The 57671-nt window shown below is 48.9% G+C and carries 53 protein-coding genes, 1 pseudogene and 1 other annotated feature (1 of these 55 cut by a window edge); of the genes and pseudogenes, 9 read left to right on the top strand and 45 right to left on the bottom strand.

Features of this window, described 5'->3' with window-relative positions:
• A protein-coding gene (locus tag AC3RCL_RS13890) for a LysR family transcriptional regulator (RefSeq protein WP_492535827.1) crosses the window boundary here: on the top strand, positions 1–849 show its 3' portion. The gene continues 54 nt to the left of window position 1, outside the view; the window shows 849 of its 903 coding nt (coding positions 55–903); its start codon lies beyond the left edge, outside the window; its stop codon occupies positions 847–849.
• 40 nt (positions 850–889) lie between these two features.
• Here the strand turns inward: AC3RCL_RS13890 and AC3RCL_RS13885 are convergent.
• A pseudogene (locus tag AC3RCL_RS13885) lies at positions 890–1284 on the bottom strand (VOC family protein).
• A gap of 114 nt (positions 1285–1398) precedes the next feature.
• Positions 1399–2763, bottom strand: coding sequence for an aminotransferase-like domain-containing protein (locus AC3RCL_RS13880; protein ID WP_492535825.1), 1365 nt, complete (start codon positions 2761–2763; stop codon positions 1399–1401).
• Positions 2764–2951: 188 nt separating this feature from the next.
• Here AC3RCL_RS13880 and blaOXA point away from each other — a divergent pair, with 188 nt between their 5' ends.
• On the top strand, positions 2952–3749 hold the full coding sequence (gene blaOXA / locus AC3RCL_RS13875; protein ID WP_492536354.1) for a class D beta-lactamase: 798 nt from the start codon (positions 2952–2954) through the stop codon (positions 3747–3749).
• 174 nt (positions 3750–3923) lie between these two features.
• Here the strand turns inward: blaOXA and phaZ are convergent, their stop codons facing one another.
• From phaZ to AC3RCL_RS13770, 21 genes are all read right to left on the bottom strand, one after another.
• Positions 3924–4802, bottom strand: a complete 879-nt coding sequence (gene phaZ, locus AC3RCL_RS13870) for an intracellular short-chain-length polyhydroxyalkanoate depolymerase (protein ID WP_213578859.1) — start codon at positions 4800–4802, stop codon at positions 3924–3926.
• Positions 4803–4819: 17 nt separating this feature from the next.
• The gene (locus AC3RCL_RS13865) at positions 4820–5518 is read right to left on the bottom strand and encodes an ABC transporter permease (RefSeq protein WP_492535823.1); all 699 of its coding nucleotides are present in this window, start codon (positions 5516–5518) and stop codon (positions 4820–4822) included.
• A gap of 7 nt (positions 5519–5525) precedes the next feature.
• Positions 5526–6440, bottom strand: coding sequence for an ABC transporter ATP-binding protein (locus tag AC3RCL_RS13860; RefSeq protein ID WP_492536352.1), 915 nt, complete (start codon positions 6438–6440; stop codon positions 5526–5528).
• A gap of 171 nt (positions 6441–6611) precedes the next feature.
• Positions 6612–7550: a sensor histidine kinase gene (locus AC3RCL_RS13855; RefSeq protein ID WP_332296012.1), complete on the bottom strand. Its 939-nt coding sequence runs from the start codon at positions 7548–7550 to the stop codon at positions 6612–6614.
• A 3-nt stretch (positions 7551–7553) separates the two neighbouring features.
• Positions 7554–8252 carry a response regulator transcription factor gene (locus AC3RCL_RS13850; protein WP_492535821.1) on the bottom strand — a complete coding sequence of 233 codons (699 nt, stop codon included), beginning with the start codon at positions 8250–8252 and terminating at the stop codon, positions 7554–7556.
• Positions 8253–8482: 230 nt separating this feature from the next.
• A complete protein-coding gene (locus AC3RCL_RS13845; protein WP_492535819.1) occupies positions 8483–9265 on the bottom strand; it encodes an MBL fold metallo-hydrolase in 783 nt (260 codons plus the stop codon).
• Between the two features lie 403 nt (positions 9266–9668).
• On the bottom strand, positions 9669–10217 hold the full coding sequence (locus AC3RCL_RS13840; RefSeq protein WP_332296009.1) for a TetR/AcrR family transcriptional regulator: 549 nt from the start codon (positions 10215–10217) through the stop codon (positions 9669–9671).
• Between the two features lie 103 nt (positions 10218–10320).
• Entirely contained in the window at positions 10321–10716 is a 396-nt protein-coding gene (locus tag AC3RCL_RS13835) for a MerR family transcriptional regulator (RefSeq protein WP_332296008.1), read from the bottom strand.
• Between the two features lie 56 nt (positions 10717–10772).
• Complete coding sequence (locus AC3RCL_RS13830; protein ID WP_492536350.1) at positions 10773–11753, bottom strand: aldo/keto reductase; 981 nt, start codon at positions 11751–11753, stop codon at positions 10773–10775.
• Between the two features lie 223 nt (positions 11754–11976).
• On the bottom strand, positions 11977–12324 hold the full coding sequence (locus AC3RCL_RS13825) for a DUF8580 domain-containing lipoprotein (protein WP_492535816.1): 348 nt from the start codon (positions 12322–12324) through the stop codon (positions 11977–11979).
• Positions 12275–13582, bottom strand: a complete 1308-nt coding sequence (locus AC3RCL_RS13820) for an MFS transporter (RefSeq protein ID WP_492535814.1) — start codon at positions 13580–13582, stop codon at positions 12275–12277. Before AC3RCL_RS13820 ends, AC3RCL_RS13825 begins: the two co-directional genes overlap by 50 nt.
• A gap of 138 nt (positions 13583–13720) precedes the next feature.
• Positions 13721–14398, bottom strand: a complete 678-nt coding sequence (locus AC3RCL_RS13815; RefSeq protein WP_096774024.1) for an ArsR/SmtB family transcription factor — start codon at positions 14396–14398, stop codon at positions 13721–13723.
• A gap of 197 nt (positions 14399–14595) precedes the next feature.
• Complete coding sequence (locus AC3RCL_RS13810) at positions 14596–15189, bottom strand: YdeI/OmpD-associated family protein (protein WP_213578867.1); 594 nt, start codon at positions 15187–15189, stop codon at positions 14596–14598.
• Between the two features lie 78 nt (positions 15190–15267).
• Positions 15268–16377: a hypothetical protein gene (locus AC3RCL_RS13805; protein WP_492535812.1), complete on the bottom strand. Its 1110-nt coding sequence runs from the start codon at positions 16375–16377 to the stop codon at positions 15268–15270.
• 322 nt (positions 16378–16699) lie between these two features.
• A complete protein-coding gene (gene helD, locus AC3RCL_RS13800; protein WP_492535810.1) occupies positions 16700–19114 on the bottom strand; it encodes an RNA polymerase recycling motor HelD in 2415 nt (804 codons plus the stop codon).
• A gap of 446 nt (positions 19115–19560) precedes the next feature.
• Positions 19561–20346 carry a squalene/phytoene synthase family protein gene (locus AC3RCL_RS13795; protein WP_492536348.1) on the bottom strand — a complete coding sequence of 262 codons (786 nt, stop codon included), beginning with the start codon at positions 20344–20346 and terminating at the stop codon, positions 19561–19563.
• A gap of 208 nt (positions 20347–20554) precedes the next feature.
• A complete protein-coding gene (locus tag AC3RCL_RS13790; RefSeq protein ID WP_028407136.1) occupies positions 20555–21748 on the bottom strand; it encodes a transposase in 1194 nt (397 codons plus the stop codon).
• Positions 21749–22022: 274 nt separating this feature from the next.
• Complete coding sequence (locus tag AC3RCL_RS13785) at positions 22023–22385, bottom strand: DUF4181 domain-containing protein (protein ID WP_492535808.1); 363 nt, start codon at positions 22383–22385, stop codon at positions 22023–22025.
• Between the two features lie 171 nt (positions 22386–22556).
• Positions 22557–23807 carry an MFS transporter gene (locus tag AC3RCL_RS13780; protein WP_492535806.1) on the bottom strand — a complete coding sequence of 417 codons (1251 nt, stop codon included), beginning with the start codon at positions 23805–23807 and terminating at the stop codon, positions 22557–22559.
• Positions 23808–24097: 290 nt separating this feature from the next.
• A complete protein-coding gene (locus AC3RCL_RS13775) occupies positions 24098–25291 on the bottom strand; it encodes a transposase (RefSeq protein ID WP_028407136.1) in 1194 nt (397 codons plus the stop codon).
• Between the two features lie 105 nt (positions 25292–25396).
• Positions 25397–26362, bottom strand: a complete 966-nt coding sequence (locus AC3RCL_RS13770) for a phosphotransferase (protein ID WP_492535804.1) — start codon at positions 26360–26362, stop codon at positions 25397–25399.
• A 284-nt stretch (positions 26363–26646) separates the two neighbouring features.
• Between AC3RCL_RS13770 and AC3RCL_RS13765 the strand changes: the two genes are divergently transcribed.
• A complete protein-coding gene (locus AC3RCL_RS13765) occupies positions 26647–27159 on the top strand; it encodes a DUF3231 family protein (protein WP_213578114.1) in 513 nt (170 codons plus the stop codon).
• Between the two features lie 97 nt (positions 27160–27256).
• Here AC3RCL_RS13765 and AC3RCL_RS13760 read toward each other — a convergent pair whose 3' ends face one another.
• Positions 27257–27697, bottom strand: coding sequence for a DMT family transporter (locus AC3RCL_RS13760; RefSeq protein WP_492535802.1), 441 nt, complete (start codon positions 27695–27697; stop codon positions 27257–27259).
• A gap of 38 nt (positions 27698–27735) precedes the next feature.
• On the bottom strand, positions 27736–28224 hold the full coding sequence (locus AC3RCL_RS13755; RefSeq protein WP_492535800.1) for an EamA family transporter: 489 nt from the start codon (positions 28222–28224) through the stop codon (positions 27736–27738).
• Positions 28225–28352: 128 nt separating this feature from the next.
• On the opposite strand from AC3RCL_RS13755, the gene pdxR reads away from it, so the two are divergent.
• A complete protein-coding gene (pdxR, locus tag AC3RCL_RS13750; protein ID WP_492535798.1) occupies positions 28353–29747 on the top strand; it encodes a MocR-like pyridoxine biosynthesis transcription factor PdxR in 1395 nt (464 codons plus the stop codon).
• Between the two features lie 39 nt (positions 29748–29786).
• On the opposite strand, the gene AC3RCL_RS13745 is transcribed toward pdxR, so the two are convergent.
• The gene (locus AC3RCL_RS13745) at positions 29787–30467 is read right to left on the bottom strand and encodes an FMN-dependent NADH-azoreductase (protein ID WP_492535796.1); all 681 of its coding nucleotides are present in this window, start codon (positions 30465–30467) and stop codon (positions 29787–29789) included.
• 150 nt (positions 30468–30617) lie between these two features.
• Here AC3RCL_RS13745 and AC3RCL_RS13740 point away from each other — a divergent pair, with 150 nt between their 5' ends.
• From AC3RCL_RS13740 to AC3RCL_RS13730, 3 genes are read left to right on the top strand one after another with little or no spacing between them, the layout of a single operon-like run.
• Complete coding sequence (locus AC3RCL_RS13740) at positions 30618–31952, top strand: spore germination protein (RefSeq protein WP_492535794.1); 1335 nt, start codon at positions 30618–30620, stop codon at positions 31950–31952.
• The gene (locus AC3RCL_RS13735) at positions 31945–33039 is read left to right on the top strand and encodes a GerAB/ArcD/ProY family transporter (protein ID WP_492535792.1); all 1095 of its coding nucleotides are present in this window, start codon (positions 31945–31947) and stop codon (positions 33037–33039) included. The genes AC3RCL_RS13740 and AC3RCL_RS13735 overlap by 8 nt, the downstream gene beginning before the upstream one ends.
• 1 nt (position 33040) lies before the next feature.
• Complete coding sequence (locus tag AC3RCL_RS13730; RefSeq protein ID WP_492535790.1) at positions 33041–34123, top strand: Ger(x)C family spore germination protein; 1083 nt, start codon at positions 33041–33043, stop codon at positions 34121–34123.
• 154 nt (positions 34124–34277) lie between these two features.
• Here AC3RCL_RS13730 and hisC read toward each other — a convergent pair whose 3' ends face one another.
• The 14 genes from hisC to AC3RCL_RS13660 form a co-directional block, all read right to left on the bottom strand.
• Positions 34278–35405 carry a histidinol-phosphate transaminase gene (gene hisC, locus AC3RCL_RS13725; protein WP_492535788.1) on the bottom strand — a complete coding sequence of 376 codons (1128 nt, stop codon included), beginning with the start codon at positions 35403–35405 and terminating at the stop codon, positions 34278–34280.
• A gap of 50 nt (positions 35406–35455) precedes the next feature.
• Positions 35456–35761, bottom strand: a complete 306-nt coding sequence (locus tag AC3RCL_RS13720; RefSeq protein ID WP_096775477.1) for a Dabb family protein — start codon at positions 35759–35761, stop codon at positions 35456–35458.
• A 143-nt stretch (positions 35762–35904) separates the two neighbouring features.
• Positions 35905–37509 (bottom strand): alkaline phosphatase family protein, encoded by a 1605-nt coding sequence (locus AC3RCL_RS13715; RefSeq protein WP_213578098.1) that lies wholly within the window; start codon positions 37507–37509, stop codon positions 35905–35907.
• A 130-nt stretch (positions 37510–37639) separates the two neighbouring features.
• Positions 37640–38851 (bottom strand): Bcr/CflA family efflux MFS transporter, encoded by a 1212-nt coding sequence (locus AC3RCL_RS13710; protein WP_096775475.1) that lies wholly within the window; start codon positions 38849–38851, stop codon positions 37640–37642.
• 130 nt (positions 38852–38981) lie between these two features.
• Positions 38982–40202, bottom strand: a complete 1221-nt coding sequence (locus AC3RCL_RS13705; RefSeq protein WP_492535785.1) for an MFS transporter — start codon at positions 40200–40202, stop codon at positions 38982–38984.
• A 119-nt stretch (positions 40203–40321) separates the two neighbouring features.
• Positions 40322–42829 (bottom strand): WG repeat-containing protein, encoded by a 2508-nt coding sequence (locus AC3RCL_RS13700; RefSeq protein WP_492535783.1) that lies wholly within the window; start codon positions 42827–42829, stop codon positions 40322–40324.
• A 167-nt stretch (positions 42830–42996) separates the two neighbouring features.
• Positions 42997–43458, bottom strand: a complete 462-nt coding sequence (locus tag AC3RCL_RS13695; protein ID WP_192572230.1) for a DUF2269 family protein — start codon at positions 43456–43458, stop codon at positions 42997–42999.
• The gene (locus AC3RCL_RS13690) at positions 43458–44078 is read right to left on the bottom strand and encodes a TetR/AcrR family transcriptional regulator (RefSeq protein WP_096775471.1); all 621 of its coding nucleotides are present in this window, start codon (positions 44076–44078) and stop codon (positions 43458–43460) included. Before AC3RCL_RS13690 ends, AC3RCL_RS13695 begins: the two co-directional genes overlap by 1 nt.
• A gap of 26 nt (positions 44079–44104) precedes the next feature.
• On the bottom strand, positions 44105–44557 hold the full coding sequence (locus tag AC3RCL_RS13685) for a DoxX family protein (protein WP_096775470.1): 453 nt from the start codon (positions 44555–44557) through the stop codon (positions 44105–44107).
• Between the two features lie 186 nt (positions 44558–44743).
• Complete coding sequence (locus AC3RCL_RS13680) at positions 44744–45988, bottom strand: MDR family MFS transporter (RefSeq protein WP_492535780.1); 1245 nt, start codon at positions 45986–45988, stop codon at positions 44744–44746.
• Positions 45989–46328: 340 nt separating this feature from the next.
• The gene (locus AC3RCL_RS13675; protein ID WP_096775468.1) at positions 46329–46733 is read right to left on the bottom strand and encodes an NUDIX hydrolase; all 405 of its coding nucleotides are present in this window, start codon (positions 46731–46733) and stop codon (positions 46329–46331) included.
• A gap of 34 nt (positions 46734–46767) precedes the next feature.
• Positions 46768–47226, bottom strand: a complete 459-nt coding sequence (locus AC3RCL_RS13670) for a DMT family transporter (RefSeq protein ID WP_015734835.1) — start codon at positions 47224–47226, stop codon at positions 46768–46770.
• Between the two features lie 33 nt (positions 47227–47259).
• Positions 47260–47961 carry a Crp/Fnr family transcriptional regulator gene (locus tag AC3RCL_RS13665; RefSeq protein WP_492535778.1) on the bottom strand — a complete coding sequence of 234 codons (702 nt, stop codon included), beginning with the start codon at positions 47959–47961 and terminating at the stop codon, positions 47260–47262.
• Positions 47962–48012: 51 nt separating this feature from the next.
• Positions 48013–48438, bottom strand: coding sequence for a DMT family transporter (locus AC3RCL_RS13660; RefSeq protein WP_492535776.1), 426 nt, complete (start codon positions 48436–48438; stop codon positions 48013–48015).
• Between the two features lie 353 nt (positions 48439–48791).
• Between AC3RCL_RS13660 and AC3RCL_RS13655 the strand changes: the two genes are divergently transcribed.
• Positions 48792–49655, top strand: coding sequence for a pentapeptide repeat-containing protein (locus tag AC3RCL_RS13655; RefSeq protein WP_192572236.1), 864 nt, complete (start codon positions 48792–48794; stop codon positions 49653–49655).
• Positions 49656–49792: 137 nt separating this feature from the next.
• On the opposite strand, the gene AC3RCL_RS13650 is transcribed toward AC3RCL_RS13655, so the two are convergent.
• The 4 genes from AC3RCL_RS13650 to AC3RCL_RS13635 all read right to left on the bottom strand — a co-directional run bounded on the left by AC3RCL_RS13650 (position 49793) and on the right by AC3RCL_RS13635 (position 53703).
• Complete coding sequence (locus AC3RCL_RS13650) at positions 49793–51481, bottom strand: glutamine--tRNA ligase/YqeY domain fusion protein (protein WP_492535774.1); 1689 nt, start codon at positions 51479–51481, stop codon at positions 49793–49795.
• Between the two features lie 75 nt (positions 51482–51556).
• Positions 51557–51815, bottom strand: a binding site (T-box leader).
• A gap of 89 nt (positions 51816–51904) precedes the next feature.
• Complete coding sequence (gene infC / locus AC3RCL_RS13645; protein WP_036663531.1) at positions 51905–52387, bottom strand: translation initiation factor IF-3; 483 nt, start codon at positions 52385–52387, stop codon at positions 51905–51907.
• 66 nt (positions 52388–52453) lie between these two features.
• Positions 52454–53158, bottom strand: coding sequence for a metallophosphoesterase family protein (locus AC3RCL_RS13640; protein ID WP_492536346.1), 705 nt, complete (start codon positions 53156–53158; stop codon positions 52454–52456).
• Positions 53159–53262: 104 nt separating this feature from the next.
• Entirely contained in the window at positions 53263–53703 is a 441-nt protein-coding gene (locus AC3RCL_RS13635) for a GNAT family N-acetyltransferase (RefSeq protein WP_192572238.1), read from the bottom strand.
• A gap of 280 nt (positions 53704–53983) precedes the next feature.
• Between AC3RCL_RS13635 and AC3RCL_RS13630 the strand changes: the two genes are divergently transcribed.
• On the top strand, positions 53984–55930 hold the full coding sequence (locus AC3RCL_RS13630) for a GTP-binding protein (protein ID WP_492535771.1): 1947 nt from the start codon (positions 53984–53986) through the stop codon (positions 55928–55930).
• A gap of 255 nt (positions 55931–56185) precedes the next feature.
• On the opposite strand, the gene AC3RCL_RS13625 is transcribed toward AC3RCL_RS13630, so the two are convergent.
• Positions 56186–57520, bottom strand: coding sequence for a family 43 glycosylhydrolase (locus AC3RCL_RS13625; protein ID WP_492535769.1), 1335 nt, complete (start codon positions 57518–57520; stop codon positions 56186–56188).
• Positions 57521–57671 lie beyond the last annotated feature (151 nt).

Raw genomic sequence — 57671 nt, 5'->3', positions numbered from 1 at the left:
TCGAGAGCAGCCGAAAAAATGGGAGTCAGTGCTCCCAACGTAAGCCAGCAGATCAGGAGATTGGAAGAAGAATTAGGGGTTCTGTTGTTCGATCGCGTGGGAAAAACCATTGTTCTTACGGACGCTGGAGCGATTCTTCATGAACATGCCGCCGCCGTGTTCGGGCATCTGCAGCAAGCGGGCGATGCCATTGCCGATCTGAAGCAGATGCAAGGTGGATCGCTATCGATCGGCGTCTTGCCCGGTGACGCGGATCTCATGTTTAATGCCTTGCTGCTGGATTTCCATCAGACCTATCCCACCATCTCGCTGTCCCTTCTGGAAACCATGAAGGTCACGGAACAGGTTCTGGACCGAAGCATCGATATCGGCGTAACCATCGGACCCGTTAACGATGAACGTCTTACGTCAATCCCCCTGTTTCACGAGGAATTCTCATTGGCTGTACATAGGAACGATCCTCTTGCAGGGGAGAACTTCATCACATTGAACAGGCTGCGCTCCATGAATATGGTCATGTTTCCACCCGATCATCAATGCCGCAAGCTGATCGACCGCTTCTGCATGGACAACGGCTTTGCAGTGCAGCCGCATATGGTGACAACAACATTATCCTCCCTCCTCCAAATGGTACAGAGCGGTGTTGGCGCGTGCGTTCTGCCGCGACTTCTACTGGATAATCTTCGCAATGCGGAGATCAAAGTCGTGCATCTGAGGAATCCTACTCCTTCTCAAGACATTTGTCTGATCTACCGCAGCGACAGATTCGTGGGATACGCCATGCGCACATTCATAAAAAATTTGAGGGCTTATATCGAGACAGCCATCCGTCATTCAAAGTCTTCATGAGATAGGGATCTTTCCGTGTTCAGTTGTGCACATAACTTTTTCAAATGATTTGCTGCGCAATCTCCCACACATGCCTGCCGGATCTGTGAAGGCAGCGGTTCGGACACCCCATGGCCGATCCATTGGACCGTTAAGCAGGGTAACGCCGCGTGTTTTCAATTCGCTGCATACTGCATCTACATCATCCAACCGGATCGTAAACTGGAACCGAGATCCGGATTCTCGGCTCGCGACTGTTCCAGGATGGATCAGACCGTGGGCTTCGGAGATATTCAGGAGGTTAATGCTCATATTTCCGAAATTGAACACCGCAGAAACATCGTCTTCATAAACGGCGGAAAAACCGAATACTTCTTGATAGAACACCTTCACATTGTGCAAATCCTCCACAAACAATGTAATTACATCGACATTCAACGACCCTAAAGACCTCATACATACACCCCTTCACACTCAAATCAACTCATATTCATCATAATAGAATTAAGGAATTGATATTTCTTTTTATTTGCTATGTCATTCCTATGAATATCTCATTGCTTCTTCATATCATATAAATTTCACTTGCGGAACTTTGTTAAGTTGCTCTTTTATTACGCGAGCTATGGTTTGGACTCCCATTTCGATGAGCTCCTCCTCTACCTGCGATACGCTTAAGCGAATCACCGAATTCTGGGCAAACTCGGGAAGATACATTTTTCGGGCATCGTCTACGTATACGTTTTCCTTCTTCAAATCCTCAATCAACATCCCGGCCTTAAGCAGACCAGGCAACCGGATTGTCGAATAGAATCCCGATTGAGAAACCGAATATGCGGCGCTTGACGGCAGCATCTCTTGATAAGCCTTTTGCAATAAGGCCGCTTTCCGTCTGTAGATGGATCTCATGCGCTGGATATGAGTCTTGAACATGCCGCTCTTCAAGTAAATTTCCAAAGCCCCTTGCATAAGGACCGGGGTATGGAGATCGGTAGCGAATTTGGCGCTAAGGAATGAGTCACGCAGGAAGTCCGGAATAACAGCAAGCCCCAATCTTAAGCCGGGCAGCATTACTTTGGAAAAGCTTTTGATATATATGACCCTTCCTAATGGATCGTAAGCAAACATCGGATCCTGGTTCTTGTCAGGATCGAGATCCCCTAGATAATCGTCCTCGATAATATAAACGTCGTATTTTTGGGCCAGTTCCACGATTTTTCGTCGTTCCTTATTGGAGTAGCTGCAGCCTGTCGGGTTATGAAACCTGGTCACGGTGTAGAAACATTTAATGTCGTTGCATTTGAAGAGATGCTCCAGCCGTTCCATGTCGATTCCGCTCTCCGTTATTTCGATTCCGTATGTCGTGGCCTGCTGAACCTTGATCGACTCGATCATACTGACATGAGTAGGCTGTTCTACGCAGATATTTTTTTTGCCATTAGGAAAGGGAAGCGAAATCAATAGATGAATCGCTTGCTGTGACCCGGATACCACGCAGATTCGGTCAGGAACCGAAAACACTTGCAGTTCTCGCAGATGCCGGGTCAGTTCCTCTCTTAACGAAGGCAGCCCCTGGATCTCCGAATAGGTAAACATCTCCTCTTTATATACATCAATCGCTTGATTGATGCAGTGCTGAAAGTCCCGGTAAGGCATGGCATTCTTGTCGGGGCCGGCTGACAGAAAATCTATGACTCCCGTGTCAGCTGAACCTGAATGTCCGGAAGGCACCCGCTCTACAACATAGTAACCGCTTTTCGAGACGGCATAGATTTTATGTTTTTTTTCCAATTCGGAATATGCTTTGATGATGGTGTTCACACTGCAGTCGAACTGCTTGGCTAACGCCCGTATGGATGGCAGCCTCTTCCCGGGTTTCAACACTCCAATATCGATTTGCTGTTCGATACTCTTCATGACCTCGGCATAAATCATGTGGCCCCCTCCTCCTCTCCTCAATCTGTATAGGTACAAACGTTACATAATCAGATTTACTTGCAGCAGCTGTAACCATAGACTAATAGTATCAAAATGCATTTGATATGGGGAATTTGTTCTGTTCGATGGCCATCGAGACCATTCCCGAAATAAGATGTACTAGGAGTGATGCAGCCGTGTTACAGATGAATAAGAAAAACCGCCTATCCGCTTTTATCTTTATATTCCTTGCAGTCGTTTGCTTGTTCGCATACTCGCCAAGTGCCGATGCAAAGCCAAGCTCCCATCGGTTTGAACTGGAACAAACCTTTCGGAAGTCCCATGCGACGCTGGTCCTCAAGAATTTGAAGACCGATCAAATATACACATTCAATTCTGAAAGAAGTAAACAGCGGTTTACTCCGGAATCCAGCTTTAAAGTGGCAAATGCCCTCATCGGTTTGGAAGTCAAGGCTGTTGCTGACGAATACGAAGTCAAAAGATGGGACGGTATCGTAAGAGAGTTTCCGGTTTGGAACCGGGATCACTCACTTGCTTCGGCTATGAGGGAATCAGCGATTTGGTATTACCAGGCGATGGCTCGCGATATCGGCCAAGAGCTGATGCAGAAATACGTGAATCGAATCCATTATGGTAACCGCGACATAACCGGAGGCATCGATACATTCTGGCTGAACAGCAGCTTGAAGATCTCTGCCGTAGAACAAGCGGAGTTTATCGAAAAGCTCGTTGAAGAGAATTTGCCCTTTCAGAAGAAAACGATGAAAACGGTCAAGCGGATGATGATCGACGATGAACAGGATGAATATACGATTCATGGAAAAACCGGTTCGAGGCTGTCCGATATGGGGCTTGGCTGGTATGTCGGATATGTCGAAACGGATAAAGAGACCTGGGTATTCGCAACGAATGCAGCCGGCAGCGGTGCATTCGCGAAGCAATTAACGCTGACAACATTGGAGAAGATGAAGATCTTGAATTAAGAAAGGGAGCTCACGTCCCGCCTGATGGCTTACCTTACAGCTTAAGAGGTTCTGAATAAAGATTGGAGATTCATGCCACCGAACATAAACAGGGTCCTGACGAATAGATTGTCAGGACCCTGTGTTTTTTGTTTTAAGATTTCGAGCTGCATGACAAGAACATTGCTCAGCCTTCTACGGCAGAGCAATGAATGCTTGGACGGCAGCGGCCAATCCATGTAAATCATCGATTAGCGGGGAGTGCCCTGCATCCAAGGATACATACTGAACTGGCTTTCCATGACTTGCAAAGTCTTCTTTGATTTCTTCCGTCATCTGCTGCGTGGTAATCAAATCCTTAACACCCCAAATGACGAGGACCGGACATTGAATACGCTCCAACTCTCCTGTTCCATCCGCGAGTCCGTTGGATACGGAACTGATATTGAATCGGTTTGCGGCATCGGCAGCATCCACCATGTTACGCTGCTTCATGCAGGCATCGATGTACTTCCCACGGGTGGCAGCATCAGACTCACGTTCATGAAACAAAAGGTAGTCCATCGCCTGAGCAAAGTAAGCCCGGTCCTGCATCTGATTTGCTTGAAACGTCATGGCAAGTCCTGGGTCCTTGACTATTTCCTCTTTAGTCTTCAGACGATCGCCATCGGAATTCACGGCTGCATATCCTCTAGTCGAGATAGAGGCAAGCAGAATCAATTTTCGTACGCGATCTGGATAATCTGCCGCAAACTGCATAGCGATGCCTCCACCATTCGACCAGCCCATAACCATAACATGGCGAAGACCAAGCTGTTCTACGAATTGATGCAGATCCGAGGAAAAGTCTTTCATGTCACCAATGGGATTCTGATAGCTGGACTCGCCGTAACCACGCAAGTCTACAGCGATGAAGCGTTGGGTCATATCGGCATGCGTCAACAAGGGTTCCCACAGCTCCGAAGAAGCCATATTCCCGTGAATCAACAGCATGCAAGGTTCCGTACCTGTTCTTTCTCTATAACTCAGCGTTTCTCCATTAGGTAACAAAGCCGTTTTCACTTCAAGTGTCATGATGCCACATCCCCTCCTTACAAATCTCCTAGTTTATTCACGAATTTAACCGATAAAATGACGCTTGCCACACCCAATACGCTGAAAATGGCATATAAAAAGTCAGGATGCAACGAAATCCGCAGCAACCCGAGAAAATTAGGGAACTGCATCAGGAAGACGGCGCAAATGACCGTTGGGATGACCGCCCTTTTCCATATTCCGAACCAAAATAGCGGAATCAATGAGGCAAGCGCGACAACGATGGAGTGTAAGATCATTCGGATCGCATAATTCGCCAGGTCAGCTGCCGTCGGCGTTCCCGGGATGACATCCATCACTTGGTTGAGCGCATAAGTTGCAACACCGCCAAGAACGAAGGACACCAGCGTACCGAAGAAAACCGCCAACACAATGAACAGCACCTTGGCCATCACGAGCCTTTTTCGGCTGAGCGGATATCCGAATGAAAGAGCCATCGTCTTATTCTTATATTCTTCAATGAATACATGATTGATCAGGGACGCTCCGAACAATATAAACCCCATCTGAATGGGTATCATCAGTTCCAGAGCGGCAGCATAACTTTCGCCAAAACGAATCATCGGCATATCGGCAAAAACGACCTTGAGAAAAAATACCGGCAAGAACATAAGAATGATCCAATACGTAATCGCTTCACCGATCACTTTCTTACGATCCAGCTTCTTCCATTCCAGCTCGATTAATTTCAACATATCGGATTCATTCCTTTCCCTGAATTTGATGATAGAAATAGTCTTCCAGTGTACTGTTATATTTTTGGATCTCCTCGATTTCAATCTCATGCGCAATCAGCAGTTTGGTAATTTGACTGGTCGATACGTCCGTATCATAGACTCGGATTCGCTGATCCTGTACGATTTTGATATTGGATATACGAAGCTCATGCTCAAGTAAAAAGGCTGATTTCTGCACATTCGAGGTCATAAGTTCAATATATTCGGTACGCTGCTTTCGAATGTCGGACAACGTGACTTCGTCGACCAATTGACCGCGTTGAATGACGCCGATCCTATCGGCTACCTGCTCAATTTCCCCTAAGATATGGCTGGACAGGACAAATGTAATCCCATATTCCTGGTTCAGTGTTCGGATCAAATCCCTCATGTTTTTAATGCCGATCGGATCCAGTCCGTTCGTGGGTTCATCCAGCACGATCAATTCCGGCTTGGTGACGGCGGCCCTGGCGATGCCAAGACGCTGCTTCATGCCGAGCGAGAAATCCTTCACTTTTTTATCTTCGATTCCTTCCAATTGGACCAGGTCCAGGGCTTGACGTATAGCTCTCTTATCATAATAGCCCAAGTATTCGCAATGAATTTGGAGATTCTCCATGGCCGTCATGTGCTCGTAAAATATCGGGTATTCAATGATGCTCCCTACCCGCTTGAGGCCTTCTTTGGAGGTTTCTGAAAAATTCTTGCCAAACAGCATGATCGCTCCGGAGGTCGGAAGAATGAGCCCCGTCAGCATTTTCATGATGGTTGTTTTACCCGCGCCGTTTGGACCCAGCAAGCCATAAATCTCGCCCTTTCTCACATTGAGATTGACACGCGTTACAATGGACATCCCTTTTACGGTTTTGCTCAGATCCGAAGTTTGAATGACGTAATCCACGAAGACCACCACCGTGTTCACAATTTGATTTCCTTTGTTATCTTTATCATAGACCTGAAAATGGACTTATTCCTTTCCCATTCCTTACATGTTTCTTAAGAATGAATCGAAACGCGCGGCTGAAAAAAAAAAAGAGACGTTGAACAGAGGACAACATCTCGTGGATTAAGGTTAGTAGGTTAATTGCTTGAATTTGCATGTGAAAATGGTCTTTTTGTCAGCCTCCGAGCTGCTTAGACTGATCCATCCGTTCATTTCCTCGGTTAGGCGCTTGGAGATACTGAGTCCCAGCCCGCTTCCTTGAAATTGCGGGTTCCGGGCATCGTCCAGGGTATAAAGTCTTTCAAATACGCGTTCCTGATGAACCTCTGCGATCCCTTTGCCCCGGTCCCACACGTCTACTGCCACATATTCTCCTTCTTCCCGAACCGTCAGCCCGAACACGCCTCCGTCGCTTCCATAGCGGATGGAATTCGATATGAGATTGCTCAATATTCGATGCAGCGCATCCTTGTTGCCAAGGAAATAAAAGGGCAGCTCCGGAATGTCGATCTCAACCCGAAGATTTCTGGAAACCAGCAGGTCGTAAAACTCAAGAACGCTGTTCCGGCAAACCTCGCTCAATGATATTTTGCTTAGCGGGATATCATAATCCTCAGACTCGATTTTGACAAGGTCGAAGAATTGATTAAGCAAGGCGATCAGACTGTTTACTTTTTCATTCAACCGTTGAATGACTAGCTCCTCGTCTTGCGCGGTCAACGTATTCTTCTGATTCAGTTTTTCCGTGTAGCCGAGAATGACCGTCAGCGGCGTCTTCAAATCATGAGACATGTTTGAGATCATTTTCTTTTGGCTGTCCTTCGTTCTGGCATAATCCGCAAATACCTTCTGTTTGTTATCCAGCAAACGGTTAATCTGTGTGAGCAGCTGCCTGACGGCATCGTCGCCCGTGGGCACCAACACTTTCTCGGCTGTGTCCTGGTCCAGAATATCGGAGATTTTATTCGCTATCTCCAGGATGCTTTGATCTCGTTTCTTCTTGGAAACAAATAGCCATCCGATGATTGCAACCAATAGGGCAATGATGACGGATAAAAGAAGGACCATGTGCTAATCCCCCATTTTATATCCGATTCCCCAAATCGTCCGAATGTATTGCGGAGCTGACGGATCCTCTTCGATTTTTTCCCGGAGTCTCCGGATATGTACATTAATCACGTTCTCATTCCCGTAATAATCTTCTTCCCAAATGAGTTGATAGATTTGCTCCTTGGTGAATACCCTGCTGTGATGGGTTAGGAGCAGCTTCAAAATATGGAATTCCTTCGCGGTGAGCGGCACGCTTTTCCCTTTGACTTGTACGGAGAACGAATGCAAGTCCAGGACGAGATCCTTAAACGTAATGACGGGAGGGTCTGCAGGTTTGCTTTCCGTTTCCGCGTATACCGTTGCCCTCCGAATGGCAGCTTGAACCCTGGCTGTTAATTCGATCATGGAGAAAGGCTTGCTGATATAATCATCCGCGCCAAATCCAAGGCCCATGGCCTTGTCGAGGTCGCTGCCTTTCGCAGAAATAATCAAAACAGGAACTTTGCTGGTCTCTCGGATATGTTTGAGCAGCTCCATTCCGTTTACCTTGGGGAGCATCAAATCGAGCAAGATCAGATCGAACTTCTCTTTTTGAAAAAGCGCGAGTGCTTCCTCGCCGTCGCGTGCAGATGCAACGCTGTAATGATCCTGTTTCAGCTGGCTTTCAATCAACTGATTGATGTCGTTGTCGTCTTCAACGAGCAGAATGCGTTTTTGCATATCCTATGTCCTCCTGAGCATGCTCTGATCCATTCCACGGTTCCGATCCGAAACAGTAGTTTTTTCGATTTTAACACAAATTGGCATAATCTAGTGATCAATAGGGATGAAGCAATTACAGAAAAATCCCTTTCGCAGCAATCGGGTGCGGCTTCATGGGTGAAACAAAAAAATCCGCGTTTTCCGCGGATTAATAATGCATGTAAGTTGACAGATTGCCGCTGTTTTTGTTATTTCCACCAAACGACAGCATGATCAGGCTCCGTAGAATATTCCGATGGAGCTATTACTACCGATTCCCCAATTTGAGGAGTGAGTATGTGCACTTGTTTTTGTTTAGCAGCCATAGTCACGCGTTCGATCGGTTCATTCCAGTCATGCAAGGCCAACGTAAACCCTGCCCAATGGATCGGAATCAACCATTGCCCTTTCACATCCAGATGAGCCTGTACCGTCTCTTCAGGCATCATATGAATATTCGCCCAACGTTTGTCGTATTGACCACATTCCATGAGCGTCACATCAAATGGGCCGTATTTTTCTCCGATCTCATGAAAATGTGGACCATACCCGCTATCCCCGCTGAAATACACTCGACTCTTGTTGCTGATAATGACCCAAGACGACCATAAGGTCGAATCGCGGTCAAACAGGCTTCGCCCTGAAAAGTGTCTCGCTGGCGTGCAGATGAGTTGTAGACCGTCTAACCCGGATGCATCCCACCAATTATGTTCGGTAACGCTCGATTTTGAAATCCCCCAGCGCTCCAAGTGACCACCAAGGCCAAGCGGCACATAAAAATGCTTAGCCTTCTCCTTTAGCTTCTGAATGGAGCTGAAATCCAGATGATCATAATGATCATGTGACAAAACGACGGCATCAATGGGAGGAAGCTTGTCCAGATCAATAGGAATCTCCCTGCTATAACGTTGATTCCCAAAAACAGGGATTGGGGATGGAGACGTTCCTAACATAGGGTCGAACAGCAGCGTTTTCCCCTCGATTTCCAGCATGAATGCAGAATGCCCAAACCACGTTACACGTGTTAGCGCTTGTTGTTGTATACTTGCGGGATCTACTCGCTTTATCGGTAATGGAGAAGTCGGCTTCCGATTGGGATTCCGTTTCATGTAATCGCGTAACAGTGACATGAAGTCCGTTGTTCCCATCCTCATGGAGGTATGGATTGGATTCACAAAATGATTACGGTCGAAATTCGGGAGTTTGCGAAATTCGTTTCGTTTTTCCCTAGATACTCTTTGGCCGAATGGCGGATAATATCTCAGAAACAATGCAATGGATAGGATTAAAGCAGCGCATATTAAAAAAATGGTCATAGGGTTCTACCTCGATTTGTCCAATCTAGTCTAAGATAAAAGAATCGGATTACATAAATTGTAATGCTCCTTCTTACATTTAAGCTTTCACAGCATCCCAGCTCATAACGATAGCTGCTTCCAATTCCCGATTACCAAATCGGGTTCCGTTCTTCAGATGTGATTTCGCCAATTCGGCTACGGGTAAAATCGAATAAACGATCAACATATCCACATCTTCCGCTTTCAATATATTCTGCTTCTTTCCCGTTTCAAACATCTCGAAAATGGGTTGGAACAGGCTTGCGGTCTCGTCCAAACACCATTTCTGGGGCAATGGAGAATTCATGATTTGCTCTAAAAATAGAAAATAGTCTTTGTGCGTATATATAAACTCCACATACTTCCGGATGATCGATTCAAAGCGTTCTTTAACCGATCGCGTATCATCGAATCCCTGTAACATGCTCTTACTCATCTTGCCCTTCACCTTTAAGTAAGTCTTAAGCAGCAGATCCTCCTTATTCTCATGATAAATATAGATCGTTGCAGCCGATACATTAGCCTTCTTAGCTATTTTGGATATCGACGTTTCCGCAAACCCAATCTCATTCACTAATTGAATCGTCGCGTCAAAAATGGCTTCCACTTTGTTATCGTCTCTATGTCTCATGAAACAATAATAAACGATCATTCGTTTATAATCAAGAAACCGGGCCGGGAACTCCTCCCGAAACCCGGTTTTTGATAAGTTAGTCTGCCTGCTTCTTGAGTGCATTTTCTTTTTTCATGATGGTATGTTCATATCTTGCGATTTTATCGTTCAAGCGTTCCAGTGTGTTCGTCATTTCTTCGATTTTGTCCCCCAGTCGATTGCGCTGTTCAATCAACAATCCCTTTCGTGTTTCAAGCGTGTCGTCGCCTTGTTGAAAAAGCGAAACATACTCGATCAGTACCTCGACCGGAAGCCCAGCGCTTTGACGCATGCATTTAACAAAATCAACCCATTTGATGTCTTCCTCCGAATAATCCCTGATACCATTTTTGTTCCGGTTTACTGGCGGAATCAACCCAATTCGCTCATAATAGCGCAGGGTATCCTGGGAAAGCCCGAACCTTTCGCTGATTTCTTTAATCGTCACCGTCATGTCTTGATTCACCTTCTCTGTTCAATACCGTTTCCTGAATAAGTCAGTTGTTAAAGCTATAAGGCGCCCACAACCCGGTGAGGTATGTACGGCTCTTCCAGGGAGGCCATCTCCTCCGGCGTGAGTTTGACCGTAAGCGCGGCTGCGGCATCCTCCAGGTGAGACATTTTGGTCGCGCCGACAATGGGAGCCGTGATCGGTTCTTTCTGCAGCAGCCAGGCGAGCGCAATTTGAACGCGCGGAATGCCCCGCTCATTCGCAATGCCTGCAAGCCGTTCCACAATGATCCGATCGGCATCCGCCGTGGCATCATACTTGGATTTCTGAACCATGTCCGTTTTGGAACGCTGCGTCGTCTCCGACCAGTCTCGCGTCAATCTTCCCGATGCTAGTGGGCTGTAGGGGATCACGCCGATTTTTTCGGATTGGCACAACGGCAGCATTTCGCGCTCTTCTTCGCGGTAAATGAGGTTGTAATGGTTCTGCATCGAAACGAACCGGGTCCAGCCATTCTTTTCAGCGGTATGCTGGGCCTTGAGAAACTGCCATGCATACATGGCTGAAGCTCCGATGTAGCGAACCTTTCCGGCTTTCACCACATCATGAAGGGCCTCCATCGTTTCTTCGATAGGCGTATCATAATCCCATCGATGAATCTGGTACAGATCGACATAATCGGTACCCAGCCGCTTGAGGCTCTTGTCGATTTCGCTCATGATTGCCTTCCGGGACAGCCCCATCCCATTAGGGCCCTCGTGCATACGGAAATGAACCTTTGTCGCCAGGACGATTTCGTCGCGATTCGCATATTCTTTCAAGGCGCGGCCGACAATTTCCTCGCTTGTACCGTCCGAGTAGACATTCGCCGTATCAAAGAAATTGATGCCAAGCTCCAATGCCTTTTTAATAATAGGACGGCTGCTCTCTTCATTTAACACCCATTGATGCACCCAGCGCTCTGCTACGCCAAATCCCATGCACCCAAGACAGATGCGGGAAACATCGAGACCGGTGTTCCCTAGTTTCGCATACTCCATCATAATCCCTCCTTAGTCTTAAGTTTATCACTTGGAGTTAACTCCAGGTCAATACGCAATAAACACTCATGATGTTCCGTTTGACGCTAACCTGCAAAAACAAAAACTCCGCGTTCATCACGGAGTTTTTGCTGCAGGATTGTGTATTGCCAACTTATGAATCGCTTTGAACCGTGGATAACGAAACGAGGACCGGACCGGCAAAGTCCGAAGCTTCCTCGCCTTAATCGTTAATCCCTTTATCGCTTGAGGCTTGAAGGTATAGCTCGGCGGAGCCCAGCGGATGCTCGACGAGTTCTCCACTGTAATCGGAAACTTCGCCGGACGCCTCCAGTTCTTTCTTTCCTGCCGACTCAAGCTGCGTCAGGTCATAATTGGCAGGCAGTGCTTCAATGGTGACCTCGTATTCCGGATTGTCGCTTAGAAACAGGCATCCTTCGGCAGCGTCAAAATTGAACTTTTCAAATACGTATAAGGAAAAGCCATCGCCTCCGACTCTACATGGTAGAGTCGGCTTCGCGTTAGAAAGAGACGGATTTTTCGTTTTTATCCTGACCTTGCCAAAGCACAACCGGGATCAGCAGCAGGGCGAGTATGCTCCCGGCAAAGGAAAGTGCGGCATAACTGGAATGAGCAACCACCATTCCTGAAAGGGCCCCACCTGATGCCCCCGCAAGGGCAATCAATACGTCAACAGACCCTTGCACTTTCGCACGGTTTGTTGAGGTTGTTGCATCTACGATCAATGCCGTTCCGCTGATCAAGCCAAAATTCCATCCCAACCCTAGAAGAGATAGGGCGACAATCAATACGGTCATGGAATCAGCCGGTGCTATGGCGGCAATGACCCCTGCAAGCAAAAGCGTAACTCCAGAAGCCATTGCCATTGCCTTACGTCCGATTTTATCGACCAGGATACCGGTTATCAGGGATGGAAGATACATCGATCCGATATGAAAACCAATGACAAGCCCCACTTCGCTTAGTCCATGACCATGATGTCTCATATGTACGGGCGTCATGGTCATAATAGCTACCATTATAATTTGCGTTAAGATCATAACCACAGCGCCGATTGCGATTCCACGCTTTCCTGATCCTGCAGTATCCATTTCTTTTGCAGAACCGGCATGCTCATCCGAATTTCCCTGCATGGCTATAGCATTCGCTACCAGCAAAGGATCGGGGCGTAGAAAAATTAGCAAAACGATGCCTGCGAGAATATATGCCGCAGCTGCCAATAAAAAGGGTCCGGCCAAACTCGGTATCCCCACCGACAGCGCGAAATCGCCAGTGACGTTGACTAAATTCGGGCCTGCTACTGCACCAAAGGTAGTGAATACCATGGCCGTACTGGCTGCGGTTGCTCGTTGCTTAGAGTTGGCCAGGTCCGTCCCGGCATAGCGTGCCTGCAAATTCGTTGCGGTGCCTGCACCATATATCAATAGTGAGAGTAAGAGCAGAGTCAGGCTATTCAAGACGGCTGCTAACACGACTCCAATCGCTCCTATGCCTCCCGCCAGAAAACCGAGTCCCAATCCCAAACTGCGTCCATATCGCTGGGAAAGACGGCCAACCAGCAAGGCCGCACCTGCTGAGCCTAACGTAAACAGTGCCGTTGGTATACCCGTAAAGTTGTCGGTTCCCAGCATATCCTGAGCCAAAAGCGCCACTACGGTAATGCCTGCCGCAAGACCAGCGCCCCCGAAAATTTGTGAAACAACAACGATGTTTAGTGTCCGCCGGTACAATTTACGTTGTTTTTCGGGTGAATCCACATAGCCTTGCAGCGAAGCCGGCAGCCTCGTCATGCCTTTTTTCGAATACATTCAAATGACATCCTTCCGTAGGAATACGATAGTTGCCCGTCTGATTACCTTGAATCGCGGCCGGTTCCACAGACCTTAAGCTCTCGTCGTCGTATACCTTCATGATTGGGTGAATTGATAAATTGAAGGAAACTTGTTTCACGAAATGGCCTGCTCTTCGCTGTTTCGCTTATTCGCAAATGCTTCCCAGTCCTGAACCCTCTTGCTTAAGCGAGCCGCATCGATTCCTTTGGACTTTAGCATCTCGATGGCTTGGATAGACATTAAACAGTGAGGACCCCGGCAATAGGCTACGACTTTGGCCTTCGCTGGCAACGCATGTAGCTGTTCGGCCAGCTCTTCTATAGGTATCGAGATAGCGCCAGGAATATGAGCAGCTTCATATTCGTCCTTCGGACGAACATCGATCAGCGTTACTTCCCCTGCTTCCATGCGGCTCATGAGTTCTTCAAACGATACTTCCTCTATTTCCGATAGCTGACCCAGGAATTCATTTTTAATATGCTGGACTTCAATAAGTTGTTTTTCAGATAAACCATACAGAGAATCTAAAAAGTGCAAGACTGCGGGATCGGCGATTTCATAAATAACGAAATTCCCTCGTTTCTTATAATCGACTAGCTTGGCATGATGGAGGGTCTGCAAGTGTTGAGAGACATTCGCTATAGACATGGATGTGATTTTCGATATATTTTCTACGGATTTTGGTCCTTGTGTCAAAACATCCAGAATTTCTAAACGTTTTGGGCTGGAGAGGCATTTTCCAATTCGTGTATATTCCTTGTACAATTCGTCTTTAAGCTCTCTTTCGTTCATCGATTCACCCCCTGAAATATACTATTCAATTGATATATTGAATAGTTTAAGCGGCATTCTGGTTTGCGTCAATATTCTTTTGGCAAAGAAAACAGGCTGCCGGTTGAATGAACCAGCAGCCTGCTGCCTTGTCGTGTATTCTTGTCTGGAAGAACTCCGCGCTAGCGCAGCGTGTAATCCCCAATATGTAAAAACAACTAATCGTTTAATCCCTTTCCATTCAGGATATGCGGGATATATTTTTCAACCCTGGACTCTCGTGTTTTGGCTTGCTTAGGTGCGGAGAAATGCAGAATGTACGCTCTTTGCCGACCTGGCGTCAATGCTTCAAAAGCCTCTTTTAGGTTAGGCACTTCCTCGAACTTATTTTCCAGCTCTACAGGTATGGTGTAATCCGTATTCTTTTTAAAATTTACTTGCAGACCGGCTTTCTCCACTTCAATGGCTTCCGTAATATAGGCTCTCACGATCAGTTGCATTTCATCTATATCTTGAGCATTGGTAAACCGAATCTGGCGTGCGGCCTGAACGTTCTCCGTTTGCTGGATCAGGATCCCATGGGGATCTTTTAACAATGCGCCTTTGTGAAACAGAAGGGCACAGTAATCCTTAAAACCGTGGATCAACACGATATTTTTACCGTCGAACGTGTAACAAGGATGCATCCACTTAAAATCCTCGGTCAGCCCGCAGTCCAGCGCAATTTCTCTCAATAGCCCGAACTCTTCCTTCCACTTTTTAAGCTTATTAAAATACGGATCAATCTTTGTATTCCTTTCACCTTTTGTCATCAAGGTGCCTCCTCTGCTTTTGGTGGTTCTGGCTTGCTCGTTTGCGGTTCGATATATCTGATCAGTACAATACGGATTCTAATGTACTGGCACAAGCCCCTTTGATCTAAGTAACTCTAATTTCACTAGAGGTATACTTTTTTCAAGTTCGCCATTTGTTACTTCCAAACCCTCACGGTCGACAAACACAATAAAGTCTTCAGTTAGTATGAAGTTTTCGGACCAATTCGTTTCATTTAATGAATAGGCCACTTCCTGCCACAACTTCATACCTTCCTCCCACCAATCATCTGTATTATGCCAAAACATAATAAGATTTCTAAGTTTCTGAATTAGTTCTTGATCTGTAAGTTCTTGTTGGTACTTCCCAGGATGCTCTCCCGAATTCCAGATGGTCTCATAGTCCTTTTTGTTTTCCACTAGCTCATCTCGTATATTTTGCAAGCCAGGTTGGAAAATCGGCGAGTATACCGTATGAGCTTCATCATGTAGAAAGATGGCAAGAAAACAACAGCTTCTATCTACTAATACTCGGGACACATTACCAATTATCTCTCTTAAAGCTGCTATTAATCCTTTTTTAACTTCCTCTCGGAGAAGCGCCACGTCTTCAGCCAACATCATCACATAAATTACACCTTTTGTGCCATCTAATACTCGACTGAGAATGCCGTTCTCATCATACTCAAAATAGGTTCGGACTAAGTGATCAAAATAACCTGAATTACTTTCGTATTGAGGCTGATATACTTGGATCAACCGTTCACCCTCATATATGTAATCTTCGTACTGTAATTTATCATTCCGAGCAGAATATTCTATGCATCGCTTGATGAAACCATCGTATATCAAATATTCCTTTATAGAGTCCAATACTCCACGGACATATAATCTAGTGATGATTCGGTTGTCTTCGTAGACGGTATAAGCGTATCCATCAATTAATTCATCACAAACCGAAATGCGAAGTCTATCATGATTATCGAATTCATAATAAGTGTCCGTCTCCTCTTCAGTAATTTCCCCTGGAACCGTACTTTGTCGCCCATACCAATACGGAGAAATATCATAACGTTTGCTTATGGTGTATTCTCTCCTACAAATTGAAGACTCAGCCTCTTCTTTATAAAATTTATAATTATCTTGCGCTTCCTTACTTAATTTCAAATAGTATTCTTTATCAACCATTTTGGGCTCCTCTTTACATTATGATTGACAAGCAATTCGACACAAAGCTAAATTTCACCTTTTTTGTCCTCTTGCCCTACAGTGATTATTCACAATCTTTTTTTGCTTGATTGTCATAACAAAAAATAACCTTGGCCGACTTAAAGGCCAAGGTTATTGACATACGAGCAATTCGGAGACGATTCACGACGAGCGGAGGCTGCATCGTCCCTTCGGCTCCGATCGGTTTGGTTTTGCGTAAAGGGCTTGGCGTTGCTCCCTTACCTACTTCTACTGCTCTCATCGTATTCTAGATGGACAAATAGCCTGGTTAAAGAGCAAATCATGTTGTTTTCTCATACAAATGCTCAGGCACTGCTTGCACGAACGGAGACCACTCGCCAGTCGCGTAAAGATACAGTCGGTGCATGGCCCGCGTACAGGCCGTATAAAGAAGCTTGCGTTCGTTTTCCCTGCCGTAGGCTTCGGACGAAGCATCATAGACCAAGACCGCATCGAACTCGATGCCCTTTGCGAGATATACGGGGACAACCATCACCCCATTTTGATAGGTGACGGTCTCCTTCGTAATGAGCTGCAAGGCTTCGCATCCCTCCAACTGTAATGATTCCAATGCTTGTCGGCTTTCGGCCGCAGTCTTCGTAATGATGGCAATAGAGTCGATGCCGTCGGCTTTAAGTGCCACGATGTCTTTAAGCAACTGCGCATCATGTCTCTCTCTGCCTTCAAACCTAGCAAGAACAGGCTTCGGTCCGCTCCTCTCAAAGGGTACGATGTCCGACTCATCGATAAGCAGTTCTTTCGTGAATTCCACGATCTCCCGTGTAGAACGATAACTGCGGACTAGACGAATCAAGTTTGTTTCGGCTTCACCATAAAGCCGAAGCAGAGGCGAATCGTCCCCTTGCAGCTTTGTGGACTGCATGAAGATCGCCTGCCCGAAATCGCCGAGTACCGTCATGCGGGCACGAGGGAATAGTTTCTTTAGATACTCATATTGAAACGGCGAGTAATCCTGTCCCTCATCGACGAAGACATGCCGAATCTCTGTGTTCGTCCGAACGCCTTCGATCAATTCTTTTAAATACAAATAAGGAGTCGCATCCTCATAGAATAATTCGAGCCGATCCAGCTTTTCTTTGGTTTGCTTGCAGATTTCAGGCCACATAGCAGGGACATCGGATTCCTTCGTTTTTTCCCGATATGCAGCTACATCGCCGAATAATTGGACGTATAAGCCGTGGGCATCGATAAACGATAATTTCCTCACGGTTTGCCTCAGCGGTTTGAAGCTCTTCTTCACGATCCGCTGGCTGAGCAATTCCTCTTCCCGTCCGGCGAAATCAAAGTCGCCTTCATCTCCCCGGCGTTTATTGCTTTTTATCTCGTTCACTACGGCGTAATGCTCGGCAATGTCAAAGACTTCCCGATCCTTGTGCAGCTCGCCGAACACTTCCGCATAGAGCTCCGTATCGAGGTAACTCAGCTCCTCGACTACCCAAGACGCCTTAAGCTCCTTGCGTTCCAGTAGCGATAGCTCCTTCAGCAGCCATTTCTGTAGCTGCTCGACCCGATTGGCCAAGCTCAAGGAAGGGTCGTAGCTGTAAAATTGGGTCCTCATTTCCTCCGCCGTAATCAGATCACGCTCCAGGAATCGAATGCCTTTGAATAGCATCCCTTCCCGGCCCAGCCACTGCGCATAATTCTGCAAGGCTTTCATGAAAGACTCCGATGCCTTGTATTGAATTCCCTGCAGACGTGTCTCGTAATTCGGGGTTGATTGTGCGGTCAGCACATATTCGATCTGATCAAAGGGATCCTCCAGTCGCAAGGATGGACCCAGCCAGTATTCGAGATATTCCTGCAGCGTCGTCTGCTGCATGTTCTCCTCGCCGAGCTCGGGAAGAACAGAGGATACATAGCTGTTAAAAATCGGATTCGGCGAGAAAAGAACAATCTGGTCAGCCTTCAGCGAATCGCGGTTTTTGTACAGCAAGTACGCCACGCGCTGCAAGGCCGCAGAGGTCTTCCCGCTGCCGGCCGCGCCTTGTACGATCAGAAGCCGGCTGCGATCGTTTCGGATGATGGCGTTTTGCTCCCGCTGAATAGTGGATACGATGCTTTTCATCTGTGAATCTGCGCCCTTGGCTAGCATTTGCTGGAGCAGCTCGTCGCCGATCGTCAGGTTCGCATCAAACATATTTCGAATTTGACCGTTGTGAATCTGATACTGACGTTTCAGCTCCATCCTTCCCGAAATCTGCCCCATCGGCGTGATGTATGAGGCCTCGCCTGGGGAGTGGTCGTAGTAAAGACTTGCGATGGGAGTACGCCAATCATACACCAGAAAGTTCATTCCATCTTCATCGATGAAGGATGATACGCCGATATAAATCTGCTCGCTCAGGTTCATGCCGTCTTCCAGAAAATCGACGCGCCCGAAATAGGGAGAAGGCAGCAACTGATTGAAGTTCTTCCATTGCTGGGTCAGAAGCCGCTGCCGGCGTTCCCGTTCGGATAATATCGCGGCCTGTTGTTTGATCGTATAGAATGTTTCTTCGAATTCTTCATCCGTGCTTGTGTTGACCGTTACTTCTTCCCAGAATCGTCTGCGTATCTCAGCAGCCTGATCGCTTAGCCCGGTAACCACAGGTTCCAACTCGCCAATCCTTGCTTTCAGCTTTTCCCTGACCTGTTCCAGCCGTTCTTGTTCTGTCTGCCATTCATTTGCTTCCATGATATTCTGACACACTCCTTTTACCATTTTATGGGGATAAAAAAGAGCATTGACAAATCAGAGGTCACTGGTGTACAATCAAATTAGGAATAGTAATGATAATGCCAGTTAACTTGATTTTTTCAATTGCGCTATTGATTATAACATAGCGTCTTTTTCATGTTCAATATTTTTTTATTTTCGCTTGGCTTACGGCCAAGCTTTTTTATTTCTCCATATGACGAACTTCTCCGCTCTCCCTCTTAATTCCTTGTCCCTTTGCGTATCCCCTTCTCACCAACGATCCATCCGTCCGTTTCATGGAGGAATTTAATAGTACTTAACAAAAAAGCAGCCGATTACGCGTCGGCTGCCTTCTTAATATGGATCTATCGGATTTCTTGCTGTTCATTCACTTGCCTGTGAATAAGTTATTATCATACCCGGTATACATATGAACAATGCGATTAACCGGTTACGCGATTCACGATTTTCAGTACGGCATCCCTCGTTAATTTGCTTCCGCCAGCAGATATGAGATTTACTGTGGCATGAGCTAAGGATAATGGGATTTTGCAAAATTTCAATGCCGGACCATCCTTCAAATCGGCAATATATGAATCGGCAATTTGTAAATTGCGGCGTGTGTATTGCTGCATCTCCTTAAATCCCCAACCATCCGGATAGAAGTCGACGCCGCGATGAAGATCCTCTTCTCTATTGCGAAGGATATTTACCGCTTGCAGTCCTCTTCCGAAGGCAATTGCTTTGGTTGAATCAGACTGCGTCCCGTCATGCCAGAGCCAGAGCTCGGATAACATTTCTCCAACCATCCCAGCCACGCTATAAGTATATCTGTCCAAATCCTCTTCCGTGTGGATATTCCACCCGCTTTGAACCCACTGCGCCATATGTAACGACATCTTCGCGATGTAACGATATACGATCGGGGCGCCGGATGACGGACAAAGAAGCGCCCAGTCATCGATCTGCATCGTAACGTCCGGTAATATTTCTTGGTAAGGTGAGAGCAAATGTTGTGTGCGGGTTACCATCATATCCTCGGATTTGAATATATCATGAATGCCAAGCAGCAGTTTCACTTTCAATTCGTCCGTGAGTTCTTTATGGTCCTCGATTTCGTCAATTGCCCTCATGCATAGATAGGCAGATGTAACAGCCTCCTTTAATCCCAGTTCCAAATAACTGATGGGAATATAAAAAGTCCGGCTCGTCTTCTTTAACATGATCATCGCTTCATTCAGGGTAACGTTACTAATGAGTATTCCCTCCAAGTATCAGACTCAGCTTTATATTAATTATTACTATGATAACATACATGAGCATTTTGCATAATTCCGAATTTGGATAAATCATAGGAAGAACAGACATTGTCTCGTCTCTAAATCACGCGTTTTCTGAAAAAGGACAGACCTCCAGAATTTTTGAAGTTTGAACTTTTTAAGCGGCGGCTTGCTTTCTTCTCGAAGCAGTTGAGAGCGCAGATACGAGTAGGACGATGGCGTTCAAATACTGCTGCGTAGTGACTTTTTGAACGCCCCAGACATGCAGGCTATCCGCGGACAAATACGTTTTCATTCGAGAATTGCACCGTTCCACGCTGGTTCGTTCATTGTAAAGCTCTTTCCAGCGCTTGGTATCGCGATGCGGATTACTATATCGCCTTAGATCGTCCTTCGTATCGACTTTGACGACCATGCCATAGTTGGACGCTGAGCAAGTGGCCATGCCTAACGGGCAATCTACTTTGCCTGTGGCATGCGGACAACGAAACTTCAAGTAATCGCCGTCGGCGCCCCAGTAAGTCATCGCGAACCCCATCGTACAGCAGGGTGTTCCGTTTGTCGTCATGCCAGCGGGCGGTTCTTTTTCTCCCCGAGGATTGAGAGGAATAATGGCTTGAGCGTTCACCTTTCGAGCCGCTTCGTACACTTTCATTTGGTCATAGCCCGCATCAAGCATGAAGAATCTCGTGCGTTTATCGACAGCAACCTTCTCAATCAGGCTCGGCGCCATTTCTCCATCATTCACATGCGCTGGCGTGACTTCGAGCGCAAGTGGAAGTTCGCTTTTCGTATCCACCGCCAAGTGGAGCTTATAGCCGAACCAAGTCACTTTATTACCGAAGGAGTCGAACTTCGCTCCCCAGTTCGCATTGCCCGTTTGCTCGCTTTTTCGCTTAGGCTGCTTCTTTTCGTAAGCGTGAATCGAGGCACTGTCGATCGCAACATGATTTCCGTCGATGATGCCGTCTTGCTTGCAGCGATTGACCAAGTCTTCGAACAACTGTTTGGCCAGCTCTTTCTTCGTCAGCTCGGCAAAGACTCTGCTTAATGTAGCGATGGATGGAGCCTCGCGGTCGAGTGGAAGTCCGCATTGATAGCGAAACCTAAGATCGGTACTCAGTCGATGATGTAAACCAGTAAATGTCTGGATACGTTCTAGAGGAGCAGCAAGAAGGGCGCGCAAAATGCCTTCTCTGCAATGCCCGTCGGCTCCTCGGGGTGAACGACTTCTCAGTTCTTTCGCGTAAGGACGGAGGTCCAGCACACTGAAAAAGATCGGCAAACGATCTTTTGACTCGATTTTTAGCAGTTCCTCAAAGGAAAACAGACTTTCTTGGAGAATATACAAGAGACTTTACCCCTTCTTGAGTTTTCTGGATTGGTCTCTTGAAAACTTCTGCAAGTTGGGGTAAAGTCCCTTTTTTATGCCTGAAAATCCTTGCGTAGCAAGGGCTTAGATTACTGCAAAATACTCACATAGATATGGTTAAAGCAAATTTGCTAAAGTCCATCGTTAAAACAAAAAAAGCCGCGGTTTCCACGGCTTTCTATGCATGTATAATCTTATCCTATTTAAACACGGCGAACTTAGCAGATTAGCGGATTCCGTTCTTCTTGTGTTGTTATGCAAATAGCTCCAGGCCAAGAAAGAGCAGCAAACCGCTAACACTTGCATAAGCACTGAGGAAATGTTGTTTAGATTCCTTCATATAGCGTCTTTCTACAAGGGAACGGAACGCATGCAGAATAGCAACAACAAGAATAATATCCTGATGAGCCCACACTCTCCATTCCAATACATATCTCATAACGAAAATGGCAATGAGGGCAGCGACTACAAGGACGAGCTCTCCAATTAAATGAAATCGATTGATATGCTTATACAGCAGTCCGTCTGACGTGGAGGATACCTTCAGCTTTTTTTTGATCCAAACATACCCGCAAATGAAGATGATTACATACAACATGATTGTCATGAGGAACATTCTTGAGGTCCCCCTTTCAAAAAGTACAGTCATTATCAGCTTAACATCTTCATGATAGGTTTTCCACAATTACATGATTATGGAATAAGTTTGATTGTATTGCTGAACACAAGATGTCAAAAAAAACCGGCCATGATCCTGGCCGGTTCTTCCGCATGAAAATGTTAAAGCTTAGGTTTGTTGTGCAAGATGTCCGCGTTCCGGCGCTTTTTGATTCATGATCGGCACCATGACCAGTGAGCCAAGAAGAAATAATAGTCCTGCCCCGCTATAGATCGTGCTCAGTGAGAAGGCATCCTTTAACGCGCCGGCGAAAGACATCGAAATGACCATCATACCAACGAACATCGGATTCAAAACCCCGTTCACCCGTCCGACGATGGAAGCATTGGACCATTTCAGAATCATCGTGCTGATCCCGATATGAATGCAAGGGAACACGAGTCCATTGAGAAATTGAACGGTCAGTGTCAGCGGAATGCTCGTCGAATATCCGACAATTGTCGTGCAGACAGCGCCAGACAGCATGCCAATGGCAAGAAGTAATTGCGGCGGTACCCGCTTCGCAAAGACGGCTACGATCCCGCCGCCGATCAGCATGGCTGCACCATTCACCATCAGCAGATATTGCAGGAACTCCTCGCTCCTGCCCAACCGCTCGGTTACGATAAACAGGTTGAGGGCTTGAGCTACGCCAACCGCGAGTCCCGCGAGAATAAACGCGAGTCCAAGCATTCGCAGCACCTGGCTTTGCCACACATAGCGGAAGCCCTCAACGAAATCTCTGCGGAACTGGCCTTTAGCGGCGATGGTCTGCGGCTTCATATTATCCTCCGGCAGACGAACAAGGACGAGTGCGGACAGCAGAAATACCGCGCCCATGATCGCAATCGATGTTTCAAGGCCGAACGTGCTGTAAACGAAGGTGCCAAGCATAGGGCCGAGCACCATGAAGATGGCCATCAGCGATTGGAAGAAAGCCATCCCTTGCTGCAGTTGTTCTTCTGCCACATGATACTTGAACAAACGCATGCTTGACGGCTGCGAGAATTGTGAAAGGATAGCCGAGATAAACGCAACGAGGTAGACGGAATGCCAAGAACCGTAATGTATGGTCAGAAGGACAACGAATACCGATACCGCGGATAACAAGTCGCACCAGATCATTGTTCGCTTAGGCCGCCAACGGTCGGCAAATGTACCTCCGATGAACGAAAAAACAAAAATAGGAGCGAATTCTGCTACGCTGATTAACGAGATCGCATATGGATCATTATTCGTTCGATCCGCAACGTACAGGAGAATCGCAAAATTACGTACCCAGATCCCGATCTGCAGGAGCACGCTAGATAATAAAATCGTCTGCAGGAACCGATTGCGAAGCAGGCTTGGTGCTTGGGTGCTTTTATCGTGCCTAGTCAATCTTTTCTACCTCCAATTTGTCAATGAAAATACATTTCTTGTGTAATGGAATGACTCTCCTTTCATGATCTAATTATACGGACCGCATCATCGTTCACCTCCTACTTAAGACTGAATTTTTACTTATGTAGTTCCGCTGAATTCCGTTCAATTCCAGCTTTTTTTTATATGAGCATTTTGCATAATTCCGAATTTGGATAAATCATAGGAAGAACAGACATTGTCTCGTCTCTAAATCACGCGTTTTCTGAAAAAGGACAGACCTCCAGAATTTTTGAAGTTTGAACTTTTTAAGCGGCGGCTTGCTTTCTTCTCGAAGCAGTTGAGAGCGCAGATACGAGTAGGACGATGGCGTTCAAATACTGCTGCGTAGTGACTTTTTGAACGCCCCAGACATGCAGGCTATCCGCGGACAAATACGTTTTCATTCGAGAATTGCACCGTTCCACGCTGGTTCGTTCATTGTAAAGCTCTTTCCAGCGCTTGGTATCGCGATGCGGATTACTATATCGCCTTAGATCGTCCTTCGTATCGACTTTGACGACCATGCCATAGTTGGACGCTGAGCAAGTGGCCATGCCTAACGGGCAATCTACTTTGCCTGTGGCATGCGGACAACGAAACTTCAAGTAATCGCCGTCGGCGCCCCAGTAAGTCATCGCGAACCCCATCGTACAGCAGGGTGTTCCGTTTGTCGTCATGCCAGCGGGCGGTTCTTTTTCTCCCCGAGGATTGAGAGGAATAATGGCTTGAGCGTTCACCTTTCGAGCCGCTTCGTACACTTTCATTTGGTCATAGCCCGCATCAAGCATGAAGAATCTCGTGCGTTTATCGACAGCAACCTTCTCAATCAGGCTCGGCGCCATTTCTCCATCATTCACATGCGCTGGCGTGACTTCGAGCGCAAGTGGAAGTTCGCTTTTCGTATCCACCGCCAAGTGGAGCTTATAGCCGAACCAAGTCACTTTATTACCGAAGGAGTCGAACTTCGCTCCCCAGTTCGCATTGCCCGTTTGCTCGCTTTTTCGCTTAGGCTGCTTCTTTTCGTAAGCGTGAATCGAGGCACTGTCGATCGCAACATGATTTCCGTCGATGATGCCGTCTTGCTTGCAGCGATTGACCAAGTCTTCGAACAACTGTTTGGCCAGCTCTTTCTTCGTCAGCTCGGCAAAGACTCTGCTTAATGTAGCGATGGATGGAGCCTCGCGGTCGAGTGGAAGTCCGCATTGATAGCGAAACCTAAGATCGGTACTCAGTCGATGATGTAAACCAGTAAATGTCTGGATACGTTCTAGAGGAGCAGCAAGAAGGGCGCGCAAAATGCCTTCTCTGCAATGCCCGTCGGCTCCTCGGGGTGAACGACTTCTCAGTTCTTTCGCGTAAGGACGGAGGTCCAGCACACTGAAAAAGATCGGCAAACGATCTTTTGACTCGATTTTTAGCAGTTCCTCAAAGGAAAACAGACTTTCTTGGAGAATATACAAGAGACTTTACCCCTTCTTGAGTTTTCTGGATTGGTCTCTTGAAAACTTCTGCAAGTTGGGGTAAAGTCCCTTTTTTATGCCTGAAAATCCTTGCGTAGCAAGGGCTTAGATTACTGCAAAATACTCATCTATAAAACCTTCATCAAAGTCGACAATGCCCACAAATTCCGAATCGCGAAAACATAGACCAAAGAGCCAAAGCTGCCGAACGGCAACAAATACAGGGACGGCAGCAAGATCATTTTCGCTGAGAGATCTGACGCTACAATACCCTCTCAGAAAGGCGTCCCACAATCTTTCCACTTCCTCCGGGTCATGTCTGCTATGTATTTCTCTGGCCAGCCTAAACTCCGCAATATCGTAAGCTCTCCAGCCGTAACCGCATAAATCAAAATCATAATGGGTCAGCTTTCCGTCCTCTGTCCATGCAGCATTCGTATTGCCGTGCAAATCTCCGTGGCACACGCCCCAATCTAAACCTTGAACCTTGAGGTCCGAAATTCGTTTCTTTAGTTCCGTTGCCATTTCACTAAGGTAGTTACAATCGGTTAACCGATGCTTCATATAGGATCTGATGATGGATAAAGGCTGATCTATAAGAAACTCCATATCCAGCCGTTCCCTTGCAAACCGACTTTCAAATTGATCCGCCGCCTTATGCATATGGCCAATGGATTCACCGAACCGGTAACTGTCCGCTGCGGCGTGAATCGGCATCTCGTGTCCTTCCGCATATTGAAATAGAACCCCGTACCGGGTTCCCTCCATGACGTTAAATCCGCTAAGGTACGCGCCGTCTTTTCCCGGAATGGGCTCTGACACGCTGATCCCGTTCGCACTGAGAAACCGCAGCAATTCCAATTCAAACTCGATGTCAGGCCGGCTTCTTCGATCGGCCCTATAGATACGGAAGATATACTTATCAACATCTGTTTCTATTGCGTACGTATCGTTCATCCCCCGCAAGAAATACTGAATTTTCACAACGGAACCGATCTCATAATTGCGTTGGATATGTAACCCTACCGCTTGTTTGGACAGAAGCGAGTAAGTGACAGGAAATAAACTCAATCCAAATCCCTCCTTGCACTCAAGGGTATCATCCTCGACAAACTCTTATATATAGGCCGTATGATTATAATTAATTTTTATATAAACCGCTGCAGCACTTTCGCAACTGCGGGATCTGGTTTATCCGGAACGATCAGGTTGATCTTGCCGTCTTTATCCTTGCGTCAGCATCCGATACAATGATTTCCTGCAAATTTCCGAGAACTTCGTTCTGATTAGAATGAAACAATAACCTCCTGTACATAATGACTCTGTTTGGATAAATATTAAAGGAGCGAATATGGATGGGTATATTAAGCGGAAACCCTAAAGATGAGCCCATGCATTACGGGGAGATTTTTAGCGTATGGGAAACCTCCATGCTGGCAAAGGGCATGGTGTCCTGCTACGAGGCTTATTTGAATCACGCGGGAGATAAAGACCTTAAAAAAATTCTAAATGATCTGCTGGATCAGGCTAAACTCGAGATTAAAGAATGCGATGAGCTGCTTACCGACAACGGAATCCCGCCTGCACCGGGGCTTCCCGAAAGACCCCCTGTCAAACTTGAGGATATTCCGGCTGGCGCAAGATTCACGGATCCGGAAATCGCGGCCAAAATCGCAGCGGATACCTCGCTCGGACTGGTAGCATGCAGCCAAATCATGGGACAATCGATCCGGGAGGATATCGGCGCGTTATTCGCTAAATATCATCTAGCCAAAACGGCTCAGGGTGTGCGGATTCTTCAGATGAATAAGGAAAAAGGCTGGCTCATTCCGCCGCCGCTTCAAATCAAGAGACCCGAAGAAAAATAGCATTTAAGCATCATAGCATCCCAGTCTCTTGTAACGCTGAGCCTTGCCGATCCACAAGCCAACGAAGCAGCGATCAACGCTGCTTCTTTTTGTTAACCTATTCCCTCACTCCAGCGAGGCTTCCATGTTCCGACTGAAGCTGTTTGGCCGACGGAGGGCTTATGGCCTGCTGCCTGCCAATGAGGAACATACCGAGAACGACCAGAATGCCTCCGCCCCACTGCTCCCATCCTGCGGGTTCTTTTAATACCATGACAGATAACAATAGAGCCGTGAAAGGCATCATGCCGGAAAAAGCGGCAGCTGTTGAAACATGGCAGCGCTTGATGCCGGCATACCACATGATGAACGCCACGGCCGTAACGATCGGACCATACCATATCAGTGCCAGCCATTCTCGTAACCCGATGGCGGCCAAAGAATTGACAGGATCCTCGGAACCTGCGGGAATCAAGCATAATAGGAAGGCGATCGCCGAGACGAGCGTCGTTTGGACTACAGGATGCATGGCATGGTTTGGGGAAGCCGTTTGCTTCACCGAACCGATACGAGATAGGAGGTTAAAGCCGGATTCGCTTAGAGCACCAGCAAGTTCCCGTATATGTGCTGCACCTTGAAAGAAAGGCCGGGCGTGAGAATTCCTTGTAATACGAGGATGCCTCCTACCGTGCTGAGAATGCCTGCCAGCTTGCTGCCGCTAACCGATTCCTTCAGGAGCATGAATGCCAACATCACGGTAAAAGCGGGCGTAGTCCCCGTGAGTATTCCGGCTTCTGCCGTGCTAGTATGAAGAAGGCCATGCAGTAGAAGCATCCGGAACAGAATCATACCCAAGAGCGCCTGAAAAAACAGATACCCCCATTCACCCCATGACAGCCTGCCAACCGTTCTCCTCAAATCCTTCATGCAAAAAGGAAGCATGCATAACAGAGCCAGCAATAAGCTGGCCGCCGTTATAGTAAACGTACCTAACTTTCCGTTCAACAGCCACGCCGTGATGACAGAGGTTCCTGCCAGCGTGAAAGCCCCCATTAAATAAAGCATCCCTTTCCATCGTTCCAACATGATCACATCCCCTTGAAATCTCCAATCGATAGCCGCTAATCTATGCTACAATCATAGGAAATTAACTGGTATGATAAAAGAGCCAGTTGATCTCAAATATAAGCATACCAGTCGGAGGTCGAGCCAGCATGTGGGGAATCAAATTAGATCGGAACAGCGAAGTTTCGCTCAAACGCCAAATTTATTTGGCCATAAGGGATAAGATCGTTCAAGGAAACCTGCCGTCAGGAGAAGCCGTCCCCTCTTCCCGTCAATTGGCCAGGGATCTGAACGTATCTCGTGCCACGGTCAACGAAGCCTTGGACATGCTGAACGTTGAGGGCTATGTGGTCAGCAGGCAAGGAGCGCCGACGCGCGTCGCCCCAGGCATCGTGCTGGATCCTCCGACTGACGCCGCACCGCGGACGCAGAAAGAAGGTCCTCCTGACTTTGCAGCGGATTTTCGCACGGGCCAGCCAGAACTGAGGTTATTCCCGCGGTACGCATGGCAGCAGATTTCATCGAAAACCCTTGGCGGCATGAGCTCCGCCCTGCTGGGTTATACGGGTCCCCAGGGCCTGCCGGCGCTGCGCATTGAAATCGCTATATGGCTATATCGCAGCAAAGGACTCAGCGTGGATGCCCAGGATATATACATAACGGCAGGCGCGACGCATGCGCTCAGCATCCTTGCCGATTTGCTCTTTCGGGACCGTCAGGAGATATGGTTTGAAGATCCTTGCAATATCGAGATGCTGCAGACGTTTATCAATAAAGGGTATCGCATACGTCCAGTTCCCGTGGACGAATGCGGCATGCAAACAGATCTGCTGGGAGGCAAATCAAGTGGTCCCGTGTATGTCACCCCCTCCCACCAATTTCCACTTGGCGGTATCCTGCCGGCCGATCGGCGCGCTGCCCTTATTCGTTACGCCAGAAAGAACGACAGCTATATCATTGAGGACGATTATGACAGCGAGTTCAGATATTACGGGGATTCCGTCTCGCCTTTATATGCCATGGATCCCGATAGGGTGGTCTATGTAGGCACATTCAGCAAGGTTCTATTCCCTGCGCTTCGCATCGGTTACGCGGTGGTTCCCCGTCAGCTTCAACAAAGCTGGGGCCGGTTACGTACCCATACGGATGTGCAGAATCCCCCTTTTGAACAGGCTGCTTTGGCCGAATTTTTACATACCCGGAAATTTGACAGGCATATCGGGAAAATGCGTAAGATCTACGGCGAACGCAGGCAGGTCCTCTTGTCTTCATTACATGAACACTTCGGAGATGATTGGCGTTCTTGGGGAGATGCAGCCGGTTTGCATCTTGCTGTAGAGTTTCCCAGGGGTGTCTTTGACGAGGCTTTCAGGCAGAGGATCAGGCAAGATCGAATACGCATCACGCCGCTGGATTATCACAGCATTCAAAAAGGTCTCCACGCCAACAAGCTGCTGTTTGGCTACGGCCATCTTGAGCCTGGCGAGATCCGTGACGGAGTGATGCTCCTGCATGCTTATTTAAAGGATCACGGATACATATAAAACAGGCTGCCATCAGGCAGCCTTGTTCATGATACATTCCTATTCCGCTAATCCACTTCGTATAGGCTCTATATTTGAAGTCTCCGCCATAGCCAAGGCCTTCGCAGCTGTTTCGGCTTCCTCAAAAGCCTTCTCCAGAATTTGACTTCGATCCAGAATGGCATTCCCTTGTGCCCGGATGATCTGATAATCCATGACCCCCATGAAATTAAACATGGATTTCAGGTACTTATGTGAATATTCCACCTCGGTATACCAGTCATTATTCGTGTAAATGGCGTCACTTGCCTGAATGACCAGCAAACTGCGGCCATCGGTTAGCAAACCTTCCGAACCGTTCTTCGTGTATCGAAATGTCTCCCGCGCGATGAGGATGTTGTCGATATAATCCTTAAGCTTGGACGGAACGTTGAAATTGTGCAATGGCATGGCTATGACATACTTCCGCGCATCCTTAAACTGCCTCAGGATGACGGACATCCGGTCCGTGATCTGCTGCTCCTCTTCGTTAAGCGGCCCCCCTCTTCCCTGTTTGCTCCATGCCTCAAGAACCCTGTAGTCAATCGCAGGTATATGATCGCGGTATAAATCTACCTGTTCGATTATCCCTGCTGGATTCCATTTCGTGTACGCCTCTACAAAATGCTGAAGCACCTGTAAACTGACAGAGGCGGCTGATTCCACCTTCGGATGAGCATTAATAATGAGCATTTTTTCCATCCAATTTCTCTCCTTTTTCGTCTATTCCAACATATAGACAAATAAGGCAATGCGATTGTGACATCAGCCGGCGTACTTTTCTTGCATAAAGCAGAGGCTGCAATGGAAATGATATCTAACATTAAGTATGGCGGGGGAGCGGATGCAGATATGAACCTTAATGAGAGCCTGGCTGAATACTTCAAAGCGAACGCCGATTATTTCAATGTTGAAATTCGATTGCTGCAATATCATGTCCAGGTGATCGGTTTGGATTCATTAGTGGATATTCCCCAGAGCATCGCATCGCTTCAAACCCAAACCTTGAATCTAACCGAAACCGCCCTGCCGCCCGCTGATCTGCTTAAAATCGTGGGCGAGCTTGTTGAACCCAAATTGGAAGTGGTTGTACCCGACATCATGAAGGGCCACCTGATCATTCTGGAACCCCTGTCCGGAACCTGCAGCGCCGTTCTTCCGATATCGAAAACTGTCACCCGCTCCGTCGCATCTCCCGAAACCGAGAACACATTATACGGCTCCAGCAGCGCCTTTCTGGAAGATATCAATACGAACATCGGCATTCTTCGAAAACATTGCACCGGATCCTCCTTGCAAGTGGAAACGTACACCGTCGGGAAGAGCCATCCCAAATCTTTATTATTGATTTATCAGAAAAACAAGATCAAACCCCGGTTGTTACAATCCATTCAAGCAAAAATCAAATCAGGTCTGGATCAGGATGTTCATCATATCCAACAGCTCGAGAAGACGCTTGGCGTCAACACGTGGTCGCTCGTTACCAACTTCAACATGACGGAACTTCCGCAGAATGCAGCCCACTCCCTTCAGCAGGGCAAGGCCGTGTTAATGCTTGACCGTTATCCGTTCGCAATCATTATCCCCAGCCTTGTCATGGATATGTTCTGCATGAAGGACGATCATAATTATCCCCTCCCCTTCATGTACCTGATTCGATTCTTGAGAATCCTCGGCGTATTGATCGCGACGATTATTCCCGGACTCTATGTTGCCCTGGTATCCGTCAATCCTGAGGTTCTTCGGCTTCAACTGGCTCTCTCGATTGCTAACAGCCGGCAAGAAGTCCCTTATCCCGCCTTTGTCGAGACGCTGCTGCTCCTTATCGTTCTGGAGCTCATCCTGGAAGCGAGCATCCGTCTGCCCAAAAGCGTGGGTCCTACCATTACGATGGTTGGCGGCATTATACTTGGCCAAGCTGCCGTATCCGCCAAACTCGTCAGCAACCTGTTGATTATTGTGCTGGCGGGTACAACCATAGCTTCTTCTACGGTGGTAGGTTTCCAAAACTCCGTAACCGTGCGAGTGTTCAAGTATCTGCTGATCATACTGTCCGCCATCTTTGGCATGCTGGGATTACTTGCTGGAATCGTTGTCATCTGTGCTTATATGGGCCATCAAAAAAGTATGGGGATTCCTTACTTGTCGTTACCAATATTGAATCAGAAGGATGAACGAAATGGATAAGAACGGTTATCAAGCAACCATCCTGTACGTGGTTTGTCATATGGGGCTTATTTTTTTCCTCTATCCCTCCGACATGTTTTCCGGCATGGACACGGGCCACTGGATCGGAATCTCCATCAGCTATGCGCTGCATGCAGCTGCCCTTTATATGTACATTAAAGGTCTGAAATGGGCCGCCCAGCCGAATGTCGTGGATATGTTCCGCAGCACCGGCAAATACCTGGCGTGGATCTTATTGCTTCCTGCATTCTTTTACTTCGGCATCGCTATCATCGTAGCACTGAGGGCCTATTCCGAGATGTTAACTTTGGTCTTCTTATCGAGTACGCCGTTGTGGGCGGTTCAGCTGCTATTGATTGCGATTGGTTTTCTCATGGCGTGGCAAGGAATGTCCAGCATGGCGCGAACCAGCGTCCTGTTGGTTGTGTTGTTCATGTTCCCCATTTTGTTTGTTCTCTGCCTAGGCTTTCAAAATGTGGACTGGTACTACTTGCTGCCGCTCATTGACCGCGAGCAAACTTTTCATTTCATCGCAAAGCCCGATTTTCTGGTCAGTTTATTCGTTTACGCAGGCGGCTCCTTTTTCCTGGGACTGCTGCCTTCTTCCATACATATCAGTCTCAAGAAAATGATGCTGGGCTGCCTTCTGCTGCTGCCCATGTTCTTTTTATCGGTCTATCTGCCGCTTCTGACCTTTGGTCAAGCCACCGCCGAATTATACCAATTTCCCATGCTGATGACCATAGACACCGTGAATATCACCTGGCTGTTGTTTGATCGGATCACGATTTTCTTCTTATTAAGCCTGATGGCGTTTGCGCTGATGTACTTGGGAGTGACCTTATGGGTTCTTGCGACGCTAGCCCAGAAGGCTGTCCCGAATGTCCCCGGCATCTACCTGTTGATTGCTCTGACCGCTGGTCTGTTTGCCATATCCTTGGCCATCCCCAACTGGAATTACCTCAAGAATTTGCAGGTATTGATTATTCCTTTGCGATTGTATATTTTCCTGGTGCTTCCGCTGATCACGTTCCTTATCGGATGGCGGCACAAGCACAAAGCAAACCGTGCAACGGAGGTAACCTGAAATGGACAATCCGGTCAACATCCGCCATCCTTTGAAATGCTTTCTCATGCTGGCTGCCCTGGTCCCCTTGCTTGCAGGCTGCTGGGATAACAAAGACATTAACCATCGCTCGCTTCCGGTGATCATGGGCATTTCGTTAACGGAGGAGAATCAATATAAGGTGTTTCTGGACATTCCGGCCACGAATGAAACCAGCACCGTCAATATCGTTTCGGATACGGGCAACACCATCAATGAAATCATCGATCATATGAGCATGAACATGGAGACTCAGGTAGATCTGCTGCATTTGAAAATCGTCATCGTGGATAAGAACTTTGCCAGCAAGGGCATGGAAGACATTATTTCCGCGTTTAATCGGTCAAGGGACATCTCATCCAAAACGCTTTTAGCGATCTGCGATGAAGAGCTTGATCAATTCTTTTCAAAGGTGCAGGCGAAATCGGAGCACAGCGGCAGCATCGTATATGATTTTTTTGAAAAAAACGCCGGATGGAACCCCCAGTTAGCGGACACGCGCGTATGGCAAATGTTTCGAAGCATTCATTCTTATACGCATGACGTGATCGTCCCGATCATTCGCTCAGGCAGATCCACCAGTATCGAATGCGTAGGCTCAGCCATCATCAAGAATGGCAGGATGACAGGCCGAATCGGGCCCGACGAAACCCTTGTTGCCAATGCCTTTTACGGAAAAAGCGCATTCGGGAAGGTCGAGGTTATGAACAGCGCCACCGTTCAAATCATTAGCAACAGGCTGACCCATCGCAGCTGGATGAAGGATGGAAGACCTTATCTTCGAAGCCATCTCAGGCTGAAAGTCACCATCCTGGACTCCAGGGGACACCCTACGGAAGAGCAGATCAACGGGAAGCTGGAAGAACTGCTCACCACCAGGCTGAATCAGATGTTTAAGCAAACGCAAAAAGAACAAGCGGATATACTGGCCCTGGGACAACATTTCAGAAACCACCTGACCCGCGAACAACTGCAGGATTGGAGAACGACATATTATCCCGATCTGGATTTCAAGCTGAGCGTTTCGACCGTCATTGAGAATCGTGGCAATCTTAAAAACCTGTAGGTCCCGGAAAAATGGATCAAAAACAGATGGAACTCAAAACAAAAAGAGCCGCGCCTGCGGCTCTTTTTTAGTTTTGGATGAGCTGGTTGCTGCAAGATTATTGACGTGATCCTTGCCTCCCGGGTTATGCTCCATGTATTGTTTCTTCAACGGTTTACTTTGATTCGATCAGGATCTCGCGTAAAGCGTCCAGCAATCCTTGATTTTCTTCCGCGGTTCCTACCGAAATCCGGAGATGATGCGGAAGCCCCCACCCTTTGGCTGACCGAACGATGATCCCCCGTTCCAGCAGCTGTTGGTATATGATATCTGCATGTTCGCCAAGCTCTGCCAGAATGAAATTGCTCATGCTCTCGGCGTAAGGAATCGATAATCGGCTCAGTCCCTCATAGATTTGGTGCCTTCCTTGTTCATTCATCCGGCGGGATGCATCGACATGCTCTTCATCTCCGAGCGCGGCGGCGGCCGCTGCCTGTGCCAATGCATTCACGTTAAAGGGCTCCTTAACCTGCAGCAGCGTGCGGATGATCCCTTCGGAAGCAGCGCCGTACCCGACTCGAATGCCCGCAAGCCCATAAATTTTAGAGAAGGTATTGAGGGTGATGACCGGATATCCCGACTTGATGAAATCGATGCCGTCCGAATAATCGGAGGCCGTGGCATAATGGCGGTATGCGGTATCAATGACAACCAGCACACGATCCGGAAGGCTGTCGAGCAGCTTTCTCATTTCGGTCTCTGGCATGTAGGTGCCTGTAGGATTATTCGGGGTGCACAGGTAAACGATTTTGGTACGTTCCGTCATGACGGCCAGCATATCTTCAGCAGAGAAAGCATATGGCTCGCGCAGCGGCACCTTAATGACCGTGCCCGACATGAGAAATGCGCCAAATTCGTATTCGCTAAATGTCGGATCGGGCACCACAATCTCGTCGCCAGGCTCCAGATACGCCCGTGAAATCAGCATGATCAGCTCATCTCCGCCGTTCGTCACGATGAATTGATTCGCTGCCAATCCCAGGTGCCGGCCAAGCGCTTGCGCAAGAACCGACGAGCGTTCATCGGGATAACGGTGCAGGTCAGGCAGCTGATTCTGAATGGCTTGCAATGCTTTTGGCGAAGGACCGAGCGAATTTTCATTGGAAGCCAGCTTAATGACGCGATCCAGTCCGTATTCTTGCTGCACTTCCCAGATGGGTTTACCCGCCGTGTAAGGCTTCAGACGTCCTAGCGCCGGCCGCGGCGTTATTTGAGGCTCCGACCCTTCCCCTGCTCTAGTCAATGTTTTTTCCCCCTAACATGATTTATGGTGCGATTGCTTATGGGCCACTTCTATATCTCGCTGTAATCGATCTCCAGAAACTGCTCGACTTCCTTCTCCCAGCGATTCTCGACAAAATCAACATGCTGAGGATGCACATTGTAGGCTTCATAATCGGCTTCGCTCGCAAACTTCATGGAGAAGCCGTAATCGTATGTATTTTTGGGACTGATTTGCTTGAATACCTTAAACTCCTGAACCGTCGGAATCGTGCTGAGGGCAGCTCGTCCGTCCTCCAGGAAACGATGCTCTTCCTCCGAGCCTTTCTCGTGCTTAAGCGAAAAAATAACGGAATGAATCAAGCGGTTTGATGACATATTAGTCCAACTCCTTCTCTTTTTCTAGGCAAGAATTACATCATATTATAACGGCAAAGGCCAAAAAAATCGCTACTAAAAAGGCACCCTTTTCCAAAAAAAATGGAACAGGGTGCCTAGCACAGGCAGATTCATCGGCAGCACTATTTTGCCTTTTGATTGTGATTCGCCAGCAAATCAAGCAAATAGGCTTTCAAGTCAACCATACGTAAATGCGGAGGCTTCTCGTTTGTTCCGACAATGATCAGCGGAACAAGCGATTCCATGTGGCGAATCGATCCGTGGCCCCCGCCCCCCTCATGGGTCGGAGAGCTTCGGTCCGCCAATTCGTATCCCGGTTTAGCCGTGACCACCAAGAATTGCCCTTTATGGGAGTTCAGCGCCCCTGACAATCTCGCCAGCACATCCGGATATTGCCCGTAGTCCAAAGTGCGAGTCTGGGCATTCAATTGAAGGTCCAGCACTTCGGCATCCAACTTCACGGTCCACGCTTGTTTATAACGGTCGATCAGGCTGCCCTTCTCTTTATATTGGAGCTCCTTATACGTGGATCCCTGCATGGCGTGAATCCATTCGTCTTCTTTCCATGCAACAAAATCGATGCGGTCATCCTTGCTTATGATTTCGGCCAAGCTTCGCAACGTACGATCCGGCTTGAACTTATATACGTAAGCCATCGTTTCATTCACCGCCAGCGCAATCTCGGTTTCATCCTTGAGATCCTCACCCGGCTTTAATATGCGGATGCCCTTCAGCATAGCAGGCAAATCAATCTCCGAACGCTGCTCACGTGGAAGAAGCTGCGTCATGCCGCTATCCCCGGCGATGACGAATATAGCCTCTTCGAACGCTTTTTCCGGGGATCCGAACGACTGCAGTAAGGATTGAAGCTGCTGATCCACCTTTTTGACGCCTTCGAGCTCCGACGGCCCCTTTTTATGAAGCTTCTGGTCCAAGTCCGGCAAATATACATACAAAAAATCCGGCAGCTTATCAGCTTGGATCAGATAGTTTACGGCCCCTATCGCGAACTTATTGTTCATCCCCATCCGTTCGGTGAGATCGTCAGGCAATTTCTCGTTACCGTCGAAGGGATTGGACAGAGCTCCCAAGGTTAAAAAATCCGGGCCTTTAACTTTTATATTTTTCTGCAGCGACGTCGGCCCCTGTATCCAATCCGGGATCGTCAGCGTATGCTCGGTCGTTCCGCGATATACCAAGCCGTTGATCGACCCCGATTTCAAGCCCCTGCGGGCTAAATCTTCGTGGATCGTACGCGAATCCGCATGTAAATGCTTCCCGTTCAGATGGATTAACGCATCGGTCAGGACCGGATTGATCCCCTGCCTTAAGATTTCCATCGGTCCGGTGCCGTAATTGACCATTTTTTTATCGTCGGTCGAATACCATAACAGACCCGGAACGCCATGTACGTTCGGATAGGCTCCTGTTAACATCGTGCTGTCGATCGTAACGGACATCGTAGGAAAAGAGCTGACCAGATCCTTGTAGTATTGCCCATGTTCAATCAAGGTTTGAAAGGTGGGCAGCTGCTTTTGGGATATGCCCTTATCGATGGCCTGAGCCATTAGGGAGTCGATCATCAAAAATATGACTTTCTTATGCGTCGCTCCTTGTTCGGATTTTACCCGCAGCAAATCCTGCTCGGCAGGTTGTTTGTGCTGGCATCCCATTACCGTGATCAATACAAGAGACAGCATTCCGAATAAGATGTTTTGTATACGCATTTCCATTCACCACCTTCGTACATTTTGTCACAGAGATGGGAATGTCATGCAAGGTATATTTTGCATATTCGCAGCATGTTCAAACTTAAAAAAGAGAGGACGCTTATCGCCCTCTCTCCCATGGTCTGTATCAATAATCCGCTGCCGTCCCCTGCGTTTTCGTCAGTTTGAAGAACGATCCCGCACCCAGCACGGAGGTGGCGAACAGGATGGCACCCATCGGCACGGCGGTGGATTCGTTAATCCCGACCAGCGGTGACACCATCGAACCCAGCATTAAGGGAAGCAAACCGATGACTGCGCTCGCGCTTCCAGCCCGATGACCCTGGTTCTCCATGGCTAGCGTAAATGTACTGGTAGCTACCATGCCGATCGTGATCATATACGTAAAGATCAAGATGACAATGACCGCAAGAGGTCCTTTGAGCATCGTCATGATCAGCAGCAGCAAGGTTGCACTTACCGAGACCATAACCCCGATCCGAAGCAGGCTCCGCTCATGTATGATGCCGCCAAAACGGCCAATGATGAAACTGCCTGTTATAATGGCGATTCCATTGATTCCGAACAGAATGCTAAAGACTTGCGGCGACACTCCGTAAATGCCTTGATATACAAAGGGAGTACCGGAAACGTAAGCGAAGCTTCCGCCGTGAATGAAGCCTACCGTCAACGCGTAACCGATAAAGGAACGATCCTTGAACAGGCTTCCCATCGTACGTACCGAATGGGCCAGGGAGCTTGGCGTTCTTCTCTCGCGCGGCAACGTTTCCTGTAGCCGTATGGCCACGATCAATACGATGACTGCCCCGAACAAACTTAAAAAATAAAAGATGGAATGCCAGCTCGCTCCCGGCATTAGCAATATGGCCCCGCCGGACATCGGCGCAACCATGGGAGCAACCGCGTTGATGACGGATAATAAGGCAAAAAACTTCGTAAGCTCGCGGCCGCTGAACACATCCCTTACAACGGCGCGCGAGATGACCAGACCTGCCGCTGCGGTAAAGCCCTGCAAGAATCTGGCGATGACAAGCGCCGTAATATGGGGTGCCAAAGCGCAGAACAAGGAGGAAAGGGCAAATAAGACCAGGGAAATGATGAGCGGCTTTCTTCTTCCTTGCGCATCGCTGATAGGTCCCACAATGATCTGGCCGACCGCAAGGCCGATCAGGCAGGATGTCAAGCTTAACTGGACGAGCGATGCACGCGCGCCTAAGTCATCGGCGATTTCGGGAAAGCTGGGCAAATACATGTCGATATTGAACGGTCCTAATATGCCGAGCAAGCTAAGGAGCAAGGCTAATCCGAGGCGTTCTTTTCCTGTCGGGTTATGAAGCATAATGTGTCAAACACCTCTACTCTATGATTTTGTATTACATATCCTGTCATTGTCTTGTCCATAAAATAGTACAACTGCAAGGCTGGACTCCCTATGTATCCCAGCCGACAAAAGAAAAGCCCGGTTCGAATCAAACCGTGCTCTTCCCGCTTTTATAGAGGATCCGATTAACCTTTTCGGAGCTCAGCATCATGATCAGGGCAAACAACAGGATGACGACGGGAAACAACCCGATGGATAACTGGGCTGCAACGATCCCAAAGAGCGGGGGCAGTATCGTTGTGCCTGTGTAGGCAACAGCCATTTGATACCCCATGATTCTGGATGATTGGACTCTGCCGACGCGCGCCGGCGTTTCATGCAGCATGCAAGGAAATATGGGCGCTAGGCCGAGTCCGATGACAATCAAACCGATGAGGGACAGATAGGGATGCAGCGGCAGCAATAACAGGACGGCCCCTGCAATAGCCGTCACCTGCCCGGCCCGTATGAGGGTGAGATTGTTGATCTTCATCGTCACGAATCCGGTTATGAAGCGGCCGACCGTAATGCCTCCGTAATACATGGATACCCAGACTGCCGCTGTTTCCAAAGGGAGCCCCCTGGTCCCTACCAGAAAGCTTGCTCCCCATAAACCGACGGTCACTTCAACACCGCAATAGAACAAAAATGCCAGCAAGGTAACCTTTACCCCTTTGATCTGCAGCGGATTGCCGCGTTTCTGGACCATGGCTTCCCCTCTGCTCGCGGAGTCGGTTCCCGTGTGTACGTCCTGCATGCCTTGAGGCTGATGTCGGCTCGCCACGATCTTCCATAGCGGTAACGTAAGCAGCAGGATGAAGACCAGCGCGAATTGCAGGATCGATACGGTATAATATCCGTCTCTCCATGCATTGCCGGTCCCCATGGAATAGGACATGATGATCGGTCCTAACGTTGCGCCGACGCCCCAGAAGCAGTGCAGCCAGCTCATATGATGGGCCTTATAGTGGTTTGCCACGTAATTGTTCAACCCTGCATCAACTGCTCCTGCGCCCAGACCAAGGGGAATCGCCAACAGAATGAGCCAGAACAACGATGGCGCAAATGAAAACCCGAGCAGCGCGCTGGCCGTCAGCAAGCAGCTGATAAGCGTAACGATCCCCGTCCCGAAGCGTTCGATCACGCTTCCGCTGACCAGGCTGGACACGATCGTGCCTCCGGTTACCATCATCGACAATAAACCCGCGGATTCAAAGGCCGCTCCGATATCCGGCTGCATGGCCGGCCAGGCGACACCAAGCAGCGAATCCGGAAGCCCTAAACTAATGAAGGCAAGATAAATAATAAGAAGAAAAAATGTTACCACCATGAAGGTCCTTTCAACGTTGTTATCAATATGGCAATATTCATCTATTCTAAACCTTGTTCGGTCTTATGAAAAGGCCAGGCACGGCTTTTGTCCTCGAAAGCGGCGCGCTGAATGAAATGTCAGGAATGGAACGCCTTCCAGAATTCACCTTCGGTATTGATGATATCCCGGATCTGTGCGAACGGAATGGTGAATGTCGGAAAACCCGCCGCGTAAGGAGCAATCTCGTAAGGCGCAAACACCAGATGAATCGCATGATCCGTCACATAGAAGGACTGGTCGGGAGCGATTCCCGTATAACTGTCCGGAAACACGTACGAATACTGAGGATCCTCCTTGATCTGCTTGCCGACGATCCGGCTGAGCTCCTGCACATAATCGCTGCCTGGCTTAAACAAATCCTTCAGCGAATACATGCTGCCGTTCCCCAGGTTAATCAAGGCAAAGGTTCGTGTCGGCATGCCATGCGCGGCACCGAAGGGATAATGATAACCGTTCAGCTCGAGTACAAGCAGCTGCTCCTTGTAGAATATGACGTCAAAATCGCCTGTATAAGCATATTCCAGCTGCTGGTCGGCCGGGATGGACTTTACTTGAGACATATCTTTAAGCTTGTTATTAACCGCTTGCTCGGCAGCCCGATCCCTCATTCCCTCGATCTGAGGATAATAAACTAAGTAATCCGGATTGGGTTTATACTTCTCCTCTGCGACCTGATAAGGAGGCTGTAACGGAATTACCGTATTCTGCTTCCAGATGACGCGGCCCGATCGATCCAGATACGACAGCCTCTGATCGACCATGGCCTTTATCAAGCCGCCTGGTTCCAGCGTAAATGAACCGCTGCCGTTAACGCGGGGATATCCCGGTGCCGGTTGGCCTGATCGATCGATGAAATACGTCTGCATCGCATCATATACCGAGGCCAAACCGTGCTTGAATTCAAGAACGTCACGATATACATAATCGGACAGCCTCTTTCCTTCCCAATCGGCAATGGCATAGATAGATCCAATATACGGCTGTTCCGGATCGATCGCACGCCCGAGTGCAAACCGGTCTTCCTTCAAATCCCGGATGTCGTTATATTCCGGCTGGATCACCCATGTTCCCTGTTTATTAATGACGCCATACTTCGATCGGTAATCTTCAGCCGTGTTAACGATAGCTCTGCCGTGATGGAAAGGAAATGCCGAAGAAAAAGCCGGCGGGATGACAACGTTTCCCTGTTCATCGATATAACCGTACTTACCGGCGCTTTCCCTCTGGAAGGCCAGCATGCCCTCACCTAGCGGTCCAACGTAAGCGAACGGATAGGTGGCCAATTGGCGTCCCTGGGGATCGATGAGGGCATACAGATTTTCTTTTATTTTCACAACGGCTTTGCCGCCTGCAAAATCATTCGCTTCCTCATACTGCGCAGGGATCGCCTCCTGACCCTCGGCATCGAGGTAGCCGTATCGGCTGTTTGCGCCATCTCCGCCGCCGGAATCGGTAACATCGAAAACGGCTCTTCCTTCGCTAAGCCCCGCGATATACGGATAACTCCGCCTTGTCAGCACTCGCCCTTGTTCGTTGATCATCTGAAAGCCTTGACGATCGATCACGGTCGCTCGATGTTCCAAGAATGGGCTAATGGATTGATACGTGGGCTTCACGACGAAACGGGCGAACCGGTCGATGAGCCCATAAAGGCCGCCTGCGCCAACGACTGCAAGGCCATTGTCCTGGAAATCCTGAGCATCCTCATACTTGGGTTGAATGACCATGCTGCCGCTACGGTCAATGTATCCCCACTTTGTTCCGCTCGTTGTTTTCACGGATGCCGGATATAAGCGGCCAAGGGTCTGCGATTTCCCCCTGCTTGCCAGCATTTCCTTGATCCGGCTCTCAAGCTCAAGCAGAATCTCGCGTGAAGGGTAAGGCTCTGCGAACTCAAGTGCTTTACGGACCGACACAAGCGCGGCTTCCGGCATCCCTGCCCGGTATTGCGCGTCTGCCAAGTAGTACCAATAATAAGCGTAATCCGGATGTTCGTGCGTCAATCTCTCGTAATACTGAACGACGGCAGGAAAATAATAAGGGTAAGCATCCGTTGCAAGCACTAACGTTCCTCGGTCCCACCTGACCACTTCGACTCGATACGCTTCTCCCGTATCGTGGATCCATAACGCGATTTCAGCAAGACCATCCGATCCCGCCGGACCGGGCAGATCCACGATATCGATATAACTGAAATTCACGTCAGCAGGGGCGATATCCTTATATCCCTCCGAAGTCCATGCGTAGATCGACAATTTGGACCAGATAGAGCCGAGCTGCCAACCTACGATTACATGGTTCAGGCTAGGGTTTAACACGGGGGCTGCCGTCAGTAAAGTAACCCCATACCCCTGTCCCATGACATTGGCAACGACTTCGTAACCAGCATTTCGATAAAGCAGCACAAATAGATATAATGCTTCATTCAATCGATACACTCCAACGATTTCAGGCACCTGATCTCCCGTAAGATCGGCGGTTATGACGGCAGCATGTTTGGCAGTATGACCCATGTGTACAATTTCCGCGCCGTTTGGCAGATAAGCCTTAACCATCTGAACCAGCTGCGGATCATAAACGGACATGAAGTTTTCCTCCCTATTCGCAAGCTTTCTCGCCTAATCGTATGCAGACGATGGTCAAATATGCGCTAACGCGTGAGGGAGACGGCGCTTCACGCGACATGTTTCGTTGCGGACCGTTAACTAAAAACGACCCGATCGCGGTTTAGCGATCAGATCGTCATTATCGTTCAGAATGGTTTGCTCACCATGAGGTATAAAATAACGAACGGCAGCAGTGTTGCTATCGTCCCGCCTACCGCCCAATACGTTGAAGCTCGCTTATAACTTGCTGATATTCCTCCATCCTCTACGGACTGCAAACTATGCCGAATCATTCCTTTTTGCAGAGGAATCAATATGCCCGCCCACAGAATTCCCGTAATGCCGAACAAAACCAAGGAAGCCGTAAGCCAGCTCATCCCGCTCATTCCATATCCTGCTTGCATGGCCATCACTATGCCTGAAACGATGATCAGCAGCAGGCCTGGAAGCGTGAACACGGCATCGGCTAACATGACATTTTTTACCGTGTGATAGATCTCTGCAGGATCCCCTTTCAGGTCAGCCCGTACCTTCCAGAATGCCGCCGTGACGATATTGCCCAGAAACAATACGCATCCGGCAATGTGAAGAAATAACCATAACGTCATCAGTCATCCCCCTCCTTCCGATGCCCGGGCCGCAATATATCGATGATGAAATCCGAATATTCCTTCGTGCTGAATACATCGCTTGTTACGCCGATAAGTCCCCGCATCCGCAATCCGAAAGACAACAGCTCGAACAGCTCCGCCGTCCGTTCCGCATCGATGGATTTCGTTATGACGCCGGCTTCCTGGCCCGTAACAATCCATTCCTTGGAAGTGGCTCTCGCTTCCCTGTAGAAGCCAGCCACAATGTCGGCAATTTCCGGCTGATCGCTTTTGCCGATCAGGTACATTAAGATCAGGTTGCTGACATCGTCCCTGCTTTCCAGTCTCGACATGCCGTTTGCAATGGCATTCATCGGCCCGTCAAACTGTTTAATGTCCCCTTGCTTGTTCACCTCGTTCATGAACTGCTCGTTCTGTTCGGCAAGCTTTGCTCTTAACACGAGGACAAACAGCTCATCCTTGCTTGAAACATAATGAAAAATAGCTCCCTTGGACAAGCCGGAACGCTTCATGATGTCATTGAGCGTGGTTCGGCTTGCGCCCTGCTCTCGTATCAGTTCTTCCGTGGCTTCAAGCAGTATTCGCTTGGTCTGCTCTCGTCGTTCTTCCTGCTTCATCTGTTATCCTCCTTGATGATGGTTGGTTACCCCTGAGGCGGAAGCCATCCAGCCATGATGACCGCCGCCAGGAACACGATTTGCATCAGCGTTCTCGGTCCGATCGGAGTGGCCGGCTTGCCGTCGAGCGGCAACCGGTGTTTTGCAGCGAACACATTGGCCGGAAACATGGCCAGCAGCATAAGAGCCAGGCCTGAAGAGGCGAAGGCGGTCGTGGCCGGAATAAGGATCAGAATAGCTCCCGCAATCTCCAGCACCCCGGTGACGGTAACGACAAGCGCGGCATTAGGGATCCCCGGCGGGACCATCGCGATCAGATCGGCTCGCCGTTTTCCCCAATGGGCAGAAGCCGTAATCAGGAACATGACCGCAACCGCTAACCTGAGCGAATTAACCCAATCATTCGTATACTCCCAACCTGCAAAGCCCAGTGCCCGAAACAAAAGAAGCGACACGAACATGGCAATAAACGGTATCATGGCCTTCACCAACCTTCCGTGAATTTGTAACTCCATTATATATACCGACCGTCGGTTTGTAAATATAAAAATACAACATTTTTCCAAACCTCCACGTCAAGCCTCGTATTAAAAAGTAAAAAAGCCGAGCCGGTTGCGTCCCAACCCGGCTTGGCCCTTTCTTTTTACGTTCCATTCAAGCGTCCGCTAGCTATGTCTTTTTTCTACATACATTCGAAATAGCAGAATATACAACACCGTGCTGATCAAGGCCGATAACAGTATGATGCCGAATACGCCCATCGGCGGTACCCAAGCTGACAGAAATACCGTCACCGGCGCCAGCAATCTTCCTACCGTAAACTGCAAGCTGTCAGCTCCCATATACTGCCCTCTTGCATGCTCCGGCGCATAATGGCTGATAAAGCTTTGCGTCACCGGCGAGCGGACTATTTCCCCGAAAGTAAAAATAATGGTTACGAAGAATAAAAACCAGATGTTGGTGTTCAGCCCGAGCGCAAACGTGCCTACACCGGATAGCAAGGATGAAAGAACGAATACGTCCCGCTCCTTCCAGTTCCGAAACCACTTGGTTACCGGAAGAATAAATAGAACGAACAGGAGCCCGTTAAGGCCCAGCACCCACCCAAGAATCTCCGTGCTCGATAACTTTAGCGAATGACCGTTCCAGGAGAACAGCGTCTGGGATGGCACATAATCGATGACATATACAGCTAAATACAGATCCAGCTGCATGATGGTTACAAGGGCAAATATCCCTGCCAGTATGTATATCAGAAACACTTTATCCCGAAAAATGATGCCATATCCCTTCCACTGCGCCTTAAACACCTGAAGGATCGAATCAGATCGCTCCGGACTGCTCGCTGAAGCCGGTAAGGTTTCCCGAACAATGAAGTAAATCGCGATGAAATAGACCAGCAATACGACTGAACATGACCACAGGAGCTCTTGCCGATACTGAAAAAAGAAAATGGCCCCAAGTGCCGGACCAAGCACGGCTCCTAAGTTGTTTGCCGTCGTAAACGTTGCGAATACCTGCCGTCGTTCTTGAACGGGAACCAAATCCGCTACCATCGCCGAACTGGCTGGCCTGTAGATGGCTCCCCCGAATCCGATGCCGATAAATGCGGCATAATCGATCCAGTGCGAAGGCGACAGCGCGAACAGCGCAAACATGACCGTTTGCAGCGAGGTGCCAAGCAGCATGACGGGGCGTCGTCCCATCCGATCGGCTAAAGCGCCGCCGAGCAGGCTGCCAACGATGCTGAATATCGGAGGAACCGTCATTAGGATTCCCGCGATATGATTGCCTAGAGCAGCGCCGAAATATACCGTTATGAAAGGAAAATACATCCAAAACAGCATATTGAACAGCGCTTCGCCGAATAATCGAACCTTTAAATTGGTATTCCATAATCGTATTGGCATAAAACTCCCTCTCTTCAGTCCCAACAGCCCAAGTTAAACATTGGCGATGCAGTTTCTATCCCGGCCGGGTATTACAAACTATAGGGCATTTTCCTGGCAAAATATAGACTTATATTTAACGCTGAGTTATACTAATAATATCAAAGCCGAATATAGTGATTTTCAATTTAGATGACCCATAAAACGAACATTTGTTCCAAATACAAAAGACGCTCCCCTCGGAGCGTCTTTTTTTGTTGCATGGCTGTATTCAATTGGGCCTGCTGTCAGGGCGGGCATGGATAATGAAAACGCCCGTCAGATGGCAGCCAGGATCAAGTAATAGGATCATCCCTAAGGCTTAATCCGCCAGTTTTTTCAGTTCATGCAAATGATCAAAGATCATCTGGCTGACCTCGGAGACCCGTGCCCGATCCTTATACGTGAGCCATGCCAGCTCTTCAATCTCCGAAGCCGGTCTTAACTCCCCTTCATATTCAGCCGTGTAACAGGACATCGTTACCCGAACGCCCTCCGATTTACCGTGGGCGGAAGCGCGGAAGCTCCCTGCATTCGCCGCGGACTCCGGTTTGATGCGAACGGACAGCTCCTCCTCAATTTCCCGAACCAGGGTTTCGATATCGGATTCTCCCGGTTCCCGCTTTCCTCCGGGCAGGTAATACGTGTCCTTGCCTTTTGAACGTGCGCACAGTATGCGTCCATCCACGATGTGGATCCAAGCGATTTTATCAATTTCCGTTATCATATGGATTCCTCCCTCATTCTTCGTTTTCTGATGGCTATGCCGTCTCTTGCTGCTCCTGTTTACCGCCTAACTTAAATACTAGTATGCCCCCGACAATCACAAGAACACCGATCAGCTGATTGCTCGTAAACGGGACCTTCTCCAGACCCAACCAGCCCAAGGAGTCCCACAGCAGCGCGAAGCCGAGCTGCGAGGTCATAACGATCGAAATCGCGAATGTAGCACCAAGCAGCCTTGTCGCTTGTACCAAGCAGATCACGACCCCGACTCCGATCATTCCGCTGATCCAGTACCAGGGCTCCATGTTTTGAATGTCGAATGTCCCTTTTCCCTCTACGGCAAGACTCATGACGAACGAAGCCACAAAGCCCATGCCTAGCACCAACGTCGTTGTAGACCAGGAGCCTGTTTTTTCATTCACCCTGTTATTGAAAATGTTCTGCAAGCTAACCAACGAACCCGCGATCAGCGCTAATACCAATCCTGCTACCATGCTCTATCTCCCTTACGGTTTCTTTCACCATCGTCATTCTTCGTAGATATTGCCGCCGGCTACACTCATCAACGCTTCCCGATCTTTGATCAGAATGGAACCTTTGCGACGCACGATCAGTCCTTCATGGCTGAATTTCTGAATCACCCGGTTTAAATGCCGATAACTGGTTCCGAGCAGATTCGCGACATCCGTCAGATGGTATGCCGCAGGGTCGCTCATGACAAACGTGCCCGACGCTTCCTCCGAAACGGACAGTAAATAACTGGCCAGTCGCACCTCCACCGGGTGCAGTAAATTAAAACTCAAGAAATTGGATTTGATATAAAATTTCCGCGTGATGATCCGCAGCAAAAATTGAAGCAGCGGCGGATGCTCCTGCCCGTATTTGCGAAGCCAGCGATAATGCACGCCGATCATGTAGACGGGCGACACGGCCTGTACCGTATTGATCATCGGATTTCCCTGAACGTATTCGATGTCTCCGATCACCTCGAGAGGCGTTTTGAATGAAAGGACCAGCGCCTTGCCTTCCGCGGATGTCGTGAAGATTTTAATTTTCCCTTCAACCAGGACGTACAGCATCTCGGCAGGCTCGCCTTGCGTACAGATGATGTCGCCGTAGTCGAAATGATATAACACCAAATTAGGCTTTAGCCCATCGGGAAATATGGAATTGATTTGGTTGCTTAACAAAAAATCCTGCATGAGCTCGGCATCATGAATTTCCTTCACGTCCCTGTCTCCTTTCCCCATCACCCGTCTAAAGGCCCCTTATTGTCCGCATCATAATTTGATAATCACGACTCCGGCAATCATCATCCCGATCCCGATGAATTGAGGCAAACTCATTCTCTTCTTCGCCAAGCCGAACCATCCGTTGCTGTCAATCAGGAACGTCAAGAATAACTGGGCGATTAATAACGCGGATATCGTTAATGTAACACCGATGTTCTGAATCGCCGTCACCTCGCTGAATATGATGGGCGCGCCCAACGCTCCGCCGATCAGATACAGCGGCTTCACTTGCCCGAAGCCTTGCCTGCTGCCGTCCCGGACGAACAGCAGAATGACCAACGCCATCAAAAACCCGGTCAGCTGCGTGACCGCGGCGGCTTGCCAGGTGCCCATATCCTGGCTGATCCGGGCATTGGCTACACCTTGCAGCGTAATGCAGGCACCGCCAATGAATGCAAATAAAATTCCTCTCACGATACAAACTCCTTCATCTATAGATCTGTATACTATTAAAAGTGATCTCACCGGACGCAGGAAAGGACATATGTCCTGAAATGAACGGGATTCCACATCTAGCCTGTCCGAAGACACGAATTTCATTATATACTATCTGTTGGCTTTTCATCGATCATGCAAAAAAAAGCTGCCTAAATTTCCTTGGCAGCCTAAACGATGGTTACGCAGATATCGGGCTCTCACGCATTCTTAAGGTATAAAACAGTTATAACCAACATTGCATCTATGACTCTATCCTTAATTTGTTTTAAAATATAACTATGATTAGTCATTTATTGACGTTTCTATGACCGGAAGGAGCACCTCTACGCATGCTAGACAGACAAGAACACATCCCTGATGAACAGGGCCGAATTCAATTGCAATCGGATTGCGAACGCTGCTTTGGATTATGCTGCGTCGCTTTGCCTTTCGCTTCCTCCACCGATTTTGCCATCGACAAAGACGGCGGGACCCCTTGCCGCCATCTGGAATCCGACTTCCGATGCGGCGTGCACAACAGCCTGCGGCAGCGCGGCATGCGGGGATGCACCGTTTATGAATGCTTCGGCGCGGGGCAAATGGTTTCACAGGTTACCTATAACGGACGCGACTGGCGGCAGGCCCCGGAGACGGCAAAAGAAATGTTCGACGTATTTCCGATTATGCGACAGCTTCAAGAGCTGTTATGGTATCTGAACGAAGCGCTGAGTTTGCAGCCGGCGCATGCCATACATTCTGATCTTAAATCGTCGCTGGAAGCGACGAGGAAGTTGACCCAGCTTCCTGCCGCATCCCTGCTACGGCTGGATGTGGCAGCTCATCGCGCTGAAGTGAACCAGCTGCTTCTTCGAACCAGTGAGCTTGTGCGGAACGATGCGCGACAGAAGCATAAAGGGCCGCCCGTGCGTCAGAAGATCGGGGGCCGTGGTGCCGATCTCATGGGAGCAAAGCTTAAAGGAGCTGACCTAAGATACGCCAATCTGAGAGGAGCTTACCTCATTGCGGCGGACCTCAGAGGAGCCGATCTGCGGGCCGCTGATTTGATCGGGGCCGATTTCCGGGATGCGGACCTAAGGGGAGCTAATTTAACGAACAGCATCTTCCTGACTCAATTCCAGGTTAACGCGGCGAAGGGAGACGCAAGCACCCGGCTACCTTCTTCCTTAGCCCGGCCGGCACATTGGACGTCTTAACGTCCCATGAATAGCAGCATACACAGGATCATTGATCAAGACCTTCGCAAAGGAATCTCCGGCAGCCACTCGCTGCCGGCTTCTTTGTGCTGTCTGAATGTCCGTACCCGATGATCGCGGCCCCTTGATCGTATCCATTAATTCTTGCCGGTCTTCTTCCATGAATCCTTCAACGAAACGACCCGGTTAAACACCGGCCTATGCTCTGTTGCATGCTTGGAATCCAAGCAGAAATAGCCGTGTCTGATAAATTGGTACGTTTGGTTCTTGACCGGTTCCTTCATGGAGGGCTCCAGTATGGCGTCTTTGATCCGAATCAACGAATCGGGGTTCAGGAGATCCGCCCAGATATTATCCGATTCCAACAACTCGGCCGATTCCTTCAATAATGTATCGTACAAGTGAAGCTCCGCCGGAATCCCATGCTTCGCTGAGACCCAGTGCAGCGTGGATTTCACCTTACGCCCTTTGAATCCGCTGCCGCTCTTCGTCAGTGGGTCATATGTGCAGTGAATTTCCATGATGTCCCCCGTTGCCGGGTCTTTCACGACATGCTCGCATTTGATGAAGTAGGCTCCTTTCAAGCGCACTTCCTTGCCGGGCGATAACCGATGAAATCCGGGATCCGGCTCCTCCATGAAGTCCTCCCGTTCGATGTACAGCTCCCGTGAAAAAGGAACCTCCCGCATCCCTAACGCTTCGTCATGTTCATGGTTCGGTATGCTCAGCATCTCGGTGCGATCTTCAGGAACATTCGTAATGATCACCTTCAGCGGGTTCATGACCGCCATCGCATTGCGGCACCGATCTTTCAAGTCCTGACGGATGAAATGGTCGAGCATCGCCGAATCCACCATGCTGTTGCCGCGAATCACGCCAAGTTCGTCCAGGAAATGCCGGATTCCCTCGGGAGTCACCCCCCGTCGCCGAAGTCCTTTCAACGTAGGAAGTCTGGGGTCATCCCACCCGTCCACAAAACCTCCCTCGACGAGTTCCCTCAGGTATCGCTTGCTTGTTACGTATCCGGAGATGTTCAATCTGCCAAACTCCCGCTGCTTCGGGGGCTCCGTCACTTCCAGCTCGGCCAGCACCCATTCGTACAGCGGTCGATGCTCTTTAAATTCGGCAGAGCACAGCGAATGCGTGATTCCTTCAATCCAATCCTGGATCGGATGGGCAAAATCATACATCGGGTACACGCACCACGTGGTTCCCGTACGATAATGCTCGGCATGAATAATCCGGTATAAGACAGGATCTCTCAGATTCATGTTGGGCGAAGACATATCGATTTTGGCCCGGAGCACTTTCGCGGACGTTTGGAATGCCCCTGCCAGCATTTGTTCGAATAACGATACATTCTCCTCGATGCTGCGCTCTCGAAACGGGCTGTTCATGCCGGCTTCGGTCAGCGTCCCCCGGTATTCCGTCATTTGTACCGGCGTGAGATCACAGACATATGCCTTCCCCTTGGTGATGAGTTTCCTTGCTGCCTCAGCGATTTGATACGCATAATCCGATCCGAAATAAACGCCCGGCTTCAGTCCGAGCCACTCGATATCCTCCCGGATCGCATCCACGTATTTCATGTCTTCCTTCAGCGGATTCGTATCGTCGAACCGAAGATTGAATGTCCCGTTAAACCGGCTGGCGATGGCATGGTTAATGTGGATTGCATAGGCGCTGCCGATGTGCAGATAACCGTTGGGCTCTGGCGGGAACCGCGTAGCCACCGGCCTGTGATATACGTTGTTCTCCACATCGTCCTTGATCATCCTGGTCAAAAAATCCGCCGTTTCCGCTCCATTGTTGTAGTCGTTGCTCATACCTGAATCCTCCCTATGTTTGATTACTGCCGCAATGCCGTATAAAACAAAAAATCCCGTCTCCAAGACATAAGTCTTGGGGACGAGATTCGTTTCGCGGTGCCACCCCGGTTTGCCGATATCTCTCGATACCAGCCTTATCGGGTACGGCCATCACGCGATCGCTTATACCCTAGCTCTGTAACAGGAGCTCCTGTCGCACCATCCCTTATCCATAAGTTCCGATGCGCCGCTCGGAGGCTTGGTTCAATGAAGGGCTTCCCGCTCCTTTTCAGCATACCGGAGCTCTCTGCAGGGATTCCTGTTCATCTACTCTTCTCTTCATGGCGTTTATAATTTGATCCATAATATCACCAGAAACTCAAAAAGTAAACCGCTGTACGCCACCAATAATGAAACGCCCTTGAAAGACGTTCCGCAAGATTATACCGGCAGCAGCTTCACCGCGGCCTGTTTGCCGCTAACCTGAATGCCCGTTTCCTTCTTGCCCACCCCGGCCAGATCTTGAACGAGTCGTTCAAGCAGCTTACGGGCCGCTTCGCCTTCCTTGCCCTGGATGCGTATGACCGGCTGGACGGCTTTGCCCGCTGCCAGCAGCTTATGCATCTGCGAGAGCTTGGTGTCGTAATCATGCTCTTCGATATGTACGGACAGGCGGAATTCCTTGACTTTGATCGGACCGCCCGAAACCTGCTGCTTCGCTTTAACCGCCTCCTGCTTCGCTTGGCCGCGGCTTACGAGCTTGCATGGCGGCGGGCTGCTGAACAACGAGGTGCACACCAAATCGGCTTTGTGACGCTTAGCCAGGGCAAGCGCCTCTTCCCTGGAGACGACGCCCAACTCCTCGCCGTTCAAGCCGGTAAGCTCGACTTCGCGCGCTTTTATCTTTTCGTTCATCATCAACATGGACTGATCCTCCTATTATGTCTGTTAAACCATGGCTTTAATGATAGAATAACATACTCTTTCCTATCACTCCGCAGGCACGGACCGGACAAAATACGTTCGGTATTCCAGTTGTTCCGTGATTTCCAGGCAGTTCAACTGCTTACCGTATACGCATGCTCCATCGATGCCGATTTTGTCCCCGTCGCCACAGAACCAAATATGCTCCGAGTCATGCAAGTTGACGGCCGGGGTATGCCCGAATACCACGGTTTTGTCGATGCCGGTGGGATAATTGAAGAATGGTTCCCGTATCCAGATGAAATCATGTGGAGGCTGCTGCTTCCAGTCTTCCACGCCCGGATTGATTCCGGCATGCACGAATAGGTGGGTGTCTGTTTCATAATACAGGGGCAGTGTATCGAGAAATGATAGATGATGCTCATATTGCCGTTTTATGTAGGCCTTGCCTTCATTGTATCTGGAGCGATCCAGATCGCCATCAAAAAAATCGGCGCCGCAATAACTTTCAATCGTATTTCGCGCACCATTGCGAATCCAGCGTGAATTCGCTTCGTCCGTATCCAGCAGAATGGCATCCAGCATCATTTGATCATGATTCCCGCGAAGGGTGATGACGCCGGAATCCCGCATTTCCATCACCTGCTCAATCACTTCTTTGCTTTTTGATCCGCGATCCACATAATCCCCAAGCAGGACCAGCTTATCCTGTGCGGGATGATACCTCACTTCGGACAATAACCGATTGAATTCATCATAGCAGCCATGAATGTCGCTTATCGCTAAGGTTCGAATCGCAGTCCCCTCCCATCCTCTTTGATAGTGCCACCATAAGTTATGGCAGAACGCACGGTTTCACATTATGAACGTCTATATTATACAAAACTATATTTAGCCATCACATCTCCCCAGGGAGCATAACCGGCTTCCGTAAACCCGATTTGGGTATAGAGCCTTTTTGCATGCTCGTTCCCGGGTTTGTAACACAGCATAACATCGTCCGTACGATTCGGCGAATGGCGAATCTCATCAAGAACCAGGCGAATCGCAGGCTTGGCATAATGCATTCCCTGAAATTTGCCGTCGATCATAAATCGGTATATCCAATAGTTGTCATCGTGCGGGTGCAGTCCGTACATAACAAATCCGATCATTTCTTCATCATGGAAAATGGCTCTCGTTTCGAAACCCTCCATAAATTGAGCTTCCGCTATGGAATATAGATTAGGGGCAATCCATTTCTCCTGTTCAGGTTTGGGCTTAAGGCGGATGCAATCCTCCCAATTATCTTTATCTATGACATGAAGTGATATCAAATGCAAGACTCCTTCAACATGGTTTATGCCTCTATCCTAATTCAACTCGGGCGATATTTCACGGTAATAAATATGTAAACCCAAACAGGACGCAGCACGTTGTCAGGTACCGTGCAAGATAATGAATGAATATAAGCATTTATTCCATATTCCGTTCCCTTCTCAATGGATAAACTAGAATTAACTTTATTCTACATGGAGGCGATATCTATGCGGCAATGTCACAACGACATCCAACCGAAAGGACTACAAATGATGAAACGAATGAGGGTTACGATATATGAAGAACATATTGAACATTGGAGTTTTGGCCCATGTTGACGCCGGTAAAACTACGCTGACGGAGCAAATTCTATTTAAGGCCGGGATTATTGAACGAGCAGGCTCGGTGGACCATGGCAATACGACCACGGATTCATTGGACATTGAGCGGAGACGGGGCATTACGATCAAATCCGCCGCGGTATCGTTCATGCTGGGCGATCTGAAAGTCAATCTCATCGACACGCCCGGCCATGCCGACTTCATCTCGGAGGTCGAGCATTCGCTTAGCGTACTGGATGGCGTCATTCTGGTCATTTCCGCCGTTGAAGGCGTACAGTCCCAAACCCGGGTGCTCATGCAGACATTGAAGGAACAAAAGATACCCACCCTATTATTCATGAACAAAATCGATCGAAAGGGCGCCGACTACCGGAAGGTTTATGCGATGATACGCCATCTGCTTGACGAACATATTTGCGAAATGAGTTCGGTCATCAAGGAAGGCGGCGCAGCCGTTCAGGCGGACGCGGCCGATCCCCACCACGCAGGCTGGGTAGAAACCCTGGCATTGTCCAATGACGATCTGCTGAACGATTATGCCCTGGATATTCCGATATCACACCAACGGCTGCAGGAGGAATTGCGGAGGCAAACGCGCCAAGGCAAAGCTTATCCCCTATTTGCAGGTTCAGCAGCCAAAGGTCTCGGCATAGAACCGCTGCTTCAAGCGCTCGGCGATTTTTTCCCGGTAAACCCATCGTCGATGCTTCAGTATGAACCGTTATCCGGCTTGGTATTCAAAGTGATCAGACGACCGAATGGGGAGCGGAATGTATACCTCCGCCTGTACGCTGGCAGCATCCAGTATCGTGATGAAATTCCGGTGATCCATCAGAACGGACAAACCTCGACGCTCAAGGTGAAGCAGCTTCATGCTCTGCACCAGGGCAAATCCATTCCGGTCCATGGAATCGGCGCAGGCGACATCGCCATTCTTATCGACGGCGAACTCAAGGTGGGCGATGTCATCGGCAGCGTTTCCGGGAGGATGAAGACGGTTCATTTTCAAAAGCCGCCGATTCAAGTCCAGGTTTCGGCCGTTCATTCCGCGGAGAAACATCAGCTGCATGCCGCCTTAAGCGATCTCACCGAAGAGGATCCGTTTCTGCAATATAGCCAGGACACGAAAACAAGCGAGAATGTCATCCATGTATTCGGCAAAGTCCAGCAAGAAATTCTGCTGGAAACGATTCTGCAGCAGTACGGCATCGAAGCCGTATTTTCCGCTCCGCGGGTGATTTGCATCGAGAAGCCTTATGGCACGGGAGAAGCTGTTGAATATATAGGCGAGTGTCCTTTTTATGCAACGGTGGGCATCAGGGTCGAACCTGGCGAGTTCGGTACCGGGATTCAGTACAGGCTGGAAGTGGAGCTGGGCTCCCTTCCCTTAGCTTTTCAGAAAGCAATTAAAGACACGGTATTCGAGGTGCTTCAGGAAGGTTTGTACGGATGGGCCGTGACCGATACGATCGTAACGCTGACGCATACCGGTTACGCAAGCCCGGTTTCGACGGCAAAGGACTTTCGAAGCTTGACTCCTCTAGTCCTCATGGCTGCGCTCGACCAAGCAGGGACGGAAGTATACGAGCCCATGAACGTGATCCAATTCATTCTGCCGGAAAACAGCTTAAGCAAAGTACTATCCAAATTAGCCGCGCTGGACGGCACTTATCAGGAACCCGCTTTCCATAACGGTACCGTCCACGTTCACGGCACCATTCCGGTGCGGACTACCGACTTGCTGAAAGCCGAGGTTCATTCCCTTACGAGCGGCGAAGGCATGCTCACCGTTAAACCAGGCGGTTATACGAAGGTGCAAGCTCCCTTCCCAGTCAATACACGTCGGCAAGTCAACCCGCTGAACCGTGGCGAATATATGCTTCACTTAAACAAGATCATGTAAGAGCACTGGAGGACATGCGGCTTCATGGAATTGCAAGTTGGAATGTCGCTCTGCATGTTTCACGTTCGGGGGGCATGCATTCAGGATGTAAATACAGATAGCGGTGTCGAGAGAGGATCTCGCCCGCTATTTTTCTTCTTCCCGCACAATAAAAGCCTGCGCATGTCCTTAAGCGATTGCATGCACAGACCAACCCTTATCCATCCCTGTACCTTCCCACTTGTTCTATGGTATCCATAATGAATAATCGCGTAATCAATCTTTCAGATGCTTGACGATTAACGCCTCAATCGCCATCTCGCCGTATCCTCCGCTCCACTCGACCGTATTCCCGTTGCCGGCACTCAGCACAACCGTAATGCCCGTGTATCCCGTTCTTTCGTGGATACCTCCCGTGCCCAATGCGTTTACGAACGAATAATCAGTACCGTTTACGCTCAATCTCAGTTTAGCCAAGCGTTCCGCCGTACCGTAGACGATTCCGACTTCAGCCCTGCCTCCAGTCGATCCGCCTTTGATATCGCCAAATCGGCAGCAGGCCGTATCGGATCTGAGATGGGTTGCAACGGTAACGCCGTCCGAGGCTTGTTTAAGCTCCGCACCGCCGACCACTTGGCATAAAGCTGCCTCATACACCTCCAGCTTCGGAGAGCACGTAGGCCCTCCCGGAGCGGGCTTAACCCCATCGAGCGTTTGGCGCACGGTCTGGATCGTGCCATCCTCATTAAAGTGCAGCTCATCAATACATACGCTCCGGAGAGTGCCCTCACCTGATATCGCTTGATTGTGATAGAACAAATACCAGCTTCCTTTGAACTCGACCACGGATCCATGCGTCGTTGAACAGCCCGTCGGCTCCAGGAATATGCCTTGATATGTCCAAGGTCCGAGCGGATGGTCACTGGTGGCATAACGCATTCGATTATTTCCTTCCAGATTGTCCGCGTAAGTCAGATAATACCGGCCCTCTCTTTTGAATACCCAGGCAGCTTCGTGAAAATCCTCCAGCCCTTCCATGACTTGAACGTCCCCATGAATCGTCATCATGTCATCGTTCAGCTCGACCCCGGCGCAAACGCCGCCCCCGCCGTAGTACATATACGCACGGTTGTCATCGTCAACCCATACGGCCGGGTCGATCATCGCAAAACCTCCCAGGCCTTGGATGTATCCTTGGTCGATAAACCCGCTGGCAGGTTTGTCGCTCGTGGCGACTCCGATCTTCCAGGTATCGTTCCAATCCGATCCGCTCGGGTGAGGATAATAGAAGTAATAGGTTCCATTTCGATAAGCACAGTCCGGCGCCCACATAAATCCGCCTTCCGGCCGGCCCCAGCTCACATCATCGGAGTTTAAGATTTCACCTTCGTCCTGCCAATGCACCATGTCCTCCGAGGAGAATACGTGATAGCGGTCCATCAGGTCGCAGCCTCGGGGCGGATCCACGTCATGCGAGGCGTATACGTAGATTTTGCCGTCATTCCACACATGGGCCGAGGGATCTGCCGTATAGATGCTGGTAATAACGGGATTCATCGAAGTAGTTTTTTGCTGTATCGTTGCATAGGGATGCATGTTCATCTTATTCATAGGTTAGGATCCTCCTCGGATTCTATTGATGAAGCCTTATGAGCTCATGCTGATGGCAGCTAAGTCTGGGCACAAGAAATTACATGGGGTATGGCAGCAGATATACAAGCGGTAACAGGAGCACTGACGCCTCTTCCGAGGTCAGCGTTTC

The sequence above is a fragment of the Paenibacillus sp. MT86 genome (genome assembly GCF_058792535.1).
Note: the sequence above shows the minus strand (reverse complement) of the source record. Positions and strands in the feature narration are given on the sequence as shown.

Excerpts from the sequence above, each read along its gene's own strand:
- AC3RCL_RS13880 (WP_492535825.1), bottom strand. The coding sequence starts at position 2,763 with ATGATTTATGCCGAGGTCATGAAGAGTATCGAACAGCAAATCGATATT.
- blaOXA (WP_492536354.1), top strand. The coding sequence starts at position 2,952 with ATGAATAAGAAAAACCGCCTATCCGCTTTTATCTTTATATTCCTTGCA.
- phaZ (WP_213578859.1), bottom strand. The coding sequence starts at position 4,802 with ATGACACTTGAAGTGAAAACGGCTTTGTTACCTAATGGAGAAACGCTG.
- AC3RCL_RS13865 (WP_492535823.1), bottom strand. The coding sequence starts at position 5,518 with ATGTTGAAATTAATCGAGCTGGAATGGAAGAAGCTGGATCGTAAGAAA.
- AC3RCL_RS13855 (WP_332296012.1), bottom strand. The coding sequence starts at position 7,550 with ATGGTCCTTCTTTTATCCGTCATCATTGCCCTATTGGTTGCAATCATC.
- AC3RCL_RS13850 (WP_492535821.1), bottom strand. The coding sequence starts at position 8,252 with ATGCAAAAACGCATTCTGCTCGTTGAAGACGACAACGACATCAATCAG.
- AC3RCL_RS13845 (WP_492535819.1), bottom strand. The coding sequence starts at position 9,265 with ATGCTGGAAATCGAGGGGAAAACGCTGCTGTTCGACCCTATGTTAGGA.
- AC3RCL_RS13835 (WP_332296008.1), bottom strand. The coding sequence starts at position 10,716 with ATGACGGTGACGATTAAAGAAATCAGCGAAAGGTTCGGGCTTTCCCAG.
- AC3RCL_RS13830 (WP_492536350.1), bottom strand. The coding sequence starts at position 11,753 with ATGGAGTATGCGAAACTAGGGAACACCGGTCTCGATGTTTCCCGCATC.
- AC3RCL_RS13820 (WP_492535814.1), bottom strand. The coding sequence starts at position 13,582 with ATGTATTCGAAAAAAGGCATGACGAGGCTGCCGGCTTCGCTGCAAGGC.
- AC3RCL_RS13815 (WP_096774024.1), bottom strand. The coding sequence starts at position 14,398 with ATGAACGAAAGAGAGCTTAAAGACGAATTGTACAAGGAATATACACGA.
- AC3RCL_RS13810 (WP_213578867.1), bottom strand. The coding sequence starts at position 15,189 with ATGACAAAAGGTGAAAGGAATACAAAGATTGATCCGTATTTTAATAAG.
- AC3RCL_RS13805 (WP_492535812.1), bottom strand. The coding sequence starts at position 16,377 with ATGGTTGATAAAGAATACTATTTGAAATTAAGTAAGGAAGCGCAAGAT.
- helD (WP_492535810.1), bottom strand. The coding sequence starts at position 19,114 with ATGGAAGCAAATGAATGGCAGACAGAACAAGAACGGCTGGAACAGGTC.
- AC3RCL_RS13795 (WP_492536348.1), bottom strand. The coding sequence starts at position 20,346 with ATGATCATGTTAAAGAAGACGAGCCGGACTTTTTATATTCCCATCAGT.
- AC3RCL_RS13785 (WP_492535808.1), bottom strand. The coding sequence starts at position 22,385 with ATGTTCCTCATGACAATCATGTTGTATGTAATCATCTTCATTTGCGGG.
- AC3RCL_RS13765 (WP_213578114.1), top strand. The coding sequence starts at position 26,647 with ATGGGTATATTAAGCGGAAACCCTAAAGATGAGCCCATGCATTACGGG.
- AC3RCL_RS13755 (WP_492535800.1), bottom strand. The coding sequence starts at position 28,224 with ATGTTGGAACGATGGAAAGGGATGCTTTATTTAATGGGGGCTTTCACG.
- pdxR (WP_492535798.1), top strand. The coding sequence starts at position 28,353 with ATGTGGGGAATCAAATTAGATCGGAACAGCGAAGTTTCGCTCAAACGC.
- AC3RCL_RS13745 (WP_492535796.1), bottom strand. The coding sequence starts at position 30,467 with ATGGAAAAAATGCTCATTATTAATGCTCATCCGAAGGTGGAATCAGCC.
- AC3RCL_RS13740 (WP_492535794.1), top strand. The coding sequence starts at position 30,618 with ATGAACCTTAATGAGAGCCTGGCTGAATACTTCAAAGCGAACGCCGAT.
- AC3RCL_RS13735 (WP_492535792.1), top strand. The coding sequence starts at position 31,945 with ATGGATAAGAACGGTTATCAAGCAACCATCCTGTACGTGGTTTGTCAT.
- AC3RCL_RS13730 (WP_492535790.1), top strand. The coding sequence starts at position 33,041 with ATGGACAATCCGGTCAACATCCGCCATCCTTTGAAATGCTTTCTCATG.
- AC3RCL_RS13720 (WP_096775477.1), bottom strand. The coding sequence starts at position 35,761 with ATGTCATCAAACCGCTTGATTCATTCCGTTATTTTTTCGCTTAAGCAC.
- AC3RCL_RS13715 (WP_213578098.1), bottom strand. The coding sequence starts at position 37,509 with ATGCGTATACAAAACATCTTATTCGGAATGCTGTCTCTTGTATTGATC.
- AC3RCL_RS13710 (WP_096775475.1), bottom strand. The coding sequence starts at position 38,851 with ATGCTTCATAACCCGACAGGAAAAGAACGCCTCGGATTAGCCTTGCTC.
- AC3RCL_RS13705 (WP_492535785.1), bottom strand. The coding sequence starts at position 40,202 with ATGGTGGTAACATTTTTTCTTCTTATTATTTATCTTGCCTTCATTAGT.
- AC3RCL_RS13700 (WP_492535783.1), bottom strand. The coding sequence starts at position 42,829 with ATGTCCGTTTATGATCCGCAGCTGGTTCAGATGGTTAAGGCTTATCTG.
- AC3RCL_RS13695 (WP_192572230.1), bottom strand. The coding sequence starts at position 43,458 with ATGACGTTATGGTTATTTCTTCACATTGCCGGATGCGTATTGTTTCTG.
- AC3RCL_RS13690 (WP_096775471.1), bottom strand. The coding sequence starts at position 44,078 with ATGAAGCAGGAAGAACGACGAGAGCAGACCAAGCGAATACTGCTTGAA.
- AC3RCL_RS13685 (WP_096775470.1), bottom strand. The coding sequence starts at position 44,557 with ATGATACCGTTTATTGCCATGTTCGTGTCGCTTCTTTTGTTTCGGGCA.
- AC3RCL_RS13680 (WP_492535780.1), bottom strand. The coding sequence starts at position 45,988 with ATGCCAATACGATTATGGAATACCAATTTAAAGGTTCGATTATTCGGC.
- AC3RCL_RS13675 (WP_096775468.1), bottom strand. The coding sequence starts at position 46,733 with ATGATAACGGAAATTGATAAAATCGCTTGGATCCACATCGTGGATGGA.
- AC3RCL_RS13670 (WP_015734835.1), bottom strand. The coding sequence starts at position 47,226 with ATGGTAGCAGGATTGGTATTAGCGCTGATCGCGGGTTCGTTGGTTAGC.
- AC3RCL_RS13655 (WP_192572236.1), top strand. The coding sequence starts at position 48,792 with ATGCTAGACAGACAAGAACACATCCCTGATGAACAGGGCCGAATTCAA.
- AC3RCL_RS13650 (WP_492535774.1), bottom strand. The coding sequence starts at position 51,481 with ATGAGCAACGACTACAACAATGGAGCGGAAACGGCGGATTTTTTGACC.
- infC (WP_036663531.1), bottom strand. The coding sequence starts at position 52,387 with ATGTTGATGATGAACGAAAAGATAAAAGCGCGCGAAGTCGAGCTTACC.
- AC3RCL_RS13630 (WP_492535771.1), top strand. The coding sequence starts at position 53,984 with ATGAAGAACATATTGAACATTGGAGTTTTGGCCCATGTTGACGCCGGT.
- AC3RCL_RS13625 (WP_492535769.1), bottom strand. The coding sequence starts at position 57,520 with ATGAATAAGATGAACATGCATCCCTATGCAACGATACAGCAAAAAACT.